Here is a 42,495-nt window from a genome sequence, read left to right on the forward strand (position 1 = left end):
AGGCGCGGGTTCGGGGGCCGGTGCGGGCGCGGGAGCCGGGGCGGCGGCCGCGGGGGAACCGCTGCCGATGACGCCGAGCTGTCCACCGACCGCGACGATGTCGTCTTCCTGGGCGGTGATCTCCAGCAGGGTGCCCGCGACGGGCGAGGGGATCTCGGTGTCGACCTTGTCGGTGGAGACCTCGAGCAGTGGCTCGTCGACGGCGACCTCGTCACCGACCGACTTCAGCCAGCGGGTGACGGTGCCCTCGGTGACCGACTCGCCGAGTTCCGGCATCTTCACCGGCGTGCCGTCACCGGAGGACGCGGGCGCGGCCTGAGCGGCGGGCGCGGACTCCTCGGCCGGAACGGCTTCGGGCTCAGCCGCGGGCGCTTCCTCGGCGGGGACGGGAGTCTCCTGCGCGGGCGCGGCGGCTTCCGGAGCGGGCGCGGGAGCGGACGATTCCGCCTCACCGGCCTCACTGATGACGCCGAGTTCGCCGCCGACCTCGACCACGTCGTCTTCGTTCGCGACGATCTTCGACAGCACACCCGCCGCGGGGGACGGGATTTCGGTGTCGACCTTGTCGGTGGAGACTTCGAGCAGCGGCTCGTCGACCTCGACCGTGTCTCCTTCCTGCTTCAGCCACCTGGTCACCGTTCCCTCGGTGACGCTCTCACCAAGAGCGGGCATCTGGACGGAGAAGGCCATGTCCGTTGACTCCTCTGACTGCTCGACGGGGTTCTACAACAGTTGATCTCGCTGCGGACGCCCGCCGCGGGTCGCGCCGGGAGTCCGGAAGCCACCGATCCTTGTGGTGGCGCCGGAGATCCGTGTGGTTCTTGTACCGCGGTCCATCCTTGCACTCGCGCGCAAGCCATGTAGCACAGGGCGGCGTACTGCGCGGAGCTGGCAGTATGGGAAGACCGGCGGTGAACATTCTCCGGTGCAGGAAAGGAGGTCGGCGTCGTTGGGTTTGCTGGATCGTTTCCGCGGCGGCGCGACCCGGGGTGGCGGCACTCTACGTGGGCGTTCGGTGGACGGGCGGGACGCTCGCTACCTGGCCGACTGGGTGCGCACGCACGTGGGCGTCGAAGGCTACATCGAACCGAAGACCACGGTGACGGATGTCACAGTTGTCCTTATTGCCGCCGATGGTGAATGGACACGGCGGATCGTCGGCGAGCGCGGGGCGCAGCGGCTTGCCAAGGATTTGCACATCCCGGTCTACGACGTCCGCAAGACGGGATATCCGCAGCGGATGCGCGACTACGACGCTCGCAGGCGGGTGGAGCGCCAACGCGAGCTGGAGCGGGATCTGTACGACCTGTGAGCCGTCGGATTGTCTGTTCCGTCCGGTTTTCGACGGGCTTGCGCGGTGCCGCGACGATGGCGATCCGGCTCCGGCGCCGCGCGGACGGGTCGGCCGTCGGCGCACCCACCGGGCTTTCGTGCTCGCCTGCCCGGCGGAAGCGTGACGCGCCCGGTCCTGGGTGGAAGCCAGCGCGTCGTCCGGGAGTCGCCGGACGACGCGCTTCGCGCTCACTCCGCGGCGATGTCCTGCAACACGGCGATCAGCGTGCGCACCGGGACGCCGGTCCCGCCCTTGCCGATGTAGCCGAACGGGCCGCCGGTGTTGTAGGCCGGACCGGCCACGTCGAGGTGGGCCCACTGCACGTTCTCCGGGACGAACTCCTGGAGGAACAGTCCGGCCGAGAGCATGCCGCCCCAGCGGTGCGGCGCGACGTTGGCCAGGTCGGCGATCTTGGAGTTCAGGTCGCTCCGCAATTCGGCGGGAAGCGGCATCGCCCAGCCGTTCTCCCCGACCTCGCGGGAGATGCGGGCCACCCGGTCGCGGAACTCGTCGGTGCCCATCACGCCGGGCGTGCGGGTACCGAGGGCGACCATCTGCGCGCCGGTCAGGGTGGCCACGTCGATCAGGTACTCCGGCTCGTCCTCGCTCGCGCGCACGATCGCGTCGGCCAGGATCAACCGGCCCTCGGCGTCGGTGTTGAGCACTTCGACGGTGGTGCCGCCGTACTGGGTGAGCACGTCGCCGGGGCGCTGCGCGGTGGCCGAGGGCATGTTCTCCGCCATCGGCACCGTGGCGGTGACCGTGATCGGCAGGCTCAACCGCGCGGCCAGCAGCGTCGCGGCGATCACGGCGGCGGCGCCCGCCATGTCGGAGGTCATGTTCTCCATGTTCTGCGCGGGCTTGATGGAGATGCCGCCGGTGTCGAACGTGATGCCCTTACCGACCAGCGCCACCTTCTTCGGGCCGCCCGCGTAGCTGATCCGGATCAGGCGCGGCGGGCGCGAGGAGCCCTTGCCGACCCCGAGCACGCCGCCGTAACCGCCCGCTTCCAGCGCCTTCTCGTCGAGCACCTCCACGGTGAGGCCCGCGGCCTCGGCGAGTTCCTCCGCCCGCGCGGCGAACTCGGCCGGGAACAGATGGCTGGGCGGGGTGTTCACGAAATCCCGTGCGGTGGCGACGGCCTCGGCGGTGAGTTGCGCGCGAAACAGGGCCTCTTCACCGAATCCGGGCTCGGGCACCAGCAACTCGACGCGGGCCACGGGGCGCTCGTCCGGCTTGGGCGCGGACTTGTCCGAACGGAACGGCGTGAACGAGTAGGCGCCCAGGTAGAAGCCTTCCGCGGCGGCACCGATGTCCAGTCCTGACAGCGTGGTCGCCACCAGTTCGGTGCCGGACAGCGAGCGGGCGGCCACACCGGCCGAGCGGCGGACCTGCTCGGCGTCGAGTTTGTCGGCGGAGCCGAGGCCGACGGCGAGCACGCTGGTCACCCCGTCCAGTCCGGCCGGCGCCGGTATCCGGGTCAGTTCCTCGGCCTTGCCCTTCGCGCCCACCGCGCCCAGCTGATCGAGCAGTTCCGCACGCACGTCGGCGGTGAGCACGTCGCCGAACAGGTCCTCGGGCACGATGGCGGGGCCGTCCTCCGAGGAGGTCAACCCGATGACGAGCACATCGGTGTCCGCGCCGATGGTCTCGGTGCGTGCCAGTTCCGGTCCGAGCGAGCGATCTGCAACAGCGGTCATGGGCACAGGCTATTCGGTTCGTTCCGGATATCGCATCGCGACGCCGTCGAGCAGGAGTTCGACGGCCTCGGCGAGCAGGTCGTCGAAGTCCATCTCGAAGCTTGCGTCCGGGTCGGTGAAGAAACGGTGCAGGACGGGGCGGATCGTCGGGTCGAGCAAATCGGCCAGATCGTGGCGCGGCGCTTCGGTGTCGCGCGGATCGCCGCGCTCGGAATTCCCCAACAGCGCGAGTCCCTGGACGAGGCCCGAGAGCGCGAGGTAGATGGCGAAGCTCGTCTGCCGGGTCAGGCCGGAGTGATCAAGGGCGGCGAAGTTCCGTTCCAGCACGTCCAGCAGCGCCGGGCCCAGCGGCGGGCGGGTGCGCGCCAGTAGCGGCAGCATCCACGGATGCCTGCGGTAGAGGCGCCACTCCTGGTGTGCCTCGTGCCGCAACCGAGGCCGCCGGCCGGTGCATCCGGCATCCGGCGGCGGGATCTCGTCGAGTACCAACTCCGCCATGGCGGCCAGGAGGGTTTCCCGGTCGGGGAAGTGGCGGTAGAGGGTGGCGGTCGCGACGCCGAGCGCACTGGCCAGGCGGCGCATGGTGAGGCCGTCGATCCCGTCGCGGTCGGCCAGCTCCACCGCCGCCCGGGCGATGCCGACCGCGGTGAGCCGTGCGGGGCGGCCGACGCGGCGCACCGGCAGCGCCGCCCGGCGGGCACGGTAGGCGCGGGCCTGGCAGGAGCGCGAGCAGTACGTGCGCCTGCGGCCAAGGGCGGGCTGGACGAGGTCGTCGCGGCAGATCGCGCAGGTCATCCGAGGTTGTCGTTTCGACACACGAACAAGTGTGACGAAATGGTGGGCAGATGGCGCTGACCTGCCTAGATTTGCGCACGAATACGGTGTTCACATCGGAAGGGAACGCAATGGAGATCACTGCGCGCCAGGCGACCGGGCGGGACCGTGACGCCCTGATCGAGGCATTCGACGCGGCCGCCGCGGACGAGGTGGTGACGGCGTGGGTCCTCGAGGATCAGCCCGACAGCGGATTCCGCACCGCGTTCGTGCCAGGCTTGGTCGATCGGGCACTGCGGGACGACGAGATCTGGGTCGCGGGTGCGGCGGGGGAGATCTGGTCGGTCTCGATCTGGCAACAGGTCACCTCGGTCGAGCGATTCGCCGCGGAAGCCGCCGAGGCGCGGGCCATGGCCGAACAGGCGCCCGGTGTGCGCGCGTTGCGACGCGCGGCGATCGTCACCGACCTGCTCGCCCGCGAGCATCCCCGCGAATTCCCGCACCGGTACCTGCAGGTGATCGTCACCAGACCGGAGCATCGCGGCAAAGGGGCCGGTGCGGTGCTCCTCGCCGACCGGCTGAAGGCCGTTTCCGAAGCGGCGGTTCCGGCGTTCCTCGAAGCCAGCACCGAACGATCCGCTCGGCTGTACGGCCGGTGCGGGTTCGCGCCGACCGGCACCACCCACACGCTGCCGGAGAACGGTCCGACCCTGATCCCGATGTGGTTCGGCCTGGGTGCGTAGCGGTGCGAGGATCCGGGCCTCGGTCCCGGATAAGCTCGGCTGGTGACCGAAACGAGCCTCCTGCAGGGACCCATCCACGCCGTGCACGTCGAGCTGGGCGCCACCTTCGCTCCGTTCGGCGGCTGGGAGATGCCGGTGTCCTACGCGGGCACGGTGACCGAGCACCAGGCGGTTCGCGCGACGGTGGGACTGTTCGACGTCAGTCATCTCGGCAAGGCGACGGTGCGCGGCCCGGGCGCCGCGGCGTTCGTGAACTCGGCGTTCACCAACGATCTGGACCGGATCCGGCCGGGCAAGGCGCAATACACGCTGTGCTGCGCCCCGGACGGGGGAGTGATCGACGACCTGATCGCCTACTACGTCGGCGACGACGAGATCTTCCTGGTGCCGAATGCCGCCAACACCGCGGCGGTGGTCGCGGAACTGCGGAAGGCCGCGCCCGGCGGCGTCACGGTGACCGACGAGCATCGCGACTACGCCGTGTTCGCCGTGCAGGGTCCGCGCTCCACCGAGGTGCTGAGCGCGCTCGGTCTGCCCACCGACCTCGAGTACATGGCCTATGCCGACGCCGCCTGGGACGGCCGCCCCGTCCGGGTCTGCCGCACCGGCTACACCGGCGAGCACGGCTACGAGTTGCTGCCGCGCTGGGACGACGCCGAACCGCTGTTCCGCGCCCTGGCCGAGCAGGTGCGCGCGGCCGAGGGCCAGGTGGCCGGACTCGGCGCCCGCGACACCCTGCGCACCGAGATGGGCTACCCCTTGCACGGACACGAACTCTCGCCGGACATCTCGCCGGTGCAGGCGCGCTGCGGCTGGGCGGTCGGCTGGAAGAAACCGGAGTTCTGGGGGAAGGCCGCTCTGGAACAGGAGAAGTCGGACGGTCCGCGCCGAATCCTGCTCGGTCTGCGGGCTCTCGACCGCGGTGTGCTCCGGCAAGGGCAAACCGTGCTGCGCGATGGCGAACCGATCGGCGAAACCACGTCCGGCACCTTCTCGCCCACCCTCAAGCTCGGCATCGCGCTGGCCCTGCTGGACACCACGGCGGGCGTGGAACCCGGCACCGAGGTCGAGGTCGATGTGCGGGGCCGCCGCCTGCGCTGCGAGACCGTCCGCCCGCCGTTCGTCCGGACCAACACCAAGTGACCGTCCTGCGCCCGGACTCCGGCATCGGCTGAGCTCGGTGCGGCGCGGGAGGGTGCGGACCGTGGCGAAATGGCTCGGATCGGGCCGGATAGGATCGTCGGCATGACTGCTGCCGCACAGTTCACCCGTGTTCCGCATCCCGCGCCACTCGCAGCGCAGCGGCGACAAGAGGTATTGGCGGAGCCGGGGTTCGGGCGTCACTTCACCGATCACATGGTTTCGATCGATTACGCGGGCGGCACGTGGACGAACGCGCGGGTGGAGCCGTACGGACCGCTGGCGCTGGATCCCGCGACCATGGTGTTCCACTACGGGCAGGCCATCTTCGAGGGACTCAAGGCCTACCGGCAGGGTGACGGCAGCGTCTCCTGTTTCCGCATCGATGCCAACGCCGCGCGTTTCCGCCGGTCGGCTCGCCGGATGGCGATGGCCGAGCTGCCGGACGAGCTGTTCATCGAGTCGGTCCGGCAACTGCTCGAGGTGGACCGGGACTGGGTGCCCGCGGCGGGTGGCGAGGAATCGCTGTACCTGCGGCCGTTCATGTTCGCCACCGAGGCCGGGCTCGGGGTGAAGCCCGCCGCGGCGTACAAGTACCTGCTGCTCGGCTCCCCGGCGGGGGCGTACTTCCCCCGTGGCGTGAAGCCGGTGCGGGTCTGGCTGTCCACCGAATACGTGCGCGCCGCGCCGGGCGGCACCGGCGAGGCGAAGGTCGCGGGCAACTACGCGGCGTCGCTGCTCGCCCAGGCCGAGGCGACGGCCAAGGGATGCGACCAGGTGGTGTGGCTGGACGCCTGTGAGCGCCGCTATATCGAGGAAATGGGCACCAACAACCTGTTCTTCGTCTTCGGTTCCGGCTCCGAGGCGCGGCTGGTCACGCCTGAACTGTCCGGCTCCTTGTTGCCGGGAATCACCCGTGACTCGCTGCTCACGCTCGCCGCCGATTCCGGCTTCCCGGTCGAGGAGCGCAAGATCTCGGTCGAGGAATGGCGCAAGGGCGCCGAATCCGGTGAGATCACCGAAGTTTTCGCGTGCGGCACCGCCGCGGTGATCACCCCGGTCGGCTGGGTCCGTTCCGGTGCGGGCGAATTCACCATCGGCGGCGGAGAGCCCGGCGTGGTCACCATGGCCCTGCGCGACACCCTCACCGGCATCCAGCGTGGCACCTTCGCCGACAAGCACGGGTGGATGCGGCCGATGTGACTCAGCCCGGCATCAGCATGTGCCACTGTTCCAGCGTCTGCGGACGCATGACGTAGTTTTTGTCCCGGACAGTGGACAGTGCGGCGTTGGGTTCCTGCGAATACCAGTGGCCCGGGTAGACGACCGGGTCGCCGGCGAGTCCGGCCAGGTAGCGCAGGCTGCGGAACATTTCGTCCGAATCGCCGCCCGGGAAATCGGTGCGGCCACAGCCGTCGACGAACAAGGTGTCGCCTGCGATCAGGCGGTTGTCGAACAGGAAGCATTGGCTGCCCGGGGTGTGGCCCGGCGTGTGTAGTAACTCGATCTCGAAGGTGCCGACGCCGACCTTGTCGCCGTGCTCGTGGCCGGTCAGTTCGCTCTCGGCGATCCCGGTCACGTTGGCCACCCACGGCAGCTCTTTGGCGTTGACATGCACTGGGACGCTTGTCTTTTCGAGGAGTTCACGCACTCCGCGCAGGGTGAAGCCGAGCATCGTGCCACCCACGTGATCGGGGTGATGGTGGGTGGCGAGCACGCCGCTGAGGCGCAGGCCGTCTCCCTCGGCGATGTCCACCAGATCGCCCGCCGCGTAGGCCGGATCGATCACCACGCACTCGCCCGTTTCCCGATCGCCGATCAAATACGCGAAGTTGCGCATCTGCGTCGCGATCGGATCGCCCACGGCGTAGTCGCGTCCCGACAACAGCTGGCGAAAATACAGGCGCTCAGAAGACATACCGCCCACCTTATTGCCCGACCCAGACGATCCGCGCGGCACGGCCGGAAAAATTCCAGTGACTCAGACTCTCGCCCGCACTCGAACTGGACCGACGTTCAAATCGGCATGCCGGACCTGCCCCGGCGGGTGGGTCAGCCGGGGTGGACGGCGAGCGACAGCACGGCCGCCGTGAGCGCGACGGTGGTCTCGACCGCGGCGCCGAGGACGTCTCCGGAGAGTCCGCCGAAGCGGCGGCCGCAGTGCCGGACCAGAACAGCCGAGGTGGCCAGACCGAGCGCCACCGCGAGCGGGCCGAGCCACGGACGGCCCGGTACGGCGAATACGGCGACGCCGATCGCGATCCCGGACCAGGCGGCCCCGGCGAGGGTCGACTGGGTGTCGGCCACCAGAACGCCGAAACCGGTGCCGGGCGCGGCGGGTATACCTCGGCAGGCGAGGATCACCGCGACCCGGCCGGTCGCCACGGCGAGGGCGACCGCGAGCCATCTGCCCGAGTCGGCGAGGGCCGCGAACGAGAACGCTTGGACTCCGATGGTGAACGTGAGTCCCGCCACGCCGAACGGTCCGGCTCCACCGCTCTTCATGATCTGTCTGGCCCGCTCCGGCGGCCCATAGCTGCCGAGCCCGTCCAACGTGTCGGCCAGACCGTCCAGGTGCATGCCCCTGGTGATCAACGCCAGCGCGCCGACCACCAGCAGCCCGGCCAGCGCAGCGCTCGCCCCCGCCCGGGACAGCGCCCAGAGCAGGCCCGCCGCCCCGGCGCCGAGCAGCGCCCCGACCAGTGGCGCCAACAAGATCGCGCGTCCCGCCGCCGGCCGATCCACGGCATCCGGCCCGCGGACCGGCAGCACGGTGAGCCAGGAGATCGCCAACCGGACACCGTTCACGCCGGACCTCGGCCGGCTGCCGGTGCTTCGCGCGCGTTGCCGAGGAGGGAGGAGAAGACCGGTCGTGGTGCCGGGTTCCGTCTGCGCACCGTCGACGGCTGATGAATACGGCCGGTAAGTGGATGGCCGTGGTGATGGAGAACTGCCCGCGGCTGCTCGGGAGCGCGGGCGATCCGTCGTCGGCTGGTTGTACGGGACGGCTTCACTTGCTCAGGTTCGGTGCGTGGCTTGCCGGTTCCGGGTCGGCGGTGCTGACGCCCGCTTCACCGAAAGTCGACATCTCCGCGAGCGTCGCCACCGCCGAGCGGAGGATGGGCAGGGCGGCCAAGGCGCCGGAGCCTTCGCCGAGGCGCAAGGTCAGGTCGATCACGGGCTCGAGGCGCAGGTGGCGCAGCGCGAGATCGTGGGCCGGTTCGGTGGAGCGGTGACCGGCAAGCCACCAGGCGCTCGCGCCCGCGGCGAGGTCCTCGGCGACCATCGCCGCCGCCGTGACGACGACGCCGTCGAGGACGACGGGCGTGCGCCGGGTGGCGGCTTGGGCGAGGAATGCGGCCATCGCGGCGAAGTCGGCGCCCCCCGCCACGCGAAGCAGTTCGACCGGGTCCTTCACCACTGGACGGGCGCGGCGCATAGCGTCCCGGATCGCGGCGACCTTGCGGATCCATCCGGCGTCGTCCACGCCGGTGCCGCGGCCGACCGCGGCGACCGGTTCGGTGTTGGTGAGACTCGCGACGAGCACGGTGGCCGGAGTCGTATTGCCGATGCCCATGTCGCCCGCGATCAGCAGATCGGCGCCCGCATCGATCTCCTCGTCGGCGATGGCGCGGCCCGCCTCGATCGCCGCGCGGACCTCTTCCGCGGTGAGGGCGTCCTCGCGATCGATCGCCCCGCTGGAACGCCGCACCTTGTGCTTGGACACCTGCGGGTCGGTGTCGGCGTCCACGGAGATGTCCGCCACCCGGACCGTCGCGCCCGCCACGGCCGCGAGCGCGTTCACCGCGGCGCCGCCACCGAGGAAGTTCGCGACCATCTGCGCGGTGACCTCGCTCGGGTAGGCCGATACTCCGTGCCTTGCGATGCCGTGATCACCGGCGAAGACCACGACCCTGGCGCGCTCGAACTGCTTCGGGGGACATGTGCCCTGGCAAGCCGCCACCCAGTTGCCGAGTTCCTCCAATCGGCCCAGCGCCCCGGCGGGTTTGGTCAGCTGCGCCTGCCGCTGCTCGGCGGCCGCACGAAACTGTGTGTCCGGAGGCGCTACCGGTCCGAATCCGTGCGTCACTATCGAGCCTTTCGGTTATGGCGGTTCCGCCGACTACGCCGCCCAATCTTGCCATTGCCCCCTTCGCGTCGTCCGCCCATGACCTGTCTCACGGCACCGGTCCGCCTGTGCTCGCCTGGTACGAGGGGGCAGCGCGAGGCGCTATTTGAGGCGCAGCGGGAGCCCCGCGACGACGAAGAAGGCTTCGTCGCAGACCTGGGCCAGGCGCTGGTTGAGGATGCCGATCTCGTCGCGGAAGAGGCGGCCGGAGCGCGTGGCGGGGATGACGCCCATGCCGACCTCCGGGCTGACGATCACCAGATCGCCGGTGTAGGCGGCGACGGCTGCCACCAGTGCGTCGGTGTCCGGGGAGACGGTGCCGCGCGGGGCGTCCCACGCGTCGCGTGCGTCGATGCGGGCGGTCAGCCAGGTGCCGATGTCGTCGATCAGGATGAGGGCGTCTGGTGGCGCGGGTGTGGTGAGAATTGTTGCCGGATCGGCGCTTTCGACGGTCGACCAGCCTGGCGGGCGTCGGCCGCGGTGCGTGGCGATGCGCTCGGCGAAGTCGTGGTCGGCGGGGTCGGGCACCGCGGTGGCGAGATAACGCACCGGACGACCCGCCCGGACCGCGATGTCCTCGGCGAACGCCGACTTCCCGGACCGCGCGCCACCGAGAACAAGGGTGCTGCGTGGCGTCGCGGACGAGGGAGTCTGTGGCACGGGTGCACGGTATCAATCGAAGAACCGACCGCCACGTGTGTCTGCGGATCCGCGCTCCAGGGCCGCCCCGCGGACGGGTCAGGGACCGAACCGCGACGCGCGCCGACCGGGAGACCTCTGAGTGGTTGCGGTAGGCCGGTCGGCATCCGATGCGCGCAGTCGGCGCTTCGCGGCACGCCGATGGGCGTTGGGGTGGGCCGTGGCGAGGCTCGGCGGCACGGTTACAGCTGTCTCGTCTCCGCGATCAGATCGAGGCTTCAGTGCTGCGGCCGAAGCGGCGACGGTATTCGGTGGGGGCGATGCCGACGAGGCGTTGGAAGTGGTGGCGCAAGAGAGCGCCGGACCCGAATCCGGAGCGGGCGGCGATGTGCTCCAGCCCGAGGTCGGTGTCCTCGAGCAGATGCTTGGCCAGCAGCACGCGCTGGTTGGTGAGCCATTTCACCGGCGTGGTACCGGTCTCGGCGACGAATCGGCGCGCGAAGGTGCGGGTGGACATGTTGGCGCGCGTGGCGAGGTCTTCCACCGTGTGGGGCAGGTCGAGGTGCTCGTTCATCCACTCCAGAGTGGGGATGAGGCTGTCGGCGGTGCAGGCGGCGACGGGGCGTTCGATGAACTGACGCTGCCCGCCGTCGCGCTGCGGCGGGACGACCATGCGCCGCGCGATCGCGTTGGCCACGCCGCTGCCGAGTTCGCGCCGCACCAGGTGCAGGCAGGCGTCGATGCCCGCGGCGGTGCCCGCGCTGGTGATCAGATCGCCTTCGTCGACGAACAGCACGTCCGGATCGACGGTCGCCGCCGGGTACGCGGCGGCGAGTTGCTCGACGTGACGCCAGTGCGTGGTGCATTTGCGGCCGTCGAGCAGCCCGGCCGCCCCGGCAAGGAAGGCCCCGGAACACACGGTGAGCACGGTCGCCCCGGCTGCCGCTGCCTCGCGGACGGCCGTGACGACCCGTGGATCGAATCCCTGGTCGGCCGCGGCGGCGGGGATGGCCACCAGATCGGCCGCCGCCAGCTCCGCCAGCCCGTATTCCGGGGTGACCGTGATCCCGGGGCTGGTCGAGTGCAGCGGGACGCCCGGCTCGGCCCCGCACACCCGGAAATCGAAGCCGGGAAGTCCGTCGGCCGTGCGGTCCAGGCCGAAAACCTCGCAGATGACCCCGAATTCGAACATGGCCATGCGTTCGGACAGCACCACGGCGACCTTCGACAGCATGCCGTCAGTCTAGTGGCCGTATTTTTACGAACAATGTCAGCACCGCCACTTTCGGCGGTAAATGACTGAACGAAAAATTACTGCCATGGTTACTTTCCTCGTCTCCCTGGCAGTCATCGTGGCTTTCGCCACACTCCTCGCCCGCGGAACGGCTCGCGCGGGTTCCTCGAACGTGGTCGACCGCGACGCGCAGCGCCTGCACTCGGAGCTGACGGCGATGCTCGGCCGCAACACCCACCACCGCTGAGCGACCGAACAGCACCTCGTCCCGTAAGCAGTCGAAGCGTTCGTGTTGCCCCGTGTTTCCGCCGACACCACCCCCGGCTGAGGTGAACACGGTGATCAGGCATGGTTTATCCCCGACTCTGGGCGAAGCGAAACGTCCTATCGGAAAGGCCACCACGGACGCGCCCAGCGCACCTCAACCCCGTCTTTCGAGCGAAGCGAGACCGAGCATGCGCCGTACGTGGCCCCGCGAGCCACAAAGGGGCCGCGAACACCTAGCGCCGAAGGCGCTGGAAAAACTACACAGCGTCGCCGGGGCTGACGCGCGGCTTCGGGGCGCGCATCTTGCGGATCTGGCTGGCGCGGACGAAGGCGTACCAGCCGAGCCGGTACCCGCCGTCGGTGGTCTCCGGGAAACGCTCCCTGACCCGGTTGTTCACCACCCGGCCGAGCAGCACGCCCTCGACGCCCATGAACAGCATCATCACCAGCATGGCCAGGGTGACGATGGTCTGCAGCGCGGGCGCGACGAACATCGACAGGATCAGCACCAGCGCCATCGGCATGAACAGGCCGACCAGGTTGCGCCGTGCGTCGACGATGTCGCGCACGAACGCCCGGACCGGGCCCTGGTCGCGGGGCGGCAGGTATTTGTCCTCGCCCGCGAGCATGCGTTCCCGCCGATCCGCGGCGGCCTCGCGCCGTCTGGCGGACGCGGCCTTGCGCTCCGCCCTGGTGCCCCGCGCGGCCTTGCGCCGGGCGCGGGCCTCCTTCGCGGTGAGCGGAGCGGGCGCTATCGGACCGCGGCGCTTGCCTTGTGCGTCACGGCGTTTCGGGGTGGGGCGGCCCTTGCCCGCGGTGGCCGTGGCCGCGCGGGTGGCGCCTGCGGCCGAGCCACCGTCCGTGACCACCGTCGATTCGGCGGTCGCGTCGGTGCTGCTGGACTCGCCGCGACGGAACAACTTCACACCGACCAGGCTATTCGATGGGTAGCGCGGCGAGAAATGCGGTCCGATTCGCCCGGAGTGTGCGGGGTCACGCAGGTTGCGTGTCACGGCGGATCGGGTGGTGGCAAGATGGAGGAATAGCAGCCGGCCGAGTGGTGTTGACCGACACGACCCCGTGCGCTGTTCGGGTAGACCACAGGTTCCTCGAGGAGAGTTCATGACTGTGCAGAACGAGACCGCCACCCACGGTGTGACTCTGACCGACGCCGCCGCCGCGAAGGCGAAGGCACTGCTGGACCAGGAGGGACGCGACGACCTGGCGCTGCGGATCGCGGTGCAGCCGGGTGGTTGTGCCGGCCTGCGCTACCAGCTGTTCTTCGACGACCGCTCGCTCGACGGCGACCTCACCGTCGACTTCGCCGGCGTCACGCTGGCCGTCGACCGGATGAGCGCGCCGTACGTGCAGGGCGCCTCGATCGACTTCGTCGACACCATCGAGAAGCAGGGCTTCACGATCGACAACCCGAACGCCACCGGCTCCTGCGCCTGCGGCGACTCCTTCAACTGAGGTAACGATCCCGGCCCGCCCGCACGGATCGAGACACCCGATCTAGTGCGGGCATGGGTGACTCCTCGGGAGACACCCGGGACCCGCGGCACTCGTGCGCATGAGCTGCGCGCAAATCCGGTGCCGCCCAACCGGTACGGCCTGAAGACTCCGGGAGGCGGTTCAGCTACGGTGAGACCGGGACTCGCGTCCCGGTCTGCACCGCCTGCCGCCTACCGTTGAAGGGGCTCAGCCACGTGTCCATCGCCGTTTCCGCGTCCATCGCGACCGACCACCTCATGCGCTTCCCCGGACGGTTCGCCGACGTACTGCTGGCCGATCAGCTCGACCACGTGTCGCTGAGCTTCCTCGTCGATGATCTGCAGATCCGTCGCGGTGGCGTCGGTGGCAACATCGCCTACGCCATGGGCCTGCTCAATCGCACGCCCCTGCTCGTCGGTGCCGTCGGCGCCGACTTCGGCGAGTATCGCGCCTGGCTGGAGAAGCACGGTGTCGACTGCTCCACCGTGCTGGTCTCCGAGCGCGCGCACACCGCGCGTTTCGTCTGCACCACCGACGACGACATGGCCCAGATCGCGTCGTTCTATCCCGGTGCGATGAGCGAGGCTCGCGACATCTCCATCGCCGAACTCGCCGAGACCAGGGATCTGGATCTCGTCCTGGTCGGCGCCAACGACCCCGAGGCGATGCTGCGGCACACCGCCGAGTGCCGCGAACTGGGCATCCCGTTCGCCGCTGATCCCTCCCAACAGCTGGCTCGTTTGGACGGCGACCAGTCCGTGCAGCTCATCGACGGCGCCGCGTACCTCTTCACGAACAAGTACGAGTGGGCGCTGCTGTTGCAGAAGACCGGTCTGAGCGAGGAAGAGGTCGCCCAGAAGGTCGGCGTCCGCGTCACCACCCTGGGCGCGGAAGGAGTGCGGATCGTCGACCGCGACGGCACCGAGGTGACCGTCGGCGTCGTACCCGAGGTCGAGAAGGTCGAGCCGACCGGTGTCGGCGATGCCTTCCGCGCCGGCTTCCTCACCGCGCACACCGCCGGGCTGAGCCTGGAGCGTTCCGCGCAGCTCGGATCGCTGATCGCCGTGCTCGTCCTGGAGACCATGGGCACCCAGGAGTGGACGCTGAGCAAGGAGTCCGCGCTGGAGCGCCTCACGCAGGCGTACGGCCCGGAGGCCGCCGCGGACATCAAGACCCTGCTCTGATCGTCACGGCGAAAGGCGCGCACCCGGCCGGGTGCGCGCCTTTCGCATGTTCGCGCGCGCTACAGCGAAACGGGGTAGGCGGGTTCCTGGATCTCCGGCTTGATCCGGTCCTCGACGAAGATGCCGTGCCACACCATGAACACCAGCAAGGTCCACAGCCTGCGGCTGTGATCGGCGGTTCCGGCCCGGTGCGAGACCAGCATTTCGCTGATCGCGGCCTTGTTCAGCAGGTGGCCGGTCTGCGACTCGGCGATCTGCTGCTGCGCCCAGTCGTAGAGCTCGGTGCCGCGCAGCCAGTGCCGCAGCGGGACCGGGAAGCCGAGCTTGGCGCGATGCAGCACATGTGGCGGCACGATGCCCTCCAGCGCCTGGCGCAGCGCGTACTTGGTGGTCTCCTTGGTGATCTTCTGATCGAACGGCAGCCCCTCGGCCGCCTTCAGCACCTCGGTGTCCAGGAACGGCACGCGCAGTTCCAGCGAGTTCGCCATGGTCATCTTGTCGGCCTTGACCAGGATGTCGCCGCGCAGCCAGGTGAACAGATCGAGGTGCTGCATCCGGGCCACCGGGTCCCAGCCACGCGACTGGGCGTACAGCGGCGCGGTGACGTCCTGGTGGGTCCACTCCGGCCGGAACTCGCGCAGCACGGCGCGCAGCTGGGCGTCGCTGAAGCTGCGCGCGTTGCCGTAGTAGCGCTCCTCCAGGGTGAGCGAGCCGCGGTGCAGCAGGCTCTTGCCCCTGGTGCCTTCCGGGATCCGCTCCGACAGTTTGCCCGCCAGCCTGCGCAGGCTGCGGGGCAGCTTCTCGAATGGCTGCAACGACAGCGGCTCGCGGTAGATGGTGTATCCGCCGAACAACTCGTCGGCACCCTCACCGGAGAGCACCACCTTGACGTGCTTGCGCGCCTCCTTGGCGACGAAATACAGCGGGACCAGCGCCGGATCGGCCACCGGGTCGTCGAGGTACCAGACGATCTCGGGGATCGCCTGGGCGAACTCCGCGGGGGAGACCACCTTCACCACGTGGCGGGCGCCGATCGCCTCGGCGCTCTCGGCGGCCACGTCCACCTCCGAGTAGCCCTCTCGCTCGAACCCGGTGGTGAACGTGATCAGCTTCGGGTTGTGCCGCATGGCCAGCGCGGCGACGGCGGTGGAGTCGATGCCGCCGGACAGGAACGAGCCGACCGTCACGTCGGCGCGCATGTGCTTGGCGACGGAGTCCTCGAGCGCCGCGGCGATCTCCCGATAGCGCGCCGTCGCCGAACCGGGGGTGAACGGGCGCACCGGGAACTTCGGGGTGAAATACCGGGTGACGACCGGAGTCGCACCGGGCCGCACGGTGGCGTAGCTGCCGGATTCCAGCCTGCGCACGTCCTTGTGCAGCGTCTCCGGTTCCGGTACGTATTGCAGCACGGTGTAGTGCTCCAGCGCCCGAGGGTCCAGCGCGTCGCTCAGCTCCAGCGCGGGCAGCAGCTCCAGCAGGCTCTTCTTCTCGCTGCCGAACGCGGTGCCGCCCGGCCCGGTGGCCAGGAACAGCGGCTTGATGCCGAACGGGTCGCGCGCGAGGAACAGTTCCTCGGTCTCGGTGTCCCAGATCGCGAACGCGAACATGCCGCGCAGCCGCCGCACCGCCTCGGGGCCCCAGTAGTGGAACGCCGCGACGATGGCCTCGCTGTCGCCTTCGGTGTGGAACATCGTCCCGTCCGGGAACTCGGCGGCGTGCGCCTCGGCGAGCTCCGCGCGCAGCTCCAGGTAGTTGTAGATCTCGCCGTTGAAGGTGAGCGCGTAGCGGTCGGGCTGCTCGGGCGGGCCCCAGCGCAGCGGCTGGTGCGAGTGCTCGATGTCGATGATCGACAGGCGGTTGAAGCCGAAGATCACCTGGTCGTCGTGCCAGGTGCCGCGCTCGTCCGGGCCGCGGTGACGCACACAGTGCAAGGCTTCGTAGACCTGCTCCACCGTGCCAGGTGCCGCCTCGTCAGATGCCAGGAATCCGAGCAGTCCACACACGGCGTCGGCAACCTCATTTCTCGCAGTCGGGATACGCGCGCACCGGATGGGGCGCAAGGGGACGAAATCTAGTGTCCGAGTATGCCGCACCCACGGGATCCGCGCGTCGTGCGCACCACGTCCGGGACGGAATCGCTGGTGACGGTGATCGGTGCGCGCTCGGTGAGGTGCCGAATCCGACCCGACGACGAACCGGGGGTGTGTTTGGTCTACGCTGCGTAGTACTCAGGTCTCTCTCAGGCGACCCGCGCAACGCGCTGGCCCGGAGGGTGCCCTGAAACGAGCTTAGGACGTATCGTCGGGGCCTATCGCAGCCCCGAACGATGCACTGTCGGAATGTGTGGCGACCAGGAAGGCGTGAGCGTGGCGCACAAGGCGAGCGAAGAGATCGGGGCACGACCCGCCCGGGGTCTGCAGGGCCGCATCCTTCGGCGGGCCGGGCTGGCGGTGTCCTTGGGGATCACCGCGCTGCTCGTCTCGGGCTGCTCGATCGACAATGTTTGGCTGCGGTTCGGCTGGCCGTCGGGTATCACGCCGCAGGCCACCCGGATGCGGGAATTGTGGACCTGGTCGGTCATCGCCGCGCTGGCGATGGGCGTGCTGGTCTGGGGCCTGACCTTCTGGACCGTCGCGTTCCACCGCAAGAAGGCGGACTCGCCGGAGTTCCCGCGCCAAACCGGCTACAACGTGCCGCTGGAGCTGACCTACACGGCGATCCCGTTCGTGATCATCGCCGTGCTGTTCTACTTCACCGTGGTCGTGCAGAACTACGTGCACGAGAAGGTGGCCGACCCCGATGTCACGGTCGACGTCACCGCCTTCCAGTGGAACTGGAAGTTCGGTTACCGCGAAGTCGACTTCAAGGACGGCTACAAGTTCGACGGTATCGACACCGCGCGTGAGACGGCGAACCAGGAACAGCTCGAGCAGTACGAGGAGCGGACCAAGGACGGCCACCCGCAGCCGGGCCCGGTGCACGGCAAGCCGGAGAACGACATCCTGTCCTACCTGCACTACGACAAGGTCGAGACGATCGGCTCGAGCAACGAGATCCCGGTGCTGGTGCTGCCGACCGGCAAGGTCATCGAGTTCCAGCTCGCCGCCGCCGACGTGATCCACGCCTTCTGGGTGCCGGAGTTCCTGTTCAAGCGCGACGTGATGCCCAACCCGAAGGAAAACAACTCCGACAACGTCTTCCAGATCTCCGAGATCGAGAAGGAAGGCGCGTTCGTCGGCCGCTGCGCCGAGATGTGCGGCACCTTCCACTCGATGATGAACTTCGAGGTCCGCGCGGTCACGCCGGAGAAGTTCACCAAGTACCTGGACGCGCGCCAGGCGGGCAAGACCAACGCCGAGGCGTTGGAAGCCATCGGTGAGTCTCCCGTCGCCACGTCCACCACGCCGTTCAACACCAGGCGCGACACCAAGAGCGCGGCCTCGGCCGAGAGCAAGTGAGGATTTGATCTGACATGAAGATCGAAGCGCGGATTTTCGAACTGCTGACGGTGTTCTTCGTCATCATCGCCTGTGTCTACGGCTTCTTCACCGGTCAGTCGCGCACCGGCGTGGAGTGGGCCGGCACTACCGCCATGGTGCTGACCGCGGGCCTGTCGCTGATCATCGGCACCTACTTCCGGTTCGTCGCCCGTCGTCTCGACCTGCGCCCCGAGGACTACGAGGACGCCGAGATCGTGGATGGCGCCGGCGACCTGGGCTTCTTCTCACCCGGCAGCTTCTGGCCGATCACCCTGGCCGCGGCCGGTTCGGTGACCGCCCTAGGCCTGGCGTTCTTCCAGTTCTGGCTGATCGGCATCGGCGTCGTCTGCGTGCTGGCGGCCGCCGCCGGTCTGGTGTTCGAGTACTACCTCGGGCCGGAGAAGCACTGACCTGAAGTTCTATCGAAACGGCCCCACCGGCCCGGCCGGTTCACGCGGTCGTCGCAACACTCTCGATGTGAGGGGTTGCGGCGACCGTGTCGTTTTCGGTGGATGTGGAGTGTTTCGGTGATCAGCTTGTAGTCTCCGAACGCATTCGCCATCCGCAACGCCCGGAAACCTGGCTCCGCGAGTACGCCCCAGGGGTTCGCCGCTCTGATCGGGTGTGATGACGTCAACATATACCGATGAACAGGCCGTGTCCGACCAGGCGGCGATCGAACCTTGGAAGCGGGTGAGATTTCGATGCGGGCCCCCGCCGATCTACTCCGCCTCGTACCGCAGCGCGTTCTCCGAGCGGCAGATCTCCTCGATGCCGGAGACGATGTCGCGCAGCAGTTCCGAGGGCAGTGCGGCGGGGCGCAGGCGGCAGGTGAAGGTGATCAGGCCGTGGTCTTCGGGGGGCAGGCCGCGGGCGGCGGATTCCGTGCGCAGGTAGCGCGAGCGCACGCCGTAGGTCATCGCTGAGATGACGGTGAAGCAGCCGGTGCGTTCCCGATGGCCCGAGAACAGGTCGTGCAGGCGGTAGAACACCGACGCATAGCTCGACAGGGGCGCGAAAACGCCCACCCGGTAGGCGGGACCACGCTCGGACGAACTGAGCGCTGTATCGGCCAGATACTCGGCATCGCGCAGGGTCTGTACTTTCGGCGCGAACAGTACCGCGCCCGCGGCCGCGTTGCGCACCGGCATGCCCGCCTTGCCGGGCGCGGCCGAGGCGATGGCGCCCAGCGATTTCCGTGCCCGCGACCCGACCTCGCGCCGGGCACGCAGTCCCCGGGTGGGCGCGGTGGGGTACAGGCTCGACCACTGCCCGAAACGCACGGTGCCCAGTTGCACGTGGCCGGTGCCGACCGGACGCGCCACCTTCAGCGGCGCGGTGTCGACCCAGCGGCCGACCTGCAGTTCGGCGTTGCCGGGCCGCGTGATCTCGGCGTAGGCGTGCTCGACGAAGGAATCGAAGTCGAGGAACCGGTCGGCGTCGGTGGTCAGCCAGGTGCGCTCCTTGTCGATCTCGATGGCGTCCAGAGTGAGCGCGGTGATGATGCCCGCGCGACCGCCCGCGCCGAGGATGCGCTGGAATCGCTCGGTGTGGTGGGTGCGCCCGCAGGTACCGATACGCCCGTCGGTGTCCACGTACTCCAGATCGACGATCTGGTCGATGAACAGGCCGTGCTTGTGCGAGGCCGCGCTGACGCCGCCGACCGAGGCGAAGCCGCCCGCGGTGATGTCGCGGTGGTCGCCGACGATCGGCAGGCCGAGGCCGTGGGCGCCGAGCCTGCGGTCGATGTCGGACAATTTGGCGCCCGCCTGCACCCGGACGGTGCGCCTGCCCAGGTTGATGTCCAGCACCTGGTTCATCCGGCGCAGCGACACCACGGTCGGCTGGGCGGGTAGCGTGAGCCCCTCGTCCAGCAGCTCGCCGCCGCGGACCATCAGCCGTTCCGTTCGCCCGCGTGAATCCCGCACCGTGCGAACGACATCGGCGGTATCGCGGGGGAGGTATTCCTCGGCGTTGGAGACAGTTTGCGGCGTGCTCATGGCCCAAAAGCTAACCACAGCGCGGCCCGCCCCGCTTCCCCGAATCCGGGAGTCACCGCGACGCGGGCGCAAGGCTCTTGCTGAACAGGACGGATCCGGCGGCATCGCACAGGTCGACGGTCAATTCCCTCGACTTACCGTCGATGCGGACCTCGCCGAAATGCTGGAAGGCGTCCAGCGGCGAGCTGTTCTGCACCGGCGGCGCGTGGACGTAGACCGCCTCTGGGCCGAACGTGCCGTCCAGCTGATTCGGGCCGAACGCGCCCGCGTTGAGCGGACCGGAGACGAACTCCCAGAACTCGTCGAAGTCGGTGAAGACCGCGCGCTCGGGCGAATAGCGGTGGGCGGCCGTGTAGTGCACGTCGGCGGTGAGCCAGACGACGTTCGCCACCTTGTTCGCCCGGATCGACGACAGCACCTGGGCGATCTCGCGTTCCCGGCCCGACGGCGCGCCGCGATCGCCGTTTGCGGGACCTTCGTAGGCGGTGGTGTTCTTCTGTTCGCCGTCCGGAACGATCACGCCGAGCGGCAGGTCGTTGGCGATGATCTTCCAGGTGGCGGTGGATTCGCGCAGACCGTCGATCAGCCATTTCGTCTGCGCCGGACCGAGAATGCGGCCGTTCGGCCCGTTGTTGACGTCGTTGGCGTCCTTGTTCGCGCGCATGTCGAGCACGAAGACGTCCAGCAGCGGTCCATAGGCGATCTTGCGATACAGGCGGCCGTCCACCGCTTCTCTCGGTTCCAGCGGCATCCACTCGTGGAATGCCTGCCAGGAGCGGGTGGCGAGGGTGTCCATGGCGCGTTCGGTGTAGCCCTTGGACTCGGCGACGAGTCCGCCGGGGTACCAGTTGTTCACCGTCTCGTGGTCGTCCCACTGCACCACCTGGGCGACCGAACTGTTGAACCGGCGGTAGTTCTCGTCGGTCAGGTTGTAGGCGTAGTTGCCGCGGAACTGATCCAAGGTCTGCGCGACAGCGCTTTTCGCCTCGCTCACCAGATTGCGCCAGACCCGGCCGTCGGGCAGCGTGACCGATTCCTTCAACGGTCCGTCGGCGTAGATGGAGTCGCCGGAGTGCAGGAACAGATGCGGGTCGCGGGCGGCCATCGTGGCGAAGATTCGCATGCCGCCGAGTTCCGGGTTGATGCCGTAGCCCTGACCCGCGACGTCGCCGGACCATTGCAACCGGATGTCCGCCGCGGCGGTGGGCGCGGTGCGGAAGACGCCGGTGACCGGTTCGGAGGTTGCGCCGTCCTCGTCGCGCAGCGTCACCCGGTAGTGCACCTGCCGACCCGGGGGCAGGCCGTTGACCCGCACCCGGCCGGTGCCGTCGGAATCCGGCGTGAGCAGTGGTCCGGTGAAGCGCTTGGTATCGGTGAACGATTCGGTTGCGGCGGTTTCCACGAGCAATGTGGCGGGGCGATCGGCGCGGGCCCAGATCAGCGCGCCGTCGGTGCGTGGGTCACCCACCGCCACGCCGTGGGTGAGCACCGGCCGCTGCCGGACCAGCGCCGGGCCGTTGCCCGGCGAGCAGGCCGCCAGCGCAGGGGCCGCCACGAGTCCGAGTGCGCAGGCGCGTAAGACGGTGCGCCGAGAAGGTTCTGAGGCCGAGCCGCTCATGAGGAAACTCTGGCGCAATTACGTCAACGTCACATGAACTCGCCGGGTCCGCGCGGCCAACAGGCAACGGGACCTCAGTGCGCGAGTCGCTCCAGCCGGTGGTGCAGCTCGCCCGCCCAGTCGACGCCGTCCAGGTGCTGGTAGTCCACCCAGAGCGCGTCGAAGACGTCGCGACCCTCGGAGATCCATCCGCCGCGCTTGTCCGCCTCCAGGACCACACTCATGCCGGTCTCGGTCGGGACGAAAGTCACCTCGAGCTGGTTCAGGCGCGGGTAGCGCGGCGAACCGGCGAACTCGATCTCCTGGTAGAACGGCAGCGTCTGAGGTGTGTTGTGCACCCGCCCCGATTCCACGTCCGCGCTGCGCAGGTGGAATCCCAGGCGCTCCACCGCCTCCAGCAGCACATGCTGGGCGGGCAACGCGCCGACACCGATCGGGTCGGTATCGGCGGCGTCCACCGCGCCGTGGATCTCCACGACCGTGCGCAGCGACACCACCGTGCCGGGCAGGTGCCTGCCGTTGTAGAACGTGATCGGCGTTTCCATCGGCGCGCGGGCCGCGAAGCGGAACTCCGGCACCGCACCCACGGGCAGATGCAACGGCCCGTGCACCCCGGTACGGCCGAACGCGATATCGCGCAGGCCTTCGTGATCCTCGTACTCCTGCTCGGCCCTGGTCACGAACTCGACCGCCACCTGAGCGATTTCCTGCGCGACCGCCCCACCCCGCAACCGGATCACACCCTCGACCGTGCCCCCGGGCTGCACACCCGGCGTGAACAACTCGGTCTCCACCTCGGCCCCACCGACCCCGGCCGCCGCCAGCAACTTCTTGAACATGCTCCGCAGTCTCCTCGCCACTGCTGAAGAAGACCTTGGCGTTTGCTTGCGTTGTGGGCAACCTCACCGCACACCTCGCGGGTTGCCTCTGTCCGCCCACCGTAACGTAATCGAACTTGGAATACTCGATGGCGCAGCACATTCCGGCACTCGACGTCGCTGCAGTCTCGGAGTCATGAGGCACCCAAGCCCCCTGACTCCAAAAGGGGGTGGGAATGCGACAGTCGGCTGGAGGATGGGCATCGTCGGTGGCGTTACTCGTCGCAGGGACAAGTTTGTGGGGGTTGTTCAGTGCCGGGCTCGCCTTGCTGGGGTCGAACGGAGCGGGGCCGCTGGTGGCGATGGGCGCCGCGACTCCCCTGCTGATAATCGCCGCGGTCACCGGTCGGCGGCCAGGCGTCGAGCTGGGCTCGCACCCGCGAATCTATATCCGACTGGGTTTGCTCGAGGCTTTGAACATTTCCCTGTACGTCGCTGCCTTGACCATCGGCCCTGTACCCGTGGTCGTTGCGTTGCACCTGGCCTCTCCGATCATGTTGCTGCTCCTGGCCGTGGCCACCGGGAAACGGGCGATGGATCTCCGGATCGGGGTCGAGTTGCTCCTGCTGGCTTCCGCCATCGTTTTGGTCGCCGCGCGGTCTCGGGCGGGGATCGGTAGTGGCAATGCACTGATCGGTTGCGGTTTGGCACTCGGTAGCGCGGCCGCGGTGACCGCGTTGATCGTGCTGGTGGCCCGGGAATCTCAGGACCGCGATCCTATAGTCTCGGCCGGGCTGCAATTGGCTGTCGCGGGCGTGCTCACCGCGCCCTTCCTGACGATGACCACTTGGGACTGGGCACGAATGCTGGCCGAGCTGGGGCTCGGGGCAACCTTGCTCGGTCCGGGATTCGCGCTGTACTGGCGAGCGATGCGGCGTCTCAGCCCGCCGATCGCCGGTGCGCTCGGTGTGAACGAGGCGGTCGTGGCCTCGATCGCGGTCGCGGCAGTGGACACGTCGCAGCTCTCGCTGCCGACGGCGTTAGGTGGGACTCTCGTCGTCGTAGCGGTTCTGCTGGACGCCGAGAGCGGATATATTGGCGGTCGACGGCCGGGCGGGTGAGTCGTAAGACCCTTGAGGGCAATGAGTTTCACCGTTCGCGAGGGGGCACTGTGTCATACGTCGACGACCGCATCGGCCTGGCTGCCGACTGGTTCGGCAGGAATCTGGTCCAGCACGACGACGGGTATGCGGGCTGGGGATGGTCGACCGACGTGCCACCCAATCCGCAGGACACCGCCGAGGTCGTGTGCGCGTTGTCCCTTGTGAACCGGCCTGTGCCGGAAGCAACAGCGGTACTGGCACTGGTGCGGCGCGACGTGGTCCGTCACAGCACTCGCGGCGAGTGGGAGTTCCATGCGCCCGTAGACGCGGCGTGGCGGCTGCGTGCCCTGCGATGCTTCGGCGTGGCCGCCGCAGACGCCGATCTGGTGGCCTGCCGTAACGCGTTACTTGCCGCACAAGACGCCGACACAGGTGGTTGGTCGCTGGCCGACGGTGTCTCCGCGGTCTCGGTGACGGCCACGACGGCGGCGATCCGGGCGCTGGTGGAGTTGTCTGCGTCCGACGACGAGGCTGCGCGTGCTGCGCTGCGCGGCACCACTTTTCTGGTGTCCGCAATGCTCGCCGAAGACCCACGGGTCGACCCGAACTACGCGGCGGCGCAGATCGGGAGTCTGCTGGCGGTACCGGAGATCGCGGGGCTCGGTGGCACCCGGGTGCGCCGAGCCCATGAGTTGGCAACCGAAAAAGTGCTCAGCGCCCTGGACGCCGGTCTCGGCAGGCTCGAGGAAGAACAGATACGCCGCGGCAGCGTGGCACAGACCTGGCATCACGCTACGTTGCAGCTGTCGGTCGCGGCGCTGGCAAGTTCGGATGACCGTTGGGTCTTCCATCCGACCTTCCGCAGGGCGTTCATCGAGCTGCTCGACTATCAGCAATTGTCACCGATCCATCGAGATCGCGGTGGATTTCGCACGTCCCGTGAAGGTTTCATCACCTCGTACGCGACCGCGCAGGCCGTGCACGCCCTCGCTCAGGTGCGATCCCAGGTCGGCGAGTGGGTCAACCCCGCGAGAGTTTTCGACATGTTGTGCCGACGCGAAGGTGTTCATCACACGGACCCGCAAGAGGTCGTCCCGGTCGGTCGTGCGCCGATGGTCATGAACAGCCCCGCAGGAGCGGCGTTCTTGGCGATGGGCGCCGCGTCGGGGTCGACGATCGTCACTCTGGCCTTGATATTCGCCGGGCGTTCGGGAGAGATCGCCAGTCGGGCCCTGGTCTCCTGGGGCTTGATCTTCGTCTTCCTCGGAATCTATGGTTTCGCGGCCACACGGTTGAACTCGATTCCCAAAGGCAAAGTCGGTGCCGTGGTATTCGCCGCGTTCACGGCGATCGTGTTCCCTGTCGTCGCTTTTCTGCTCGCGTAGCGAGTCCGCTCGGTGCCCGGAATGAAAACGCCCCGAGACTGACGGTCTCGGGGCAGACGTCGTGGCGGAATCAGCCGGCGGCGGTGTCCGGGATGCGGACGGGCACGGCCTCGGGGCGGCTGCCGCTGGGGACGCCCTTCTTCAGGCTGTGGGCGTAGACGTCGACGTATTCCTGGCCGGTGAGCTGCATGAGCTCGTACATGACCTCATCGGTGACGGCGCGTTCGACGAATCGGTTGCCGCCCATTCCTTCGTAGCGGGAGAAGTCGATCGGCCTGCCGAACTTGACCGTCACCTTCCTGCGGCGCCAGCGGAACGGTCCGGGCGGGCTGACCTCGTCGGTGCCGATGACGGCGACCGGGATGACGGGGACACCGGTCTCCAGCGCCAAGCGGGCCAATCCGGTCTTGCCCTTGTACAGCCGGCCGTCGGGGGAACGGGTGCCCTCCGGGTAGAGGCCGACCAGACGGCCCTGGTCGAGCAGCTTGCGGGCGGCGTTCAGCGCGTCCTCGGCGGCATCGGCTCCACTGCGGTCGATCGGGTACTGACCCGAGGCGCTGAAGAAGAACTTCTGGAACCGGCCCTTGATGCCCGGGGTGGTGAAGTACTCGGCCTTGGCGAGGTAGTTGATCCGCCGTGGACTCAGCAACGGAGCGAACAGCCAGTCGGCGAAGGAGAGATGGTTACCCGCCATGATGGCCGGCCCGTCCGCCGGAATGTTCTCCACACCCTCGACCGTAGGCCGGTTGTAGAGATGGATGAACGGTCCCAGCAGCACGAACTTCAGCAGCCAGTAGAACATGACGTCCTTCCCCCGGGACCGGGATAGTTGCGGGCACCTGCTTCAGATGCCGACTTTACCGCTGGTGCAAGATCACATCCAACCGCGGCGGCGAATCTCACCACACTTCGGCGCCGACGCCGACCGATGGCGAGCACCGGCGTGTCGCGCCAGACCACGATCCTCGTCGCCTGCGGAGTCAACGGCCGGTCCGCGCGATGCGAACGGATTTGCCCGCGCCGGGGGGCAGGGCGGCCCTGGCGAGATCGGCGGCGCCGATCATGCCCGCCGCCTCACCGAGCTGGGTGGTCCGGATGCGGGCCAGCGGCCGGTGTCCCGCACCGGTGATCGTGCGTGCGTACTCCTCGCGCGCCTCGTCCAGGAACAGCGGCGCCGAACTGCTGACCCCGCCCGCGATGACCACCAGGTCGGGATCGAAGATGTCGCTGACGAACGCCAGCCCGAGGCCCAGCCAGCGCGCGAAGTCGGCCAGCACCCGCGCCGCGAGCGGGTCGCCGTCCTGCGCGGCGCCCGCGACCCGCCGTCCGGTCAGCGAGCCGGGATCGCGCGCCACGTCCCTGGCGAGCACGGAGTGCACCGTGTCGCTGGCCAGCATCTCGATCGCGGTCTCGGCCAGTGCGGTTCCGCTGCAATAGCGCTCCCAGCAGCCGTGCTTGCCGCACGGACAGGGCCGCCCCTGCGGAACGACTTGCAGATGACCGAGTTCCGGTGCGACGCCGTGCGTGCCCCGGTACAACTGGCCGTCGATCAACAAGGCGGCGCCGATGCCGGTGCCGATCGCGATCAGCACCACGTTGTGCCCGCCCGCCGCGGCGCCGAACCGGTATTCGGCCCACATCGCCGCGTTGGCGTCGTGCTCCAGGATCACCGGCAGGCCCAGCCGTTCGGTGAGTCGCTGGGCGACCGGCGCGTCCTGCCAGGGCAGGTGCGGGGCGAACCGCACGGTGGAGCGATCGCCGTTGATGAATCCGGCGACCGCCAAGCCGACCGCGCCGATGGAATGCCGGCCGGACAGGTCGCGCACGGCCCGGTCCAGCGCGTCCTCCAGCGCGCGGGCGGAATGCGGCGTAGGCGCCTGGACCGTGTCGAGCACCTCGCCGCTGTCGTCGATCACCGACGCCCGAATGTTGGTGCCGCCGACATCTATTCCGACGGTCAGCGGTCGTGTACCGGCCATCTGGTGCGTCATACCTTGATCGTCACGGGAATGTCGACGTAACGGGGGCCATCGCCGTCCTCGCCTGGACCGTGCCGGTGCGGCGCACCGGTCTCCGGGTCGGCGTCGGTGGGCATGACCGGCTCGACCGGCACCCCCGCCAGCGCTTCGCGCAGCACGGTGACGATCGCGGTGCCGTGCTCGGCGACCGCGGCCAACACGTCGTGGTGTTCCCCGCGCACGAGCGCCGCGGCCGCGCACACCGGGCACCAGTTGCAGCCGGCCCACTCGCCCTGCCCGTCGGCGGCGCGCCGCAGAACCGGCTCGACCCGTTCCAGCACCGCTTCGGCCAGCAGCTTCAACTCCTCGGCGAATTCGCTGATGCCGTCCGCCGCGGTGTGGCCGCCTGCCTCGTGGCCCTCGGGCGGGTGCGGATCACCGGTCATCGTCGTGACTTTCGGACGCCTGCGCCCACACCCGCGGATCGGGCCGGAATCGGACCACTAGACACCCGTCATCGAGCTCGGCGCCGTCGACCGTGCACCGCCGCAATACCGGCGCCAGGCGCACCCGCCGCCGGACACCGTCCGCTCCCACGATCAAATCGTCCTCCACTCGGCCAAGGCGCAACGTGGCGGCGTCGACCACCGGCAGGTGCATGCGCAGCGCGTACACCGACTGCAATCCGGTGCCGGATTCCCGCAGAACCAGCGGTTCGCCGGAACTCGCGTCGACCTCCGTCTGATTGTCGCTCAGCATAAGCGCAGCGTCACCGGTGTCGCCCGCCGAGTCCATCGCGTGCGACAGCGCGGCCAGCGAGTTCAGCCCGATCGGCTCGGCGCCGGTGTGCTGCGCGATCACCACGGGGATACCCGGCATCTTGCGCCGCAAATCGGCGATGACGTCCGATTGCTCACCGCGCCGGTTCGAATACCAGTGCACCGCCGGATGTTCGGCCGCGCCCGGGTCGGCGGGCGGCGCGAGATCGGGCAGTACCTTGTTCACCACCACGGCATCCAGCCGCAGGCCCAGCAACGCCGCGGCGGAACGCACCCGCTCCGATTCGGCCACCGCCACCCGCTCGGCGACGGTGATCAGCCGCGCTCCGGTGCGCCGGTGGTCGGTGAGCAGATCGCGAACCTCGGTGACCGCCTTGACGATCCGTTCGACCGTGGCCGCGAGCACGGCGCGGCGCAGGTCGGTGCCGATGGCGCTCATCGTCCGCGCGTGCGGCGGCCACATCCGTTCCAGGTAACCGAGCAGGGTGGCGGGCGCGCTGACGATGCGCAGCATGTCCGCCGAGGGCGGGCAGTCGACGACGATCAGATCCCAGTCGTCCTCGGCGGCGAACTGGGTGATCTCCACCAGCATCAGCAGTTCCTGCACGCCGGGCAATCCGGTCAGCTCCGCCGGATCCAGCGCGGCGAGATCGAAACCGTGCTCGTGCCCGCGGCCGGTGGAGATCAACCGCACCACATCGCGGAACCGGTCCTCGAGCAGCGCGAGCGAATCGATCTCGATCACGTCCAGGCTCGGCAGCACGGTGGCGACGCCGGTGACGGTGCCGGGATCGTGCGGGAAACGGAAGCCGAGCGCGTCGCCCAGCGAATGCGCCTGATCGAGCGAGGCGATCAGCACGCGGCGGCCAGATCTGGCCTCGGCCATGGCGGTGGCACACGCGAGCGTGGTCTTGCCTACCCCACCCTTGCCGACGAACAGTTCGACCCGGGTCTTGTGCGCGGTCAGCCTTCGACCCGTTTCTTCAGTTCCTTCAGCGCGGTGTCGGTGATCACTTTCTCGGCCTTGCGCTTGAACATGCCGATCATCGGGATGTTCAGATCGACGGTCAGCGTGTAGAGCACCTCGGTGCCGCCGTCCGGCCGATCGATCAGCTCGTAGGTGCCGTTCTGGGCCTTCTGCAACTCGCCGCTGAGCAGCCGCCAGCTGACCGCCCTACGGTCGGCGCGCCAGTCGTAGGACAGGACGTAGGTGTCCTTGACCACCCCGGCGTCCAGCACGAACCGGGCGGTCTCGGCCAAGCCGTCCGGTCCCATCTCCAGCACCTCCACCGACTTCGCCGCCGAGACCCATTCCGGGTAGGACGCCAGATCGGCGATGACGGACATCACCTGCTGCGACGGGGCCTCGATGACGATTGATCTCTGGGTCCTGTCGGCCATGCGGACAGCGATTCCTTTCAGCGTCGGTGCTGGTAGATCAAGACAGGGCCGCGGGAGCGACGCCGGCCGGGCGACCCGACTCCAGCCGGGACTTCACTTCGAACGACATGTTCTTGCCCGCGACCCGGCGCGCCCGGTTGGCGGCGGCGAGCTTGCCCGCCGGCAGCGCGGGCTGCGGTTCGGCGTGCAGGAAGTAGTGCAGGATCACCCCGTCGAGCGAGGGCTCCAGCCACACCTCCATGGTTCCGGTCAGCGCCCCGGACACCGACCAGCGGATACCCTTCTCACCCCGATCCTCCCGGACCTCCAAGTCCAGGTCCGGCCACCAGCGGCGCCACTGGTTCGGGCCGGCCAGCAGGTCGGCCACGGCGGCCCCCGATGCGGCGACGAAGGTCTGATCTGCGACCTGGATACTGCTCACTCCGCTGAGCGTAGTAGATGCGACGCGGATCACCGCAGCAGCTGTCGCAGGCGCGCGCCCAGGGTGTCCCAGCGCCACTGCTGCTCGACGAACGCCCGGCCCGCCACACCCATCCGCGCGGCCGCCTCCCGATCGGACAGGATCTCCACCAGTGCGTCGGCGATCTGCTGCACGGAGCGGCCGTCCACCACCCGCCCGGTCCTGCCCTCGATCACGGTCTCCGGCGCGCCGCCGGAATTGCCCGCCACCACCGGGACGCCGGACGCCGAGGCCTCCAGGTAGACGATGCCAAGCCCCTCCACGTCCAGGCCGGCCCCCCTGGTCCGGCAGGGCATCGCGAAGACGTCCGCCAGCGTGTGATGCGCGGCCAGCTCACCGGACGGGACGCGGCCGGTGAACACCACGTCCTCGGTGACGCCCGCGGCGACCGCGAGGGCGCGCAGCTTGTCCTCGAAAGGGCCGCCACCCGCGATCACCAGGACCGCCCCCCGCACTCGCTCGCGGATATCGCGCATAGCCAGGATCAGTGCGTCCTGCCCCTTGCGCGGCACCAGCCGCGACAGGCACAGGATGGTCGGACGGTCGCCCAAGCCGTAACGTTCGCGCAGCTCGGCACGAGCCGCCGGATCCGGACGGAACACTTCGGTGTCGACCCCGGGCGGCAGATACTCCAGCGCCGCGTTCGCCCCGAACGCGGACGCGAACCGGCGGCGGGTATATCGGCTGACGTAGGTGACGACATCGGTCTGCTCGCCGATGACCCGCAGCGCCTGCCTGGCTCCGGGCAGCATCGACCAGCCGACCTCGTGGCCGTGCGTACTGGCCACGATGCGTTCGGCGCCCGCGCGACGCAGCGCGGGCGACATCAGCGCCAGCGGTGCCGCCGCCCCGAACCACACCGTGTCGCACTGTTCGCTCCGCAGCAGTCGCGCGGCGCGGCGCAGCACGAGCGGAGTCGGCAGCATCAGCGTGGTGGGATGGCGAATCACCTGGAACTTCTGCTTGGCGTCGAACTTCAGATGACTGTCGCCGCGCCAGCGCGGAGCGTAGACGACCAGGTCATCCGGCGGCAGCTCACCGGCCAACGCCTGCAGATACGACTGGATACCGCCCGGCCGCGGCGGGAAATCATTGGTAACCAGCAAAGTTCGGGCCATGCGCAACAAAATACTGTGTTTGTTTGGCCGCGCCTGCGGCGCGGCGTGTTCGCGGCCCCCTTACGGCTCGCGTTTGCGCGACCGCCGCTTGCTCCTTCGTCACCTACGCGGCGGCCGCGCAAACGCGAGCCGGGCCGCGAACGGCGGATGCTCGGTCTCGCTTCGCTCGAAACCGGGAGTGGAGGTGCGCTGGGCGCGTCGGGGCGCGAACTCTGGACATCGTGCACGCGGCTCGTAGTGCATCGGCATTCGAGTTCCGGGGGCATCGTGTGCGTGGCTCGGCGGGTGATCTTCACGTCGGCCGGTACTCGTGGGGCGGGTCAGGCGGTCCGGGCTCGGACCCACTCTCGCCAGTCGTCGACGAACTCGGTGCGGGTGGCGCCGAGGACTTCGCGGAGGATGCCGTCTTCGGTGGTCGGGTCCTGTTTGCCCGCCGCGATGCGGTGGTAGAGCTGGACGAGGCGAGGACGGTCGTATTTCTCGGCGACGAAGGCGCAGATCGACCAGGCCTTCTCATAGGTGAAGGCGGCGTCGGGGCCGGCGAACTCGGCGTCGGCGGGCAGATCGGCGGGGATCTGCCCGGCGTGGGCATGCGCGGTGAGGGTGGGGGCGATGTCGGCGAACCGCTGGTCTTCGCCGTGGTGCGCGGTGTAGTCGGCGAAGCCTTCCAGCATCCACAGCGGCGCGCCGTCGACGGTGTCCGCGCGCGCGGCGATGTGGGTGAGTTCGTGCCGAAGCAGGGTGGCCATGCCCTCGGGATCGAGGCGGCGTGCGGTGTCGGGACCGAAGACGACACGCTGGCCGGTGGGGTTGCTGCCCGGCGTGAACGGGTCGGCGACCGAGGCGGCGGCGACTTCGGCGGGCAGCAGGTCGGGCGAACGCAGCAGCGCCGCGAACTCCGAAGGCGACGAGGCGACGACGACGAGCGTGGACTGCGACCAGCCGGGACCCCAGACGTCGGTCACCGCGGCGGTGGCGTCGGCGAGTTCACGCTCCAGCACGTCGATTTCGATTCGCTGATCGGGATGGCCGACGACCAGGGATTGTCGTCCGTCACCGGTCGGCACCTGCCGGGCGACGAGGGAGCCGAACGGTTCGACGATGCGCCGCACCTCGGCGAGCCTGGGATCGGCGGCCGCCGCCTGACCCACCGCCTCGGTCGTCCCCGGTGCGGCGGCTCGCAGTTTCGGTAGCACCGTGTTCGGCAACATGATCAGCGCGACGCACACGCCGGTGAGCGCCACCACCATCGCGACGGTGAGGCAGAACTCGAATCGCCGCCGCGCCGACCACCAGTCGCGCGACTTCCGCATGCCGGTCATCGGCGCACGCCGTCCGGCGCCATGGCGCCGCGGTGCCGTGCGGTCGCGCCGCGTCGACCGCATGGGTCGCTCACGGTTGTCCGCAGCCCGTCGGTCGTGCCTGGGGTAGTGCGGTGCCGCTGCTTGGCTCGCTCACAGGGTCTAGTATCGCCGAGCCGAATGGAACGGTGTCGAGCCCATGGGCGCGACCGCGACGGGAACGCCGAAGGTCGAGGCGTGCAGCATGAGTCCGTTGCCCGCGTAGATGCCGACGTGCGAGATGTCGGAGTAGAAGAAGACGACGTCGCCGGGCTGCAGATCGGCCTTGGCCACCGGGGTGCCGTAGGTGGCCTGCTGCGAACTGGTTCGTGGCACGTTCTTGCCGACCTGCTTGAAGGCCCACTGGACCAAGCCGGAGCAATCGAACTGGTCCGGGCCGGTGGCGCCCCAGACGTAGGGATCACCGATCCGCGTGAGTCCCGCCGCCAGCGCGCTGGTGCCGCTGCCGGGAACGAGGCCCTGCAAGAGGGTGTCCCGGTCGAATCCGGGCGGGAACGGCGATCCGGCGAGCGCGGACTTGTCCTTCGCCGACAGCGTGCCCCAGGCCTGTACCACCTGTGCGATGGCGCCGCCGAGATCACTGCGCTTGTGTTCCAGATCGATGCGTACCGCCTCGGCCTTCTGCGCGGCGGAACGGGCCGCGTCGGAGGCGGCGCGGGCCGCCGATTCGGCCGCGGTGGCGGCGTCGGTGGCCTTCTCGTAGTGGTCGAGCTGCTCGGAGGTCTGCGCGGATACCACGTCCAGCGTGGACATCTGGTCGAGCAGTTGCTGCGGTGAGTCGCTGACCAGCACGGCGAACAGGCGGTTGGTGCGGGCGCCCTGGTAGGCGGCGATCGCGGTGCGGTCGATGACCGGCTGGTACCGGCGGACCTCGTCGCGGGCACGGTTGACCGCGTCGGTACTGGCGGCCAGCCGGGCGTCGGCGTCGCGCTGCACGGCGAGTTTCGCCTCCAGCTCGGCCTCCGCTCCCAGTGCCTGCTGGTTGAGTTGCTCGGACTGATGAGACAGATCGATCATCCGCTGCACGGCTTCGGTGGCCGTGGAGGGAAGCGCTACCGGATCGGCTGCGGCCGGACCGCCGCCGTAGAGGGCCGCGGCCAGCATTCCGGCTGCCAGCGTCCCACCCACCAGACGTTTGGTCTGCTGTCTCCGGTGATGTTCAACCACAGCCCGCGGTGCCCCGTTCTCTCGTGAAGCGATCTCTCGTGAAACCGACGCAGAGTCCTTCGCCGAACCCGAGGTTTGCGGCGGCGAACCGCGGGTAATCGGTGGAAGGTCTCGGTTAGGTTACGGAACGGTCCGCATCGATGTCCAGTAGAGCACGGAACGATCACGGGCCGTTGGTGCGGTCGGGCCGCGATTCAGCGGCCCGACCAGTTGCTTCTCAGAAGCGGCGAGCACCCGCGACCGGCATGGAGGAGATCGGCGCGACCTTCACGGGCTGGCCCGAGGTGGACGCGTGCACGACGTTGCCGTCGCCGGCGTAGAGGCCGGAGTGGCTGCCGCCGTAGAACGAGACGAGGTCACCCGGCTGCAGATCGTTCAGCGAGACCGGGCTGCCCGCGGACAGCTGCGCACCGCTGGTGCGGGGCAGCTCGACGCCCGCCTGGCGGTAGGACCACTGGACCAGGCCGGAGCAGTCGAACGAGTTGGGACCCGCGGCGCCGTAGACGTACGGGGAGCCGACCTTGCTCAGAGCGGCGTCCAAGGCGATCTCGCCGGAGCTCTTGGGGGCGGCGAAAGGAAGGGGGGCGGGACCGGGCAGCTCGAGGCCCGGCAGAGCCGGCGGGACCGGGATCTCGTTGGGCACGTCGAAGGTTCCCACGCCGGGGATGGTCACCGGCTGGGCCGACGCGGGGGCTGCGGGCAGCAGGAACGCGCCGAGAGTGGCAGCGCCGACGGCCCCGGCGGCAACAGCGCGCTGTGCGTGACGCTTGACGGCGTTGGTCGTCATGATGCGGAACTCCCAATCTGCCTCACGACGCCGCACCCGGTGGTGCCGCGGACTTCGTCTGGGCCGCACCGGTTGGCGCGGCGGACTCCGTGAGGTCTCGAAAAGGTTACGAACACATCACGGTGATTTGTAAAGGCCGGGCAATGCGAAAAGGGTCTGCTCAACAATTGCGCGGGCCAAACGCTGTGAGATGTGTCCCACGGAATCACAAAAAGATAACGGTGCGGAAATGCCCGGAAGAGTCCGGTTGCGACGGGTCGGCGGAGCGGCCCGGACCGGTCGGCGGCCTCGGGTTGACCCGACCCGCGTTTTGCCAGGTAAACAGCCCGAAAGCACCGTAGGGCACGGCATGGTGGCCCGTTCGTACACTGTAGAGCCGGGGGTGATCGGCTTGCCTGGTGTTGATCGACTGCATTTAGCAGGACTCGCGGCAATGTTTGATACAGTTTTGTACTTTTTGTGATCTGGGTCTCTTTTCCGCATTCCTAGATCATTTCCCGGGTATCGCCCGAGAATCCCCACGGTGTAATTCGGACATTTCGTGGCGGATCCGCGTGCCCGGTTCCTGTCGGACCGTGGCCCTACGCTGCTCGCCGTGTCCGACCCCGCGCCGCGCCCGGCCGTCCAGCAGCTGGCTTTCGACGAGCTCGACACCCCCTTGTACGACACCACCTTCGTGGTCGTGGACCTGGAGACCACCGGGACCAGTCCCGGAGCCGACGGCATCACCGAGATCGGTGCGGTGAAGGTGCGCGGCGGGGAGGTGCTCGGCGAATTCGCGACGCTGGTCAACCCGGGACGCGCGATTCCGCCCGCGATAGTGCACGTCACGGGCATCACCACCGCGATGGTGTACGCCGCGCCGGGGATCGAGGCGGTGCTGCCGGGCTTCTTGGAATTCGCCGCGGGCGCCGTGCTGGTCGCACACAACGCCCGGTTCGACATGGCGTTCCTGCGCGCCGCCGCGGCGCAGTGCGACACCCCGTGGCCGGCCGCGCAGGTGCTGTGCACCGTCAAACTGGCGCGACGGGTGCTCGGGCGCGACGAGGCCCCCTCCGTGCGCCTGGGCTCGCTGGCGCGCTTGCTCGGCGCCTCCACCCAACCGACCCACCGCGCACTGGACGACGCCCGTGCGACCGTCGACGTGTTGCACGCGCTGATCGGACGAGTCGGGAACCAGGGCGTCCACAGCCTCACCGAGCTGCTGGACTATCTGCCCGACGTCACGCCCCGGCAGCGCTCCAAGCGCGTCCTCGCGGCCGATCTCCCCGCTGCTCCCGGTGTGTATCTATTCCGCGGTCCTTCAGACGAAGTCCTATATATAGGTACGGCTGTGAACCTGCGCCGTCGTGTCCGTAACTACTTCACCGGTTCGGAGACCCGGGGCCGGATGAAAGAGATGGTGTCTCTGGCGATTCGGGTCGACCACGTGGTGTGCGCGCACGCGCTCGAGGCGGGGGTGCGCGAACTGCGGCTGCTGGTGGCGCACACGCCGCCGTACAATCGCCGGTCGAAATTCCCGAAGCGTGCCTGGTGGCTCACCCTCACAGACGAGCCGTTCCCGAGGTTCTCAGTGGTGCGCGAACCCACCCGGGACGCGCTGGGGCCGTTCCACTCCCGCAACGACGCCGCCGAGCTGGGCGTGATCATCGCCGAGTTCACCGGACTGCGCACCTGCACGACGCGGCTGTCGCGCAGGGCGGTGCACGAGTGCCCGCCCGCCCTCGTCGGTGGGTGTCCGGCGGGCTCCACGGGCAACCCGCTGGATATGGCGCGGTACGCTGCTGCGCCCGCGCTCGTGCGGGCACTGTTCGCCGGGCACAGCGACGCGCCGATCCGGTCCATCCTCGATCGCATCGAAACACACTCGCGTGCCCAGCATTTCGAAGCGGCCGCGCGGCTGCGCGATCGTGCGGCGCGGGTGGTGCGGGCGCTGCGCCGTATGCAACGGCTGGCCGCGCTGGCCCGCATAGCCGAATTGATCGCCGCGCATCCCGACGGCGACGGCGGGTGGGAATTCGCGGTCATCCGGTACGGCCGCCTGGCCGGGTCCGGCACCGCACCGCGCGGCGTGCCGCCGATGCCCCTCGTGGACCAGATCGTCGCCGCCGCCGAAACGGTGATTCCGACGGTGGTTCTCGCCGAGCATCCGCTGCCGGAGGGGGAAGCGCCGATCACGGAAGACGCGCCGCCGTTGCGGGGCGCTTCGCCGGAAGAGGTGGCGTTGGTCGCCCGCTGGCTGGCCCGGCCGGGAGTGCGGATCGTGCGCACCACGCAGGGGTATCGGGAGCCGCTGTTCGGCGCGGCGCGGTGGCTGGGCTGGGCCGAACTGGCCGACGCGGCGGTCCGCGCGCAACCGACCGAGCAGGGCTATCTCGACCGCTTAGGCTGAGCGTCATGATTACCGCGATCGTCTTGATTCACGCCGACAACGGCCGCATCCCCGAGACCGCGCAAGCGGTCGCGGACACCGAGGGCGTCGCCGAGGTCTACTCCTGCGCGGGCGACGTGGACTTGATCGCGATCGTGCGGGTGCGCGACCACGAGCAGATCGCCGAGGTGGTGACCGCCCGGATCGACAAGACGCCCGGTGTCCTGCGCACCACGACGCACATCGCGTTCAAGTCGTACTCGCGGGCCGAAGTGGAGGCCGCGTTCTCACTCGGCGACTAGCCCCGTTCAGTCCTCGACGCGGACGCTGAGCACCGCGAAATACGCGGCGTCGTTCGGCGCGAGCACTTCGACGACATCGCCCGAGCAGCCCGGCACGTCGTACAGGTGCACGACGCCGTCGGTGCGGTTGCGGATCTCCACATCGGACCCGTCGCCGACATCGAGGCAGCCCGCCGGGTTCTCGTAGCTGAGGCCCGCAGCGAACAAGGCGCCTTCGGCCGCGTTCGCTCCTGGCGCGGCGGCGGCGATACCCGCGGTGGCGAGGACAGCGAGTAGCGCCGGAACGGTGGGTCGCATATCTGTGCTCCTCGTCGGTCGAACCGGCCGGCGCGGTGCCCGACGAACTCGGCGATGCGCCGGATTGCCGCCTCGAACGTTACCGGCCGCGACAGCGCCGATCAGGGCCTTCGTTCAGGTCAGCGTGTCGACCCGCACGCATCGACCGACCCGCGTCAGTTGTCGCCTAGTGTCTGCGTCAGCTTCGCCCAGCGCTCCAGCAGCGCGGCCGCGTTGCCCGCATCGATCGCCTCGGCGGCGCGCTCGATGCCCGCGGCGAGCGCGGCATGCAGATCCGCGTCCGGATTACCCGCGCCGCGCGACCAGTCGTAGGCCACGATCGCCGCCGCCGAATTCAGCAGCACCGCGTCGCGGACCGCACCACCGCGACCGGCGAACACGTCGCGGGCCACGCCCGCGTTCACCTCGGCGTCGCCGCCGCGCAGCGCGTCCAGTTCGACCCGGGGGATGCCGATGCGGGTGGGATCGATGGTGGTCCGACGCGTCCGTCCGCCCGAGACGATCCACGCGTCGGTAGTGTCCGAGGTGGTGATCTCGTCGAGCCCGTCGTTGCCGCGCACCACCAGGGCGCTCGCACCGCGTTCGGCGAACACCCCCGCGATGACGGGCAGCAGGTCGGCGAACGCGCAGCCGACCAGCCCGGCGCGCGGCTGCGCGGGGTTGGTGAGCGGTCCGAGCACGTTGAACACCGTCGGTATGCCGATCTGGCTGCGGGCCGCCCCCGCATAGCGCAGGGCGGGATGGAACACGGCCGCGAAGCAGAAGCCGATGCCGACCTCGCGCACACAGCGCGCCACCGCCTCGGGACCGAGCGCGAGCTTCACGCCGAGCGCTTCCAGCACATCCGCGCCGCCGCTCTTCGACGACGCGGCCCGGTTGCCGTGCTTGACAACGGGAACACCGGCGGCGGCCACCACGATCGAGGACATGGTGGAGATGTTCACCGAACCGGACCGATCCCCGCCGGTGCCGACGATGTCCACCGCGTCGCCATCGATGCGCACCAGCCGGGCGTGGTCGAGCATGCCCGCGGCCAAGCCGGTCAGTTCGGCGGGCGTCGGGCCTTTGATCTTCATGGCGACGCCGAACGCGGCGATCTGCGCGGGAGTGGCGTTGTCGGACATGATCTCGTTCATCGCCCACGACGTGTCGTCCGCGGCCAGGTCGCCACCGTCGGCGAGGACTCCGAGCACCTGAGGCCAGCTGCGCACGCTCATTCCACACTTCTCCCGTCACACCGGTTTCACGCACCAGTTCGTCCGCACGCAGCCTAGCTCTGTTGGTTCTTCCAGCGCCTGCGGCGCTGGGTGTTCGCGGCCCCTTTGTGGCTCGCGAGCGGCGCGTGCTCGGTCTCGCTTCGCTCGAAACCGGGAGTTGAGCCGATGCCACTGGGTCGGCGCCGTCGAACGAGGCTGGTCGCGGGGCCGTTATGGGTGTGGGCCCGGTTGCAGGGCGTCCCAGCCGTCGGCGGTGCCGTCGTGGCGCTGGGCGAGGCCGGCCATGCGCGAGCGTTCCTGGGAGCAGTGCAGCGCGTCGAGCAGTTGGACTCGCTGGAGAATCACCGTCTCGAGCTCGTCGCCGCCAGGGCCGCCGGCCGGCGGCGCGGGGGAGTAGCCGTCCTGTGCGGCGATCGCGCAGACGGTGGGCACGTGACGCGGCGGAATGCGCAAGTGATGCCGTAGCACCGCCGGTGCGTCCGGCGTCAGCCCGGTCGCGCGCGCCAGCACGGCCGAGCACGCCTCGGTGTCGTCGAAGCAAGCCGCGACCACGACCAGGTCCGCTCGGTCCGGGTCCAGCGGGGTGGGCCGGTCCCGCCGGAACAGCCGCCGCCACAGCCGCGGTCCCATATCTGTCTTCATCTCAGCTTCTCCTTACCCTCGCCTGTCATGCTGGCCGGGCGTTCGTCCGCGCTGTGCGACCCGTTCCGGGGGCGCCGACCCCGCTCGCGCCCCGCCCCGCCTGGTCGAGAGCCTGCCCCTTCCTGCGTTTTCCGACACGGAGGAACGAGTTTCGTACCCGGGTTCGGCTGTCGTACTACGACGAGTCATACTTACCCCCGTGACGACCGCAGTAGGGACCCCAGGATCGGCCATTACCCAGCGTGTGCATTCGCTGAACCGGCCCAACATGGTCAGCGTCGGTACCATCATCTGGCTGTCGAGCGAGCTGATGTTCTTCGCAGGCCTGTTCGCGATGTACTTCGTCGCGCGCGCCCAGGCGCACGGTAACTGGCCGCCGGAGCCGACCGAGCTGAATCTGAAGCTCGCAGTGCCGGTCACGGCCGTGCTGGTCGCGTCGTCGTTCACCTGCCAGATGGGCGTGTTCGCCGCGGAGAAGGGCGACGTGTTCGGCCTGCGCCGCTGGTACGTCGTCACGCTGATCATGGGCGCGTTCTTCGTCGGCGGCCAGGGCTACGAGTACATGAACCTGGTGCACGAGGGCACGTCGATCGCCGGCAGCTCCTACGGCTCGGTGTTCTACATCACCACCGGCTTCCACGGTCTGCACGTGATCGGCGGTCTGATCGCGTTCGTGTTCCTGCTGGTGCGCACCAAGGTCAGCAAGTTCACCCCGGCGCAGGCCACCGCGGCGATCGTCGTCTCCTACTACTGGCACTTCGTCGACATCGTGTGGATCGGGCTGTTCGCCACGATCTACTTCGTCCGCTGATCGTGGCCGCCGCGCTGCCGAACGCGCGCGGTGCGACCCAGGATCTTTCGCAGAAGTCGGTTCCGTCTACTCCAAAGGGACACAGATGAGTTCATCTCCCCCGTCAGCGCCAGAGCCCGCCAGCCCCGGGAACGGCCAGGCCAGCAAGACGCGCAGGCAGCGCCGCGTTCGCCGTCGCATCGCGGGCGGGCTTGCGCTGCTGGTGGGCCTCGTCGGAGCAGGCTTCCTGGCATCGGCACTCACGCCGGACCCGCAGCGTGCGACCGCGCACGAGGACCAGTCCGCGCTCATTCGCGAGGGTCAGCAGCTCTACGACACGTCCTGCATCACCTGCCACGGCGCCAACCTGCAGGGTGTCGCCGATCGCGGTCCCAGCCTGATCGGCGTCGGCGAGGCCGCGGTCTACTTCCAGGTGTCCTCCGGGCGCATGCCGATGGCGCGTAACGAGGCCCAGGCCCAGCGCAAGCCCCCGAAGTTCGACGCCCACCAGACCGACGCGCTGAGCGCGTACGTGGCGGCCAACGGCGGCGGCCCGACCGTGCTGCGCGACGCCGACGGTGAGATCGCCCAGGAGTCGTTGCGCGGTGACGACATCGCCCGCGGTTCGGAGCTGTTCCGGATGAACTGCGCGTCCTGCCACAACTTCACCGGCCGCGGCGGCGCGCTGTCCTCCGGTAAGTTCGCGCCGCCGCTGGAACCGGCCAGCGAGCAGCAGATCTACGCCGCGATGCTCACCGGCCCGCAGAACATGCCGAAGTTCTCCGACCGCCAGCTGAGCCCGGAGGAGAAGCGCGACATCGTCGCCTACGTCAAGAACGCGACCGAGGAGCACAGCCCCGGCGGCTGGGACCTCGGCGGCTTCGGTCCCGCGACCGAGGCCCTGGCCATCTGGGTGGTCGGCATCACGCTCGTGGTCGGTGCCGCTATGTGGATCGGATCCCGGTCATGACCGGTCAGCGCCTGGAGGCGGTAGCTAGCGTGGCCACGGAGGGCGCCCGGCCATGCCGAAAGGACACAGGTCATGAGCAGTAAGGAGCGAGACGACATGGGTCGCCCGGATGAGGGCCACGACGCGCAGCAGTCGAACGAGCAGTCGGTGAACGCCACCCCGGTGGAGCCCACCGAGGCGGAGCTCGACAAGCTGTCGCGTGACGAATTGGTCAAGCTCGGTACCGAGCGCGATGGCGTCGACGTCGCCTATCGCCGCGAGCGCTTCCCGATCCCGGGCACCCGGGCGGAGAAGCGCGCCGAGCGCGCGGTCACCTTTTGGTTCGCCGTTTCCGGCCTCGCGGCCGCGGCGCTGGTCGGCGTGTTCCTGTTCTGGCCGTGGGAGTTCAAGGGCAAGGAGGAGGAGGGCCACGGGCTCTACTCGCTGTTCACCCCGCTGGTCGGCCTGACCTTCGGCATCTCGGTGCTGGTGATCGGCGTCGCGGTGGTGCTGATCCGCAAGCTGTTCATTCCCGCCGAGCTGTCCATCCAGCAGCGGCACGACGGTCCGTCGCCGGAGGTCGAGCGCCGCACCCTGGTCGCCGAGCTGCAGGACGCGCTGGACACCTCCACCCTGGGCCGCCGCAAGATGATCACCCGCACCGCGGGCGCGGGTGTCGGCGTGCTCGGCATCGGCGCGCTGCTGGTGTTCGTCGGCGGCATGATCAAGAACCCGTGGGCCAAGGGCGACAAGTCGCCGCTGTGGGTCTCCGGCTGGACTCCGGACTATCCGGGCGAGACCATCTACATCCGCCGCGACACCGGTCGCCCGGAGGACGTGGTGCTGGTGCGCCCGGAGGACCTGGACGCGGGCGCCATGGAGACGGTGTTCCCGTGGAAGGAGAAGTGGCGCGGTGACGAGCACGCGACGCTGCAGTCGCTGCGCGGCATCCGCAACGCCGTCATGCTGATCCGTCTGCGCACCGAAGACGCGCAGAAGGCGATCAAGCGCAAGGGTCAGGAGAGCTTCAACTACGGCGACTACTTCGCCTACTCGAAGATCTGCACCCACCTCGGCTGCCCCACCTCGCTGTTCGAGCAGCAGACCAACCGGATCCTGTGCCCCTGCCACCAGTCGCAGTTCTCCGCGACCGAGTGGGGCAAGCCGGTCTTCGGTCCCGCCGCTCGCGCGCTGCCGCAGCTGCCGATCACCGTCAACGCTGAGGGCTTCCTGGTCGCCAACGGCGACTTCATCGAGCCGCTCGGCCCGGCCTACTGGGAGCGCCGTTCATGAGTCCTTCAGTCGCAGCCCAAGCCAGCGAGGCGGACGAGCGGTACCGCGCCGCCGCGTTCATGAAGCGGTCGATCAACAAGGTCTTCCCGACCCATTGGTCGTTCCTGCTCGGCGAGATCGCGCTCTACAGCTTCATCATCCTGCTGCTGTCGGGCGTGTACCTGACCCTGTTCTTCGACCCGTCGATGAGCGAGGTCGTCTACAACGGCGCTTATCAGCCGCTTCGCGGTGTGACGATGTCGCGGGCGTACGAGACCGCCCTCAACATCACCTTCGAGGTCCGCGGCGGTCTGTTCGTGCGGCAGGTCCACCACTGGGCGGCGCTGCTGTTCGCGGCCTCGATCATCATCCACCTGTTCCGGATCTTCTTCACCGGCGCGTTCCGCAAGCCGCGTGAAGCGAACTGGGTGATCGGTTCGCTGCTGCTGATCCTGGCGATGTTCGAGGGCTTCTTCGGCTACTCGCTGCCCGACGACCTGCTGTCGGGCACCGGCCTGCGGGCCGCGTTCGGCGGCATCACGATGAGCATCCCGATCATCGGCACCTGGATGCACTGGCTGATC

The 42,495-nt window shown here is 69.1% G+C and carries 43 protein-coding genes; 17 read left to right on the forward strand and 26 right to left on the reverse strand.

Annotation, left to right across the window (positions count from 1 at the left end):
• Positions 1-690 (reverse strand): biotin/lipoyl-containing protein (locus tag NA8_RS29330; protein WP_305781615.1); only part of this gene is annotated, 690 nt, incomplete at its 3' end.
• Between the two features lie 259 nt (positions 691-949).
• Here NA8_RS29330 and NA8_RS29335 point away from each other — a divergent pair.
• Complete coding sequence (locus NA8_RS29335; RefSeq protein ID WP_063053565.1) at positions 950-1,312, forward strand: hypothetical protein; 363 nt, start codon at positions 950-952, stop codon at positions 1,310-1,312.
• 209 nt (positions 1,313-1,521) lie between these two features.
• On the opposite strand, the gene NA8_RS29340 is transcribed toward NA8_RS29335, so the two are convergent.
• Entirely contained in the window at positions 1,522-3,033 is a 1,512-nt protein-coding gene (locus tag NA8_RS29340) for a leucyl aminopeptidase (RefSeq protein ID WP_063053566.1), read from the reverse strand.
• Between the two features lie 9 nt (positions 3,034-3,042).
• Positions 3,043-3,849, reverse strand: coding sequence for a TetR/AcrR family transcriptional regulator (locus NA8_RS29345; protein WP_245664055.1), 807 nt, complete (start codon positions 3,847-3,849; stop codon positions 3,043-3,045).
• Between the two features lie 89 nt (positions 3,850-3,938).
• Here NA8_RS29345 and NA8_RS29350 point away from each other — a divergent pair, with 89 nt between their 5' ends.
• From NA8_RS29350 to NA8_RS29360, 3 genes are all read left to right on the forward strand, one after another.
• A complete protein-coding gene (locus NA8_RS29350) occupies positions 3,939-4,550 on the forward strand; it encodes a GNAT family N-acetyltransferase (protein ID WP_063053568.1) in 612 nt (203 codons plus the stop codon).
• A 42-nt stretch (positions 4,551-4,592) separates the two neighbouring features.
• A complete protein-coding gene (gene gcvT, locus NA8_RS29355; protein ID WP_063053569.1) occupies positions 4,593-5,693 on the forward strand; it encodes a glycine cleavage system aminomethyltransferase GcvT in 1,101 nt (366 codons plus the stop codon).
• A gap of 102 nt (positions 5,694-5,795) precedes the next feature.
• Positions 5,796-6,893, forward strand: a complete 1,098-nt coding sequence (locus tag NA8_RS29360) for a branched-chain amino acid aminotransferase (RefSeq protein ID WP_063053596.1) — start codon at positions 5,796-5,798, stop codon at positions 6,891-6,893.
• A 1-nt stretch (position 6,894) separates the two neighbouring features.
• Here NA8_RS29360 and NA8_RS29365 read toward each other — a convergent pair whose 3' ends face one another.
• The 5 genes from NA8_RS29365 to NA8_RS29385 all read right to left on the reverse strand — a co-directional run bounded on the left by NA8_RS29365 (position 6,895) and on the right by NA8_RS29385 (position 11,692).
• Positions 6,895-7,608, reverse strand: coding sequence for an MBL fold metallo-hydrolase (locus NA8_RS29365; protein ID WP_062975155.1), 714 nt, complete (start codon positions 7,606-7,608; stop codon positions 6,895-6,897).
• A 134-nt stretch (positions 7,609-7,742) separates the two neighbouring features.
• Positions 7,743-8,498, reverse strand: coding sequence for an adenosylcobinamide-GDP ribazoletransferase (locus tag NA8_RS29370; RefSeq protein ID WP_063053570.1), 756 nt, complete (start codon positions 8,496-8,498; stop codon positions 7,743-7,745).
• Between the two features lie 202 nt (positions 8,499-8,700).
• Complete coding sequence (cobT, locus tag NA8_RS29375; protein WP_063053571.1) at positions 8,701-9,780, reverse strand: nicotinate-nucleotide--dimethylbenzimidazole phosphoribosyltransferase; 1,080 nt, start codon at positions 9,778-9,780, stop codon at positions 8,701-8,703.
• 141 nt (positions 9,781-9,921) lie between these two features.
• Positions 9,922-10,479 carry a bifunctional adenosylcobinamide kinase/adenosylcobinamide-phosphate guanylyltransferase gene (gene cobU / locus NA8_RS29380; protein WP_063053572.1) on the reverse strand — a complete coding sequence of 186 codons (558 nt, stop codon included), beginning with the start codon at positions 10,477-10,479 and terminating at the stop codon, positions 9,922-9,924.
• Between the two features lie 244 nt (positions 10,480-10,723).
• Positions 10,724-11,692, reverse strand: a complete 969-nt coding sequence (locus NA8_RS29385; RefSeq protein WP_063053573.1) for a helix-turn-helix domain-containing protein — start codon at positions 11,690-11,692, stop codon at positions 10,724-10,726.
• 85 nt (positions 11,693-11,777) lie between these two features.
• Here NA8_RS29385 and NA8_RS34170 point away from each other — a divergent pair, with 85 nt between their 5' ends.
• On the forward strand, positions 11,778-11,939 hold the full coding sequence (locus NA8_RS34170) for a hypothetical protein (RefSeq protein WP_157106987.1): 162 nt from the start codon (positions 11,778-11,780) through the stop codon (positions 11,937-11,939).
• Between the two features lie 277 nt (positions 11,940-12,216).
• Here the strand turns inward: NA8_RS34170 and NA8_RS29390 are convergent, their stop codons facing one another.
• Positions 12,217-12,885, reverse strand: coding sequence for a DUF3043 domain-containing protein (locus tag NA8_RS29390; RefSeq protein WP_063053574.1), 669 nt, complete (start codon positions 12,883-12,885; stop codon positions 12,217-12,219).
• A gap of 196 nt (positions 12,886-13,081) precedes the next feature.
• On the opposite strand from NA8_RS29390, the gene NA8_RS29395 reads away from it, so the two are divergent.
• The gene (locus tag NA8_RS29395) at positions 13,082-13,432 is read left to right on the forward strand and encodes a HesB/IscA family protein (RefSeq protein ID WP_063053575.1); all 351 of its coding nucleotides are present in this window, start codon (positions 13,082-13,084) and stop codon (positions 13,430-13,432) included.
• A 236-nt stretch (positions 13,433-13,668) separates the two neighbouring features.
• Complete coding sequence (locus NA8_RS29400) at positions 13,669-14,637, forward strand: carbohydrate kinase family protein (RefSeq protein ID WP_063053576.1); 969 nt, start codon at positions 13,669-13,671, stop codon at positions 14,635-14,637.
• A gap of 59 nt (positions 14,638-14,696) precedes the next feature.
• Here NA8_RS29400 and asnB read toward each other — a convergent pair whose 3' ends face one another.
• A complete protein-coding gene (gene asnB, locus NA8_RS29405; protein WP_063053577.1) occupies positions 14,697-16,640 on the reverse strand; it encodes an asparagine synthase (glutamine-hydrolyzing) in 1,944 nt (647 codons plus the stop codon).
• Positions 16,641-17,003: 363 nt separating this feature from the next.
• Here asnB and ctaC point away from each other — a divergent pair, with 363 nt between their 5' ends.
• Positions 17,004-18,095: an aa3-type cytochrome oxidase subunit II gene (gene ctaC, locus NA8_RS29410; protein ID WP_084467178.1), complete on the forward strand. Its 1,092-nt coding sequence runs from the start codon at positions 17,004-17,006 to the stop codon at positions 18,093-18,095.
• Positions 18,096-18,109: 14 nt separating this feature from the next.
• Positions 18,110-18,526 (forward strand): cytochrome c oxidase subunit 4, encoded by a 417-nt coding sequence (locus tag NA8_RS29415; RefSeq protein ID WP_063053578.1) that lies wholly within the window; start codon positions 18,110-18,112, stop codon positions 18,524-18,526.
• 312 nt (positions 18,527-18,838) lie between these two features.
• Here the strand turns inward: NA8_RS29415 and NA8_RS29420 are convergent, their stop codons facing one another.
• The 3 genes from NA8_RS29420 to NA8_RS29430 form a co-directional block, all read right to left on the reverse strand.
• Positions 18,839-20,116: an FAD-binding oxidoreductase gene (locus tag NA8_RS29420; RefSeq protein ID WP_063053579.1), complete on the reverse strand. Its 1,278-nt coding sequence runs from the start codon at positions 20,114-20,116 to the stop codon at positions 18,839-18,841.
• Positions 20,117-20,168: 52 nt separating this feature from the next.
• The gene (locus NA8_RS29425; RefSeq protein ID WP_063053580.1) at positions 20,169-21,734 is read right to left on the reverse strand and encodes an alkaline phosphatase D family protein; all 1,566 of its coding nucleotides are present in this window, start codon (positions 21,732-21,734) and stop codon (positions 20,169-20,171) included.
• A gap of 74 nt (positions 21,735-21,808) precedes the next feature.
• A complete protein-coding gene (locus tag NA8_RS29430; RefSeq protein ID WP_063053581.1) occupies positions 21,809-22,573 on the reverse strand; it encodes a sporulation protein in 765 nt (254 codons plus the stop codon).
• A 248-nt stretch (positions 22,574-22,821) separates the two neighbouring features.
• On the opposite strand from NA8_RS29430, the gene NA8_RS29435 reads away from it, so the two are divergent.
• On the forward strand, positions 22,822-23,673 hold the full coding sequence (locus NA8_RS29435) for a DMT family transporter (protein WP_157106988.1): 852 nt from the start codon (positions 22,822-22,824) through the stop codon (positions 23,671-23,673).
• Positions 23,674-23,723: 50 nt separating this feature from the next.
• On the forward strand, positions 23,724-25,040 hold the full coding sequence (locus tag NA8_RS29440) for a prenyltransferase/squalene oxidase repeat-containing protein (protein ID WP_063053583.1): 1,317 nt from the start codon (positions 23,724-23,726) through the stop codon (positions 25,038-25,040).
• A gap of 70 nt (positions 25,041-25,110) precedes the next feature.
• Here the strand turns inward: NA8_RS29440 and NA8_RS29445 are convergent, their stop codons facing one another.
• The 10 genes from NA8_RS29445 to NA8_RS29490 form a co-directional block, all read right to left on the reverse strand.
• Positions 25,111-25,842, reverse strand: a complete 732-nt coding sequence (locus NA8_RS29445) for a lysophospholipid acyltransferase family protein (RefSeq protein WP_063053584.1) — start codon at positions 25,840-25,842, stop codon at positions 25,111-25,113.
• A gap of 178 nt (positions 25,843-26,020) precedes the next feature.
• Positions 26,021-27,031 (reverse strand): ROK family protein, encoded by a 1,011-nt coding sequence (locus NA8_RS29450; RefSeq protein ID WP_063053585.1) that lies wholly within the window; start codon positions 27,029-27,031, stop codon positions 26,021-26,023.
• On the reverse strand, positions 27,028-27,444 hold the full coding sequence (locus tag NA8_RS29455; protein ID WP_063053586.1) for a hypothetical protein: 417 nt from the start codon (positions 27,442-27,444) through the stop codon (positions 27,028-27,030). Before NA8_RS29455 ends, NA8_RS29450 begins: the two co-directional genes overlap by 4 nt.
• Positions 27,434-28,744 (reverse strand): ArsA family ATPase, encoded by a 1,311-nt coding sequence (locus NA8_RS29460; protein ID WP_281199190.1) that lies wholly within the window; start codon positions 28,742-28,744, stop codon positions 27,434-27,436. Before NA8_RS29460 ends, NA8_RS29455 begins: the two co-directional genes overlap by 11 nt.
• Positions 28,741-29,178 carry an SRPBCC family protein gene (locus NA8_RS29465; RefSeq protein WP_063053588.1) on the reverse strand — a complete coding sequence of 146 codons (438 nt, stop codon included), beginning with the start codon at positions 29,176-29,178 and terminating at the stop codon, positions 28,741-28,743. The genes NA8_RS29460 and NA8_RS29465 overlap by 4 nt, the downstream gene beginning before the upstream one ends.
• 37 nt (positions 29,179-29,215) lie before the next feature.
• On the reverse strand, positions 29,216-29,599 hold the full coding sequence (locus tag NA8_RS29470) for a hypothetical protein (protein ID WP_063053589.1): 384 nt from the start codon (positions 29,597-29,599) through the stop codon (positions 29,216-29,218).
• Between the two features lie 29 nt (positions 29,600-29,628).
• Positions 29,629-30,756: a glycosyltransferase family 4 protein gene (locus tag NA8_RS29475; protein WP_063053590.1), complete on the reverse strand. Its 1,128-nt coding sequence runs from the start codon at positions 30,754-30,756 to the stop codon at positions 29,629-29,631.
• A gap of 320 nt (positions 30,757-31,076) precedes the next feature.
• Positions 31,077-32,078 (reverse strand): hypothetical protein, encoded by a 1,002-nt coding sequence (locus NA8_RS29480; protein ID WP_063053598.1) that lies wholly within the window; start codon positions 32,076-32,078, stop codon positions 31,077-31,079.
• Between the two features lie 141 nt (positions 32,079-32,219).
• A complete protein-coding gene (locus NA8_RS29485) occupies positions 32,220-33,221 on the reverse strand; it encodes an NlpC/P60 family protein (protein ID WP_063053591.1) in 1,002 nt (333 codons plus the stop codon).
• Between the two features lie 280 nt (positions 33,222-33,501).
• Complete coding sequence (locus tag NA8_RS29490; protein WP_063053599.1) at positions 33,502-34,071, reverse strand: C40 family peptidase; 570 nt, start codon at positions 34,069-34,071, stop codon at positions 33,502-33,504.
• A gap of 595 nt (positions 34,072-34,666) precedes the next feature.
• Between NA8_RS29490 and NA8_RS29495 the strand changes: the two genes are divergently transcribed.
• Both NA8_RS29495 and NA8_RS29500 read left to right on the forward strand, forming a co-directional pair.
• On the forward strand, positions 34,667-36,463 hold the full coding sequence (locus tag NA8_RS29495; RefSeq protein ID WP_063053600.1) for a DEDD exonuclease domain-containing protein: 1,797 nt from the start codon (positions 34,667-34,669) through the stop codon (positions 36,461-36,463).
• 5 nt (positions 36,464-36,468) lie between these two features.
• Positions 36,469-36,744 carry an Lrp/AsnC family transcriptional regulator gene (locus NA8_RS29500; RefSeq protein ID WP_040865888.1) on the forward strand — a complete coding sequence of 92 codons (276 nt, stop codon included), beginning with the start codon at positions 36,469-36,471 and terminating at the stop codon, positions 36,742-36,744.
• A gap of 6 nt (positions 36,745-36,750) precedes the next feature.
• On the opposite strand, the gene NA8_RS29505 is transcribed toward NA8_RS29500, so the two are convergent.
• From NA8_RS29505 to NA8_RS29515, 3 genes are all read right to left on the reverse strand, one after another.
• A complete protein-coding gene (locus tag NA8_RS29505; protein ID WP_063053592.1) occupies positions 36,751-37,041 on the reverse strand; it encodes a hypothetical protein in 291 nt (96 codons plus the stop codon).
• Positions 37,042-37,196: 155 nt separating this feature from the next.
• Positions 37,197-38,258, reverse strand: a complete 1,062-nt coding sequence (gene trpD / locus NA8_RS29510) for an anthranilate phosphoribosyltransferase (protein WP_063053593.1) — start codon at positions 38,256-38,258, stop codon at positions 37,197-37,199.
• 210 nt (positions 38,259-38,468) lie between these two features.
• Entirely contained in the window at positions 38,469-38,900 is a 432-nt protein-coding gene (locus NA8_RS29515) for a hypothetical protein (RefSeq protein ID WP_063053594.1), read from the reverse strand.
• Between the two features lie 199 nt (positions 38,901-39,099).
• Between NA8_RS29515 and ctaE the strand changes: the two genes are divergently transcribed.
• The 4 genes from ctaE to NA8_RS29535 form a co-directional block, all read left to right on the forward strand.
• The gene (ctaE, locus tag NA8_RS29520; RefSeq protein WP_063053595.1) at positions 39,100-39,711 is read left to right on the forward strand and encodes an aa3-type cytochrome oxidase subunit III; all 612 of its coding nucleotides are present in this window, start codon (positions 39,100-39,102) and stop codon (positions 39,709-39,711) included.
• An 85-nt stretch (positions 39,712-39,796) separates the two neighbouring features.
• Positions 39,797-40,660, forward strand: coding sequence for a cytochrome bc1 complex diheme cytochrome c subunit (gene qcrC, locus NA8_RS29525; RefSeq protein WP_084467177.1), 864 nt, complete (start codon positions 39,797-39,799; stop codon positions 40,658-40,660).
• Positions 40,661-40,756: 96 nt separating this feature from the next.
• Complete coding sequence (gene qcrA, locus NA8_RS29530) at positions 40,757-41,932, forward strand: cytochrome bc1 complex Rieske iron-sulfur subunit (RefSeq protein ID WP_063053602.1); 1,176 nt, start codon at positions 40,757-40,759, stop codon at positions 41,930-41,932.
• On the forward strand, positions 41,929-42,495 hold a 567-nt coding region (locus NA8_RS29535; protein WP_169810579.1), incomplete at its 3' end, for a cytochrome b. The genes qcrA and NA8_RS29535, both read left to right, overlap by 4 nt.

The sequence above is a fragment of the Nocardia arthritidis NBRC 100137 genome (assembly GCF_001612765.1).
In the GTDB taxonomy this organism is placed as follows: Bacteria; Actinomycetota; Actinomycetes; order Mycobacteriales; family Mycobacteriaceae; genus Nocardia; species Nocardia arthritidis.

Excerpts from the sequence above, each read along its gene's own strand:
- NA8_RS29340 (WP_063053566.1), bottom strand. The coding sequence starts at position 3,033 with ATGACCGCTGTTGCAGATCGCTCGCTCGGACCGGAACTGGCACGCACC.
- NA8_RS29350 (WP_063053568.1), top strand. The coding sequence starts at position 3,939 with ATGGAGATCACTGCGCGCCAGGCGACCGGGCGGGACCGTGACGCCCTG.
- NA8_RS29360 (WP_063053596.1), top strand. The coding sequence starts at position 5,796 with ATGACTGCTGCCGCACAGTTCACCCGTGTTCCGCATCCCGCGCCACTC.
- NA8_RS29365 (WP_062975155.1), bottom strand. The coding sequence starts at position 7,608 with ATGTCTTCTGAGCGCCTGTATTTTCGCCAGCTGTTGTCGGGACGCGAC.
- NA8_RS29385 (WP_063053573.1), bottom strand. The coding sequence starts at position 11,692 with ATGCTGTCGAAGGTCGCCGTGGTGCTGTCCGAACGCATGGCCATGTTC.
- NA8_RS34170 (WP_157106987.1), top strand. The coding sequence starts at position 11,778 with ATGGTTACTTTCCTCGTCTCCCTGGCAGTCATCGTGGCTTTCGCCACA.
- NA8_RS29395 (WP_063053575.1), top strand. The coding sequence starts at position 13,082 with ATGACTGTGCAGAACGAGACCGCCACCCACGGTGTGACTCTGACCGAC.
- NA8_RS29415 (WP_063053578.1), top strand. The coding sequence starts at position 18,110 with ATGAAGATCGAAGCGCGGATTTTCGAACTGCTGACGGTGTTCTTCGTC.
- NA8_RS29420 (WP_063053579.1), bottom strand. The coding sequence starts at position 20,116 with ATGAGCACGCCGCAAACTGTCTCCAACGCCGAGGAATACCTCCCCCGC.
- NA8_RS29425 (WP_063053580.1), bottom strand. The coding sequence starts at position 21,734 with ATGAGCGGCTCGGCCTCAGAACCTTCTCGGCGCACCGTCTTACGCGCC.
- NA8_RS29430 (WP_063053581.1), bottom strand. The coding sequence starts at position 22,573 with ATGTTCAAGAAGTTGCTGGCGGCGGCCGGGGTCGGTGGGGCCGAGGTG.
- NA8_RS29445 (WP_063053584.1), bottom strand. The coding sequence starts at position 25,842 with ATGTTCTACTGGCTGCTGAAGTTCGTGCTGCTGGGACCGTTCATCCAT.
- NA8_RS29450 (WP_063053585.1), bottom strand. The coding sequence starts at position 27,031 with ATGACGCACCAGATGGCCGGTACACGACCGCTGACCGTCGGAATAGAT.
- NA8_RS29455 (WP_063053586.1), bottom strand. The coding sequence starts at position 27,444 with ATGACCGGTGATCCGCACCCGCCCGAGGGCCACGAGGCAGGCGGCCAC.
- NA8_RS29465 (WP_063053588.1), bottom strand. The coding sequence starts at position 29,178 with ATGGCCGACAGGACCCAGAGATCAATCGTCATCGAGGCCCCGTCGCAG.
- NA8_RS29475 (WP_063053590.1), bottom strand. The coding sequence starts at position 30,756 with ATGGCCCGAACTTTGCTGGTTACCAATGATTTCCCGCCGCGGCCGGGC.
- NA8_RS29480 (WP_063053598.1), bottom strand. The coding sequence starts at position 32,078 with ATGACCGGCATGCGGAAGTCGCGCGACTGGTGGTCGGCGCGGCGGCGA.
- NA8_RS29485 (WP_063053591.1), bottom strand. The coding sequence starts at position 33,221 with ATGCTGGCCGCGGCCCTCTACGGCGGCGGTCCGGCCGCAGCCGATCCG.
- NA8_RS29490 (WP_063053599.1), bottom strand. The coding sequence starts at position 34,071 with ATGACGACCAACGCCGTCAAGCGTCACGCACAGCGCGCTGTTGCCGCC.
- NA8_RS29500 (WP_040865888.1), top strand. The coding sequence starts at position 36,469 with ATGATTACCGCGATCGTCTTGATTCACGCCGACAACGGCCGCATCCCC.
- NA8_RS29505 (WP_063053592.1), bottom strand. The coding sequence starts at position 37,041 with ATGCGACCCACCGTTCCGGCGCTACTCGCTGTCCTCGCCACCGCGGGT.
- trpD (WP_063053593.1), bottom strand. The coding sequence starts at position 38,258 with ATGAGCGTGCGCAGCTGGCCTCAGGTGCTCGGAGTCCTCGCCGACGGT.
- NA8_RS29515 (WP_063053594.1), bottom strand. The coding sequence starts at position 38,900 with ATGAAGACAGATATGGGACCGCGGCTGTGGCGGCGGCTGTTCCGGCGG.
- qcrC (WP_084467177.1), top strand. The coding sequence starts at position 39,797 with ATGAGTTCATCTCCCCCGTCAGCGCCAGAGCCCGCCAGCCCCGGGAAC.
- qcrA (WP_063053602.1), top strand. The coding sequence starts at position 40,757 with ATGGGTCGCCCGGATGAGGGCCACGACGCGCAGCAGTCGAACGAGCAG.